This is a genomic window from Pseudoalteromonas sp. Ps84H-4, from assembly GCF_024124645.1.
GTDB lineage: Bacteria > Pseudomonadota > Gammaproteobacteria > Enterobacterales > Alteromonadaceae > Pseudoalteromonas > Pseudoalteromonas lipolytica_C.
Genome location: NZ_JAMXSK010000023.1, coordinates 1 through 57,671, shown reverse-complemented (window position 1 = coordinate 57,671; position 57,671 = coordinate 1). Strand labels below are relative to the sequence as shown.

Sequence of the window (57,671 nt, the reverse complement as noted above, 5' to 3'; positions counted from 1 at the left end):
TATGCCTTCGTCAAAACGGGGCTTTGCTGAACTAAAGCATGGCAATGTTGATCTGTTGCCTGCGGCGAGTTATAGCAAAGAACGAGATGCATTTAGTTATTTTTCAGAGCCTTATCGTCTAGAAGTCATGCGGTTATTTTGGTATCCGAAACCATTTTTAGAAAAGCTTGATCTGCAAGGCTTGCTTGAACAACAACAAATTATCTTATCAAACAGCGGTAGTTATTATGGCCCCGAATTTTCACACTTTAGTACTGTGGAAAAATATAAATCGCAGCTGATCACTGTCCCTTCGTTACGTCAGCGCGTTGCTATGCTTAGCGCTAAGCGGGTTGATTTTTTTATTGATGACGAATTAGCAGGGCTTTATTTAATTCAAAATAATCAACACAGTGGTATCGCCCTTCACCCCTATATAATACACAATAACGATGTGTATTTGATGCTGAGTAAAGTAACTTTGGATGCTAATGAAAGGGCTGCGATTAGCCAAGCAATTGTGTCGAATAAGCAAGCGATAAAAGAAATTATCGCTCGCTATGTTACAAATTAACCTAATCGCGTAACACGAAGTTTTATGCGGCCCGCGTTTGCACCATAAAAGCGGTTTAGGTCGTTGGCAAAAGGGCAAAACTCGCCTGATTTTGCAATCCGAATATCGGCACCTTCGGCAATCTCAAACAAGTTTTCATCGTTGTTGTCTATTGCGCCAATCAGCGCAAACCATTGTGCGTGTGGCAAACGTCTAAATGGTTCAAGCACTGCCATTGGAATTTCTTTCACTCCAAGTTGAATATTGTCGCGATGCCAACCGCCGGGCCCACAGCTGATACCATCGTCATACCAAATTTGTTCTGGGTAGGGAGTGAATCGATAGGTACCACCTTGCTCTAACATTAAGCCTGTATGATTGTACTTTTCGGCGCCATACACAAATACATCTTTACTTTCATCTATGCTAAGTACCGTCATATTTTGTTTATCAAGTGCAATATGTGGGCTTAATCCTGTAAAACTTAAACGAGTTTCATCACTGTAAAGTACATCATAATTAAGGCTCTTTAGTGATTCAGGACGGTAACTTGTTAAGCGATTGATACGTTCTGCAACCGTGTAATGAATAGTAGGTGGGTGTTCGCTTTGTTCGTTATCAACCAACACGCAACACTCGCGATCTACAAGCTTGAATAACGGATTGAACCAAAAATAATTTTGCTGATGGCTCAGAGCAAGCGGATCTGGGGTTACTGTCACATCATCTTGCGCTATCAAATTGCGATGCTCAGCTGGGAGCAAACTGTTGTAGTTTATTTCTGCGCTTGTCAGTAGATTAAGTGAGACACTTTGTTCAATCAACCACTCAATGGCATAACGTAAGCAAATATCTGCTAATCCATCACGATAATAACCGCCACCTACGTCTGAATGAGCTCCCGCAAACCATATTTCTTCAACATGGGGGGCTTTGTTAATTAATGTTGGCTCAAAAGCACGGCGCTTTTCATCAAGAGCCACGCAATGAAGGGCTGATTTTATATTGCTTGCTAGCGTGTAGTTTTCAAAAATAACATGCTCTGCACCGCGAGTTGCTTTAGTTACTTTTGAAAAACCAATTGATGCCACAGTGTCAAATACACAAAGGTATACGTCATCACTGATCAGTGGTTCAAGGCATTTTGCAAAGCGCCGCGCAAGAGCCGCACCGCGGCTAAAACCGGTTAATAAAACTTTATCACCCACAGCGTAGTAGCTTTTAAAGTCATTCATTGCACGGTTTAAAATGCTGGCAACGTCATCACCTCTAGGAGCTAAGGCCTGGTTAAATAAACGCTTAAAGCGACTACCTTGAGTACCTATACCTTGGTAATAAAAACTAAGCTGGCTCGGGAAGGGGGTCTCAGGTTCACTATTAAGTGCACCGCCAAACAGTAAATGAAGTTTGAGAATATTTGAGATACTGGCGTCTTCTTTGAAGTGTGCGGCACTAAATTGTTCTGCATCACGAGGCTCACTGCCCGTGCCATCAAAGTTGAAAATCAGCGTTTTAGCGTTCATAGCGTCATTCCTTTAGTGGTTTGTCATAACATACAGAGCATTTATTAAAATTAGAAGACAAATTCATAGCGCGATAAAAAATACGGGCTTTGTTCTGACAAAGCCCGTATTTTTTTATCGTTATTTATTAACTTACTCTCGCTATGGTGTGCCTTTGTAATATGCTGAGTAATATCTCGTAGTCTTTCTCGATATCGATTAGCTTATGTTGGATATCTTTAAGGGTATTTCCTTTGCTAGCAGCGAGTACTTCTAACTCTGTAAAATGCTGATGTAATTTAGTGGCGCCAACGTCACCACAGGTGCCTTTTAGGGCATGGCTTATTGTGGCAATACCGTGATAATCTTGCTCTTTAATTACTGTGATTAACTGCGTTATTTTTTCATTAGAACTGTCTAAAAACATCTTACACACTTTATTAAGAAGCACTTCGTTATTCATCAACCGGGCAAGGGCAGCTTCTTTGTTCCAATGAATTTTTTCGTCGGTAATTAGCTCGCTATGTTCTGGTTCTGAGGTAACTTGCGCCTGATTTTCGGGAGCTTTGTTCTTCGAGTTTGGCTGTTTAGGAAACACTGATGATATCCATTTTGCTGTTGTCATGATTAATTTATCAGCACTAATGGGTTTAGTTATGTAGTCGTTCATTCCTGCATTTAGACATTTATTACGTTCACCCAACATTGCATTTGCCGTCATAGCAATAATAGGTATATTAATATGATGCTCTCCTGCAGCTCCATTCCTAATTTCTGTGGCGGCATCATAGCCATTTAATACGGGCATTTGGCAGTCCATCAACACACAGTGAAAAGGATCATTTACATCTGTATTTGCCAAAATATCTACAGCTTGTCTACCGTTTGAAGCCACTTCAAAGCGAAGTGAAAGACTTGTCAAAGTACCTTTAGCAACTGCTGCATTTATCTCGTTATCATCGACTATAAGTACTTTTGCACCTTCGACGCTGGCGTCAATGTGTGTTTGCGCATCGCTATCTCGACGTTTTTGGTTTTGCACACTCAGATCTTGTGCAACTCGTTCATCGGCGAGTTTTAGTAAAAACTCAGAAATAAGCACTGGTTTAGATAGTCGTGTGAAAGAGCAAAATCTTGCCTGAGGGGGGGGTTCTGTAGGATTTATTAGCACAACTAATTTAAATGGTAATGAGCTTGAACATTCATTTTCACAATAACTATCTAACTTAGCTAATAGTGGGTTTCCGGGTTCTAAAATAAGGGTTTCGAAAGGCATACTCTTAGTGAGTTCAAAGTCTTCAATGTCAATATTGGATAGTTCTCCGCCATACACGTTTATGAGTTTGGCCATGCTACTTTCGAGCTCTGGGTGCTTAACAAAAAGTGCAAATGTTTTGCCACTTAAACGCTGATTGCTAGGGGATTTTTGAACGTCATTAATTTTTAAGCGAATCGAAAACTCAAATGTACTACCTAGTCCTTCGATTGACTCAAAACTTATCTCGCCATCGAGTAAATTGGCAAGTTGCTTACAGATTGAAAGCCCAAGCCCCGTACCGCCATATTGTGATGCAATGGTGCTATCTGCTTGGGTAAATGCATTAAATAACTTGCTTTGATGTTCGTCAGGAATACCTGAGCCAGAGTCTTTAATAGTACATGTTAATACGGCGGTGTTTGTATCAATGGTACGGGTGTATGCTGAAAACTTAACATAACCAGTTTTGGTAAACTTAATCGCGTTATTAATAAGGTTGGTTAGTACTTGTGAATAGCGATGAGGGTCAGTGACGATAGAATTAAATTCTACATCGGCGATGTCTAATATAAATTCTAAGTTTTTCTCTTGTGCTTTAACGGCCATGCTGCCAGCTAAGCTTTCAAAAAACTTAATAGGATTAAACGCTTTTTTATCAAGGTCTAACTTGCCTGCTTCAATTTTAGATAGATCGAGAATATCGTTTATCAACACGTTGAGGTTATTCACACTTACCTCAGTCATTGCTAAGTAATGCCTTTGTTGATTACTAAGTGATTCGCGTTTAATTAAATTCAGAGTACCAATAATACCATTTAATGGTGTACGCATTTCATGGCTGATATTAGAGATAAAGGCGCTTTTAACTTGGCTGGCTTTTTCAAGTTGTGCGGTTCTTTTTGCAACTTTAACTTCGAGCTCATTGTTAGCTTGCTTTATTTTGTTACTAGCTTCTTTTTCGAGAGTGTTATCTCGAATAATAATTGCTGTGCCGCATTGCTGTTGATGCTCGTTAATAATGGCAGAAAATGCGACTGTTAAGTGACAGCTAGTCTGTGACTGAGGTGTAAAATCAATGTCAATTTCATATCGCTTGCGACTATCTCTTAACTCGGTACATACCTTTTGTATATCGATATTTGGCAAAAGTTTAAGTGTATTAATGTCAGTGCCGAGTACTTGCTCTCGTTGAAAGCTAAATAAATTTGTTGCTGCTTTATTCCAGCTGGTAACAACCCCTTTGTTGTTTATGCTAATGATTGCATCTTTAGAGCCACTAATTATAGCGGATGATACGGCTCTTGCCTGAGCAAGCTCTTGATTGCGCTTGAGGTTTCGATAAAAAAACACCAACATAAAAAGCAAAAATAGTGAAACACCAAGAAAGAAAACATACGTACTGATCCGTCGCTCGAGGCGGATTTTTGCAATGTCGTCATGGGAGAGTAAGATATGAGATGTTATAAAGCCTGATTCAGTATCACCTGAAAGTGGGATTCTGCGACTGAGCACTTCACTCTTTTTATTATTATCATAGGTAGCGTTAATACTCACTAAGCCACCGAGGTTTTCAGTATTAGTTTGATAAGTGGTATCCCAGCGATTCGAAGGTGCAAGATCTCGGCTAAAGTTAAAACGTTGATCTGGATGTATAAGAAAGTAACCTTCATTATCTGTGAGAATTAAGCTGTGAGGAGTTTGAACAAGCTCAGACAGAGAGTTAAACAGAATTTGGGTATTTACATTGGCTATAATAAAACCAAAACGTTGCATGTTTTCATCAAAAATAGGTAAAGCAAGTCGCAACATTGGTTTGTATGGAAACTCAAGCTTACCGTATTCACGGTTTAAGGTAATGGCAGATAGGTACATATCACCCAAAGAAAGCTGCGCACTTTGCTGATAGTAATCACGACTACTTTTATTCTGTAGTTGGTTGATCGCTTTTACGACGATGCCACCGGCTGCTCTATCAACACGAATCAATTCTTGGCCGGCATCTTGAGTACTGATAACCCGTAATTGCTCAAACTCAGAGTTTGCCTGTATGAAAGCAACAAAGATTGTTTCAAGTCGTTTTCTCCATTGTGCAGTTGTCGTGTTGTCGAGGGGGTCATTGCCATTATTTGCCGCTGCTCGTGCGAGTCCTGCAATAGGCGGTGTGGAGTATAGGAAATGTAAGTCATTTTTGTATTTACTGATATTTTCTTGGACTTGAAGGGTCACTGTACTACTTGAATCCTCAAGACGTGATTTAATCGAAGTAGTTAGCTCTTTTTCTAATTGTTGTTCAAATACAAAAATAGCTAAACACAACACCGTCATAATAAATAAAAAAGCCCAATAAAATTGATGACGACTTTCTGAATATTGATGAGAAGTTTTACGCACAAAGTTGTATGACATCATCTTAATCTTAGTTGGAAGGTGTTATTTTCGATTACATTGAGATTAGGCAATGATTGATATTTCAGCAAGTAGGCAAACGCTGCAGTTTCTGCCTCGATGTTTGGCTTGATACAGTGCTTTGTCAGCACATTTTATCAATTGTTCAGAATCTAAGTTTTCGTGCCCCTGCAAGGTAGCGCTGCCAATACTTATAGACACCGTTGTCGCTTCTGGGTTTGGGTGGGTGATATTTAACGCTTTGACATTAGCTAATAGTTTATGAGCTATATACTGAGCCCCTTGGATATCAGTATCTGGTAATACACATAAGAACTCTTCACCACCAAAACGCACAGTGGTGTCGGTTGAGCGGTTAACACTTCTTTTAATTTCTTGAGCGACTAACTTTAAACACTCATCACCTTGTTGGTGGCCGAAAGTGTCGTTGTATTCTTTAAACCAATCGATATCGATCATTAACACCGAAAGAGGATTATCATAACGTTTTGCTAAACGAATATTTTGCTCAAGTGTACTTTTTAAGTAGCGTCGGTTATTTAACCCTGTGAGGCTGTCTTGTTCGCACATTGTTTTTAGTAGGTCAGCTTGCTTTTTGATGGTTAAGTGAACATTAACTTTATTCAATAAGATATTGCCGTATACGGGCTTAGAGACAAAATCAACACCGCCCACTTGCCAGCATTTATCCTGAGCTTCAAGATCCATGATAGAGGTAATAAAAATAACCGGGATATGACTGTACTGAGAGTGTGCTTTTAACTGCTTACATACATCTAAACCATTTGTGTTGCCTAGATTAACATCTAAGAGGATTAAATCAGGAGAGTGAGACTCGCACATGGGCAAAACACTCTCACCGCAATCGGCGGTGAGAGTTTTAAAATGCGGAGCAAGTAAACTTTCAATCACTGTTGTATTAATTGGTTCGTCATCAACTATTAAAATAACAGACTCATCAAGTTTTAAATCGTTGGCTGCCAAAGGTTGCAAAATGATTCCTCTAGTTGTTGTATAAAGCGTAGCCGCATTTTTTAAATTCCTATAGTTAAAGGTGCTAAAAAATAATTTTAATTGGCGATGGCAATAATAAAGGACTAGAGTTTTCTTAATGATTTTAAAAGAGGCGACGGAAGTGCTTTTTACTCATCAAGAGAACAAACCCAGTAAAATTATGGTTGTTGATGACGAGCCAACAAGCTTAATGATTATGTTAGAGGCTTTAAACAACCTTGGTGAGATTGAATGTGTCGATAATGGCGCTGAGGCGCTTAAAAAAGCGGTTTTATTTCAACCAGATGTTATTTTACTTGATATTGAAATGCCAGATATGGATGGCTTTGAGGTTTGTAGACAGCTTAAAAACAACCCTATCACCCAATCAATTAGTGTCATATTTGTAACTTCACACAATGGACAAAAATTTGAATACCAGAGTTTTGCAAGCGGTGGTATCGATTTAATCATTAAACCTGTCGATTTAACTATTTGTCGTTTAAGAGTACAAAATCAATTAAAAATCAAACATCAAGAAAGACAAATTCTTGCAGCAAAAAATGATATTTCAACATTGGTTGAGCAAGTTCCTGTGTATATATCTTACTGGTCAAAAACAGAAGAAAATTTATTTAGTAATGATGAAACCGCCCATTGGTTTGCAAAAAGCAGTGAGCAAATGCTTGGTTGTTTCGCTAAAGATGTATTACCTGAAAAGCTGTATGAGGCTTTTCATCGTTGTATAACTGAAGGCATAGAGCAAGAAGTTTTAAATATACAGTTGCCCAGTCCTCGTAATAGGATTGAATATGTTAGAGCGCAAATAAATTTAAAAGTAATAGAGCAAGAGGTTACTGGTGTCATTCTTACTCTTTCGGACATCACCTCTATTACCAATACAAAAAAACAGCTATCGAATGAATCAGAACGTCTACGAGTTATGCTCAATTCGATTGGTGATGCAGTGATTGCCACGGACAACAACGCAATAATTAACTTTATGAACCCCATTGCAGAGCGTTTGACGGGATGGCATGCCGATGACGCAAAAGGCAGGCATATTGAAGAAGTTATGAACCTGGTTGATGCATCATCAAATACACGCTTAGTGAATCCTATTTTAGTTGCTTTAAAAGAGCATCGTATTGTTGCAATGGCCCTTAATAGCCAATTGGTTGGTTTTGATGGCCGTGTTCATCGCGTTGAAGATTCTGCAGCTCCTATTCGTGATATTGAAAACAACATTATTGGTGGCATCATCGTTTTTCATGATGTCAGTGAGTCGGTAGCAATGGCAGTAAAAATGACCCACTTGGCAAATCATGATTTATTGACAGATTTGCCTAACCGAGTTTTGCTACATGATAGGGTGGTTCATGCGTGTAAAGTCGCCTCAAGCATGAAAAAAAGTGTGGCTTTGATGTTGATAGATATCGACCACTTTAAATATTTAAATGACACATTAGGGCATCATAAAGGCGATTTGATTATAAAGCATGTTGCCAATCGGCTAGAGTCATTGCTTGATTTAAATACTACACTCGCACGTATTGGTGGCGATGAGTTTGTGGTGCTGATCCCCGATGTAAAATCGACAAGTAACGTAGATAGTATTGCTCTAGAAATTATAAATACGATGGCAATGCCTTTTCGCATTGATGGCCAAGATTATAACTTGTCTGTGAGTGTTGGTGTGAGTATGAATCCAAACGACTCATCTACCGCAGAAGAGCTTATGACTCATGCAGACGCTGCTATGTACAGAGCAAAAGAACAAGGGCGAAACCGGTTTTGTTATTACTCTGACGACTTAGAACATCAATTTAAGCAGCGTCAAAGCATTGAAAAGCTATTAAGAAATGCAATTGAACACGAAGAGATAGACGTTTATTACCAACCCAAGCTGGCTCTTGCCAGTGGGGAAATTGTAGGCGTAGAGGCTTTAGTACGTTTACGGGATGAGAATAATAACCTTGTCTCGCCACTGGATTTTATTCCGCTTGCCGAAGAAACGGGCTTAATTCATGCGTTAGGGTTATCGGTTTTAAAACAAAGTTGTGCTGCAGCCAAAGATTGGGCTGATAAAGGCTATAAAATAAAAGTAGCGGTAAATATTGCCGCGAAACAATTTACTGACAAAAACTTTTGCAATACTGTTGCTCAAACACTCCAAGAGACAGGGCTTCCAAGTGAGTTGTTAGAGTTAGAGGTAACAGAAAGCGCACTGATGCATGATTTCGAAGAAATCAAAAGTATGTTGAATAACCTAGCTTCGTTGGGGTTAGCGATTGCTATTGATGACTTTGGTACAGGTTATTCAAGTTTGTCATATTTAAAACTGTTTCCGGTGGATGTGTTAAAAATTGATCAGTCATTTATTCGCGATATGCTCACTGATACGCAAAGTATGGATATTGTTAGAACCATTACAAGCTTAGCGCATACTCTAAATTTACAGATTGTAGCGGAAGGAATCGAAGAAAAAGCACATTTAGAGAGTTTAATTGAATTAGGCTGTGAGCTTGGGCAAGGGTATTATTTTTATAAACCAATGCCCAAAGAAGCGTTTGATGCGTTGTTAAATTAAGCCATAGTATGACTGTACAAAATACCGCAGCCAATTAACACTAGAGCTATACCACCAATCGCTTCAGCTTTTTTACCAACCCAGCCACTGATAACATTGCCAAGTAATGAACCAATAGTGACCATTATCGTTGTTGCAAGGCCAATCATGGCGGCTGCTAAGTATATGTTTACTTTCATGAATGCGAGGCTGATACCCACTGTCATAGCATCAATACTAGTACCAACAGCAGTAAGTAAGGTGGCCATTAACGAGCGTTTATTTGTTGCTGTTAATGTATCGTCTTCATCGTCATCTTCTTTACGGCTTTCAAGCAACATATGAACACCTAGGCCTACCAATAGCACAAAAGCAATCCAGTGATCATAGGCTTCAACATATTCAGCACCTGCACTGCCAATTAGCCAGCCGATAACAGGGGCAATGGCCTCAATACAGCCGAAGATCAAACCCAATTTAATCGCACTTAAAACGCGCGGGCTTTTTAGTGTACTGCCTTTAGTGATTGATGCGGCAAATGCATCGGTAGACATAGCAAGAGATAATACACTCAGAGTAACAATGTTCAATTTTTGCGCCCCACAAAAAGTGCGTATTATACGCACTAGAACTTTAAACAGATAGGTTAATTTTTGTTTTTAGGGCTCTGTATTGAACTTATAAAGCGCTATATTGATAGTTATTCATGAGTGTACCTTCAGCAGGTGTGAGTTTTGGCTCAAGTTGAATAAGCGCTTCATAGACGCTTGGAGCGAGTTCTTTGAGTCGTTGTACCCGGCTAAAATGATTTTGCTCGAAATGGTTAACGAGCTTGAGTGTATTTGGCATATAGTCAACAAGAGTTTGCGTGTTATAACTTTGCTCAAGTGCTTGATCGAGAATATCTAATCCTGGTTTTGAAAAGTCGTGGGGTACTCCCAATTTGATTAAAAACTCAATTGCTTTATTTGAGTGATCAGTCGCATAAAAATACATATCCATGTCAAATGTATCTGTTAACGAAAAATCAAAACCATTTTCGGCTAATGATTGCCAATCTGATAGTGGAAGATTCTTCAGTAAGTAAAGGGCGCTTGGTGGAGTTGGATTAGCTCTGCTTTGCCAAATAGCGTTCATTTGTTCGATATTTTCTAAGGTTTTTGCAAGCAGTAAATTCGTTTGGTGCGTGCTGAGTTTGGCACCCTGCGTAATAGTTGCGAGGGCATTAAAGTCGTTATTGTTAATTGCTTCTTTAAAGGCATCTGGTTGATAAGGGGTTTGTTGCCTTAAATCACGAAAATGCATGAGATGCCAGTAATGAACAAGCATGGGGTCAATCTCTTGCAACATGTCAGCGGTCAATGGGCCTTGGCGCGCTTCGAGTTGTGTTAATTCATCCATTGCTTGTGAGCGGGTTTTAATCGCTTCTAAATTACTTAAATCTTGTTCTACCTGTTGGCACGTTTCATCAGCGGGTTTAAATTGTTGCTTTTGCTTTTCGTAGGCACGCAGCGCGTCAGAAATAGCAGAATCATCTTTGCTTTGATGCTTGAAGGCTGCTTTGTTTGCAATCAGGGGAATATCGCTTAATTCATCAAATGCTTTTGCGGCAAATTGCTCACCTACGAACAATAAGCTGTTTGGTAAAAATGATGACTTAAACATCAACAAGCGATCTTCTGATGTGCCTCTCACATGCTCGCCATGGGCTTTGTAGCCTTTATCCTTAAGGTACTTTAATGTCTCTCGGTGTTTGTTTTCAATAGGTTGTACTTGACTGTTTGAGCTACCTTTTAAGTTAACAAGAGCGATATCCATCGCCGTGAATACATCGGGCAGATTGGTTGGCTCAATACCGCGCTCATTCAAAAGCTCTAATATCGGCACGTTGAACTCACTGACTGCAACATCAGCCAGATTTAAATAGAGCTGCTCATGAATAAAATTATCACTCATGGCTGTTGGTACACCGCTTAACTGTGCCGTTTGCGCTATTAATGCTGTTATATACGTATTGGGTAAGTTGCTTTTTATGGCAATGGCTATGTCATTTATCGTAAAGTCTTTTGTCGATATGGCATTTTCAAATTCTGTCTCAGTTAAACTATGCGCGTTTAGAATAAATAAGATTGACGGCGAAATAAGTGCCGATGGACCTAGTTGAAAAGGTGATTTTAAATACGTATTAAAGTTATCAGTGTTATCTAATAATTTGTATAGCGCTGTTTTATTTACTTGCTCTGGGAGTGGTACGTCGAACATGATTGAACGGGTATTCATGTTCAGAGACTCAGCATTAGATGTTAATTTTTTAACAGTGTCGGCATCAAAATAATCAACAACCTCAAGTCCTTGCCAGTTTTTTAATATACTTATTGAGTCTGCATACTGAAACTGCTCTTTGGCATTACTTTTAATTGCGTTTATCAGTAAGGACTCAAATGAGCGATAAGATATTTTGGTTAGTTCTGAATAACTTAAAATTTCTGAGAGGGGTAAACCGTCTTTGAGTGCTTGCTTAAGAGCAGCATCAATTTGGCTATGATCAGTGGCCGCTTGCGTGGCTTTTATACTTTGTTGCTCACACTCAAGCTTTGCAAGTCGTAACTTTTTTAGAGCTGATGCTTTGCTGGTGTTTTGTTTATTTACATCTTCAGTTACAGAGCTCAGGCTAGCAACATTATTAGTGTGTATGGGCAATTTAGCAGTAACTGTCTCGCTTTGGGTCTGTTTATCAAAGTACAGGTAGGTTCCTACTGCACAAAGGCCTATAAATACTGTGAGTGAAATACCTTTTTTCATATTCAATCCATGGACTTAACTTGCAGAAATTGTATGGCTTTATATTGTGCTGTCAATGACTTAGGGACGAAGAGCATAAATAGCCGACAAACAACTGATTTGTCGGCTATGTTTTGCACTGTAGCCTAATGCAGTTTCATTTTTGGCCTAACAACGCGCAGTACTTTTTCGCTGATCCACAATGCAAAGGTTTTTGCGCTGCCATGAATGGCACGTTGATGCATACGATAGAGCGAAATATACATAAATCGCGCTATTTTACCCTCTATAAAAAAGCTATTACTGGTTAGGTTGCCCATTAAACTACCTACCGTGCTGTAGCGTGACAAATTAACTAAAGAGCCATGATCACTGTAGGTAAAGGCACTGAGTGGCTGATTTTTGAGTGTGGCTATTAGGTTTTTTTCAACACATTGTGCCATTTGATGGGCCGATTGCGCTCTTGGGGGCACTTGTGTGCCATCTTCTAGGGTAAATGCGCAGCAATCGCCAATTACAAAAATGTCGTCGTTAACACTACTTTGCAGGTATTGATTCACCTTAATTTGATTATTGCGGGTGAGTTCAAAAATACCAATGTCTTTAATGAAATCAGGGGCTTTTACGCCTGCAGCCCAAACCATGATATCGGCTTTAATATGTTCATCGTTTTTAGTGATAAAGCTGTTTTCTGTGGCTTCTTTTACTTGCGTGCCTTCGCGTACTGTTACTCCTAACTTAACCAGCTCACGTTTAGCCGAATTTGCAATGCGCTCGGGTAAAGCGGGTAAAATTCGCGGCCCCGCTTCAATTAAATCAATGTGTAAGCGTTTAGCAGTCATTTTGTTAAGGCCATACATTTTTAGCATGTCTGACACATGATAAAGCTCTGCCGACAGCTCAACCCCGGTTGCACCACCGCCGACTATAGCAATGGTTAAAGAATGCTGTGGATCATCATCTTGATGTAAACGGGTGAAGTTATCGAGTAGGGCATGCTGAAAGCGTTCAGCTTGTTGATTTGAATCAAGGTAGAAACAATGCTTGTTAACGCCTGGGGTATTAAAGTCGTTACTGACACTGCCTATAGCAAGTACTAGGTAGTCATAACTCACTTGGCGCTCAGGTAAAATGCGGTGGCCGAGCTCGTCTTTTAACTCGCTTAAAGTAATGGTTTTGTTGGTTTGATCTAAGTGGCAAAAGCTGCCAAGTTGAAAATTATAATGATGTTTTGCTGCATGCGCTGAGTATACAACGCCGTCTAAATCGGCATCAATCGAGCCCGTCGCTACTTCATGAAGTAACGGCTTCCAAATATGGCTGCGGTTTTTATCGATTAAAAGTATCTCTGCTTGGCGTTTTTTCCCGAGTTTGTGTCCTAATTGTGTTGCCAGTTCTAAGCCACCAGCGCCACCACCGACTATCACGATTTTAGGAGGTTGGTTAATCATTACGTTGCCCTCAAAAGTATAATACCTAAACACTCTTGCGAAAAAGCGCTTAGGTATTGCAAATCCATCCATCAATACCCCATGGCAACCCACCCATTGTGCGCCTTTTTGATGGTTTTGTCAGTACCCATTAAGAACAATGTAGTTAACTTAGTTATATGAATGACCTTGGGAGATTGAGCCAAACACGTTAGTATGGCTAATTCGCAGTAAGAGACCTATCATTACCTGAAAAAGGGAATGACAGTGAGGGATCAGGATGACTACACCACTACACACTTCGTTGAATCAATACTTTGGCTTTAATGAATTTCGCCAAGGTCAGCAACAAACCATTGAGCAGTTATTAAATCAGCAATCGTCGTTGGCAATTTTTCCAACTGGCTCGGGTAAATCTTTGTGCTATCAATTAAGTGCATTGCACTTACCTAACTTGACCTTAGTGGTATCGCCATTATTGGCACTGATGAAAGATCAAATTAGCTTTTTAAATAGCAAAGGTATTTACGCGGCAAGCCTTGATTCAAGCCAAACCAGTGAGCAAAGTCATACGGTAATGAGTGATGTGCGAACAGGGAAGGTGAAAATTTTAATGGTCTCAGTTGAGCGTTTTAAGAATGAGCGCTTTCGTGAATTTATTAAACAGGTGCCTATTTCGATGCTGGTGGTTGATGAAGCGCACTGTATATCTGAATGGGGTCACAACTTTAGGCCTGATTACCTAAAACTGCCGCGCTATCGTGAAGAGCTTAATATACCACTGGTATTGCTACTTACCGCCACTGCCACTAAAAAAGTAAAGCGCGATATGTGTGAGCGTTTTGCTATTGCCCCAGAATGTGTGGTGCAAACTGGCTTTTACCGAAGCAACCTCGACTTATCAGTGCTCAGTGTTGCAAGCCAAGAAAAATCTCAGCAATTAGCCAGTATTATAGCCAGCCAACAAGGAGCTGGGATTGTTTATGTCACCTTACAACATACCGCTGAGCAAGTGGCCGAAGGCTTGGCAAGAGCGGGCTTTAATGCGGTGGCTTATCATGCAGGCCTTGAGGATGATAAACGCTGGCAAATTCAAGATGATTTTATGGCGGGTAAAATCAATATCGTTGTGGCAACCATTGCTTTTGGGATGGGCGTTGATAAGTCTGATATTCGCTTTGTGATCCACTATGATTTGCCAAAATCGATTGAAAATTATAGTCAAGAGATTGGCCGCGCAGGGCGAGATGGTGCGCCGTCAAACTGTTTTACCCTAGCAAACCTTGATGGCTTAAATACCGTTGAAAACTTCGTTTATGCCGACACTCCCGAGCAAAGTGGGATTGACTATGTCATCAATAACATTCGTAACGAGCAAACGAACAACCAGTGGGAAATGCAAGAGTACAGCTTATCGAGCGAAAGTAATATTCGTGCTTTAGCGTTAAAAACCTTACTGGTGCAGTTAGAAATGCAAGGGGCTATTACACCTTTATATGCCTATTACGCCGATTTTAAATATAAGTTTTTAACGGATCAAAATGAGCTGCTTGGCCAGTTTGATGCTGACCGACAAGCGTTTTTACAGCAGGTATTTAAACATACAGAGTTTAAGAAAATTTGGGGCACACTTAATTTTGATGCACTAACCCGTGCCACTCAAGTAGATAGAAAACGCGTGGTTGCTGCGCTCGATTATTTGGCTGAAAAGGGCCACATAGCCCTTGAAACTAAACGTATCACGCAAGTGTATGAGGTGAATAACTCGGTAATAAACCACGCTGATTTAGCACAGCAACTGCACCAATACTTTATCGAAAAAGAGCAGGCCGAAATTAAACGTATCGCCACTTTAGTACGCTTTTTTGAGCTAGATAGCTGCTTAAGTTATAACTTAGCTCGCTATTTTGATGACCAGAATGCACCCCAGCAATGTGGCCATTGTTCAGTGTGTAGAGGCCAGCAGGTAAAACTTAGTTACTCATTAGTGCATCAAATGCCTGAGCAAAATGTGATTGCCAGCAAAGTTGCTGAGCTTAAACAGCACTTAGCCGCTAAAGGGATTAGTGATGTGAGCATCGATACTCAGTGCCGCTTTTTAGCGGGCATGAGCGTGCCTTTATTTACTCGTAATAAAGTCAGGCAACTATCAGGTTTTGGCCTTTGCGAACAGCAACGCTACAGTGACATTAAAGCCCTGCTACAGCAGTTGTAGCAGGGCTTTAGGTGTACATTTTTAACACTAAAAAGTGTCAAAGATGTGCACTTAGCCAATTTGAATACTGGTAGTCGGGTAGGTCAAAGGTTGGCTGTGCTGGCGAGCAAAACAATAAGCAAATGTTAATGGCCCAACCCGACCTATCAACATCAGCAATATGATGATGAGCTGACTAGGCGCACTTAAATCCCCAGTAATACCTCGCGAAAGACCTACGGTACTGAGTGCCGAAATTGCCTCAAAGGTAATATCAAGTAACGACCCTTGTTCAAGCTTGGTGATGATCATAATGCTGGTAAAAGCGATAAATAAGTACAGTATCATGACGCTTAATGCTTTTATCACTAACTTGTCGCTCATCTGACGGTTAAACACGGTGACCGTGGTTTGCTGTTTTAAATAGCTGCGCATCGCTAAAATTAGGATCACAAAGGTGCCGAGCTTTATGCCGCTCGCCGTACTGACTGAACCACCGCCAATCACCATCAGCAGCATAGTCAAAAGCGTTGAATCTTGACTCAAACCATCAATCGGTAGGGTATTAAATCCTGCGGTACGAGGTGTCACCGCTTGAAACCAAGCCGTTAATATTTGCTCAGACGTTGATAGCGGCGCTAATGTCGCCGGATTGGCGTGTTCAAAGAAAAAAATCAATATAAATGCGATGCAGTTGAGCACTAAGGTGGCAATTAACACCAAACGGGTATTGGTTGATAGTAACGACCAGCGCTTTTGTTTGTAGATATCAATCAGCACCGTAAACCCTAAGCCACCGATGATAAACAAAGTGGTGATCACCACGTTTACGGTTATATCGCCTTTGAATGCCGATAAGCTATCGCCACTTAACGCAAAGCCCGCATTATTGAACGCCGAAATCGTATAAAACAGACTGTGATAGGCGCTTTTTAGTGCGCCATAGTCATCGAACCAACTAATAAAGAGTAAGCAAAATGCCACCGACTCAATCACTAATGAATACACTAAAACATACTTAGCAACCTTGATCACCGAGGTTAAATCGTTAGTGTCAAAAGCGCGGCTGGCGAGTAAGCGTTGCTGTAAGCCTAGGGTTTTTCCTAAACTTAAAATTGAAATCACCGCCACGGTCATAAAGCCAATGCCACCTATTTGAATCAGCAACATGACCACGCTTTGACCAAATACAGTCAGATCAGTACCCGTGTCGATGACCACCAGCCCTGTTACTGTAACCGCAGAGGTTGCTGTAAATAATGCATCGAGCCAACTGATCGGTTGGGTGCTTGCCATTGGCAGCATAAGCAAGCCCGTGCCAAGCGTAATTAACACAATAAAGCCGATAGTGAGCACTAATGGTGGGTTTATTTTTTGCCGCTTACGGCACTTTACACCGCTAAATTGTTTAGGGTAAACGTTGGCTTGCCAGTTAATCATAATGCACGAAACCGTTTTGCTAATTTAGTTAAGTAAGTTTTAGAGCCCAGTAGCACCAAACTATCGCCGTGGCGCAGTTCGGTGTCGTTAGTCAGCTCAGTATTGAAGTAATCATCACGTCTTAGTGTGAGTGGTTTAATATCGCTATTACGCTCTTTGAGTAGCCAGCCAATTTTGCGACCTGAAAGCTGTAGATCAATGCCTAGTTCAACAATAAACGTGGATTGGTTAAGCGGGAAATATTGATTAACCATTGGGTAGTTAAGCGCTTGTGCAACCCTTACGCCCATTTCCTCTTCAGGGTGAATAATACGGTCAACGCCGAGTTTACTTAGTATCTGATGGTGGCTTTTGGTACAGGCCTTTACCCAAATTTGCTTTACACCTAAGTTTTTTAAATGCAATACACATAAAATACTGGCTTCAATATTCTCGCCAATGGCCACCAATACGGCTTGGCAACTGGGTAAATCTAGCCGTGCTAATTGTGTTTCATCACTGGCATCAACCACCACGGTAAAACTGAGTTGGTCGGCATAGTGATTAACGGTGCTTTCGCTAATATCGGCGGCACACACTGTATGACCTTGTTTTGAAAGTTCTAAACAGGCGGTTACGCCAAAACGTCCTAATCCGATTACTGCAAACTGAGCCATTGTCTTTCTCGCTATTGTGGGTACGCGCTAAATGCTAATAGCAAAAAAACAGAAGTCTTTAGAGAGGTTGAAAGCTTTATAAAGATTTTATGCTGAGATAAAAAAACTTTATAAAAACTTTATAGTGACAAAACTGAAAACCCTTTAATCTAATAGGGACAAAAAATAAGTGAAAAGATGATGCAGTCAGTATTCAAAATACAGTATTTAAAAGCCGCATTTTTAAGTGTGTTGATGCCACTTGTGGTGGTGCTTGCGATATTTCCGTTTCGAGAACTGTTTACAACCACCGATATTGTGATGCTACAGCTACTGTGGGTGACATGGGTTGCGGTGCGCAGTAATCGTCGTGTTGCAGCGCTTACCACCTTGGTGAGTGTTGCCTGCACGGACTGGTTTTATGTGGTGCCTTACTTTACTTTTCATATCGAAAATATTGAATATGTGGTCACCTTTTTGGTGATGTTGATTGTAGGTTTAGTCATAAGCCACCTTGCCGGGGAGCTCAATACCAAGGTTCGCGATGTGCAAGCCCATGCTAGTAATAGTCGCTTATTGTATGAGTTAGCAAAAAAACTTAATGATCTCGATAGCCTTGAGGAGCAAAAGCTGCTGTTTTTAACAACCATGGCCGCGCATTTAAAGGTTGCGTGTGATTGGCAGTTAACAGCCTCTAAGAAGTTTATTTATTTAAATGAACAACAAGCGGAATTTGGCGGCATCGCGTTTGCCAAATCACTTAATGCAGAGCAACAGGCTTTGGCGAATACAGCGTGCTCTTTACTGTATCAGGTTCAAGAAAAAACCTTACTGCGAGAGCAGTCAGCGGCGATAAAAGTACAGGCGGAGCTAGAGAGGTCAAAAAACACCTTGTTGCGCAGTTTATCCCATGACTTACGAACACCATTAGCGACCATTATGGGCGCATCAAGCATGTTGGCTGATGATGATATTCAACTAAGCTCTGAGGTTATCAAAGAGCAAGCTGCTAATATTTATGAGCAAAGTAAAATTCTTAACCAGCACTTTGATAAAGTCATGGAGCTCAGTAAAGTGAATAAGTTAGCTGAGAATATTAAATGGCAAAAACTACCCATTTTGACCTTAATTAGCGAAGCTAAATCACGCCGTCAGCAACAACTACATAACTTTAAACTGCACATCGAAGCTCAGCAACAAAGCATCTGTTTTGGCGATGAAACCTTACTTGAAATTGCCTTTGCCAATATGCTCGAAAACGCAGCTCGTTACGGAGATGGTTCGGCGAACATGCAATTTATTGAAACACAAGACGAATACCAAATTGTGTTAACTAACCCTTTTGCTAATAAGCACGAGACGAGTCAAGATGAAGGCGTTGGCCTAGGGAGTGTTATTTGCGATGTGGTTGCTAAATGTCATCAGGGGCGCTTTGAATTAACCCTCAATGAGCAGAAAAAGCAGGCAACAGCTATATTAATTTGGAGTAACAGCCGTGGCTAATATTTTGGTTTTAGAGGACTCACCGCCTCTGCAAAGTTTTTTAAAAACACTGCTCAAAGCAAGTAACCATGAAGTCAGTGTGTGCGCGAAAGGGCTTGATGCGTTTGCACTTTTAAGCCAGCAGCAGTTTGATTTAGTGCTGCTTGATTTAGGTTTGCTCGATATGGATGGGCAAGATTGGCTGGTGGAGTTTAGGCAGTGGAGTTTGCTCCCTGTATTAGTACTTTCTGCGCGCGACGGCGAGACAGAAAAAGTCACTGCCCTTGATAACGGCGCTAACGATTATCTGACCAAACCATTCAGCGCAAACGAATTACTAGCACGTATTCGGGTGCTACTGCGTATGCAAACAACACCAAGCCTGACCCTGCAATGTGGCGATATTCACATCGACCCGCATAAACATGTGGTGCGTAAAGGTGCTGAAGAAGTCAAACTAACTAAAAAAGAGTACGCTATTTTGCTTTTGTTATTTCAGCAAAAAGACAAGGTGTTAACGCATAACGCTATTTTATCTGAGGTGTGGGGAGAGCAGTATATTAATCGCCCTGAATACGTGCGTGTACATATTGGTCAGTTAAGACAAAAGCTTGAGCAAAATGCGGCAAGCCCTAAACATATCTTAACTGAGCCCGCTGTGGGTTATCGATTAGTTGATTGAGTTTAATAATAGTCACGACTTTTTTAATTTGCTGTTGAGCTTATAGGCTTTTTAAACTATTGTTTTAGTTTACGAAAATAATGAAAAGGTGCTTGATAATTGGCTACTACTGATCAAGGTGGCAAACGGATATTTTCACTTTCAAATAAACAACTTGAAGAACTCATTGCTGCAATTGAGCAAGCAATTGAATGGCATCAATGTTGGTACAAACGCTTACTGCGTAGCCTTATTGCCAATGTACCAGCATGTGAAGAAGATCTTGACGATAATGCTCATGCATTATGCGAATTTGGCCTTTGGTTTAATAAACTCCCCTCTAGTTCTAAAAATTTACACCCGTATTTTGCTGAAATTGAAATAGCGCATCAAAAAATGCATCACGGGGCTAAAGTACTTTTATCTTTGAATGAAGCTAATTCAAAAATCCCGGTCAATCTTTTGGATCAATTTCATGAAGATTTAGATAGAGTCCGCTATTTATTTGAGGCAGTGAATGAAGACTTCTCTAAACTTTTGCATAATCGTGATCCCCTAACAGGTGCAAACAACCGCACTCATTTACTTAGCAATCTGCGAGAGGAGCATGAGCTTGCGAAAAGAAAGTCACTTAGCTGTGCGTTGATTATGATCGATCTCGATCATTTTAAACGTGTTAATGATCAATATGGTCATTCCGCAGGAGATAAAGTATTGGTTGCTCTTGTTAAGTGTATTACCTCTCACCTAAGAAAATATGATCATCTGTATCGCTATGGCGGCGAAGAGTTTTTAGTATGCTTACCACAAACAGACCTAAAAGGTGCTCAATCATTTGCTGAGCGCTTGAGGGTCGGTGTTGAAGAACTTGAAATAGATATAGGTAAAGATAAACCGATAAAAATTACCGGCTCTTTTGGGGTCTCTTCTATTCGCGCTGACGATGATATTGAAACAGCAATAGAGGCTGCGGATAAAGCTATGTATCAGGCAAAAGAATCGGGACGAAACCAAGTGTGTGTAACCTGATTGGTAGCTTTGCAGCTTTATTTTATTGAAGAAGGAAAACAGTGACAGTTTATAAATTGTCACTGCATATTAGATCAGTCGTATTTTGCTTCTAACTCATTTGCTGTGTGATAGCTTTCGTGAGTTTTTAGCTGCTCAAAGTAGCGTTCGATTTCAGGGAAGTACGACAGCTTACCCGCCTGAGCAACTTGCTCTACAACAAAAGACATCATGAAATCAGCACCGGTCAATGTGTCATCGACTAAGTACTGCTTACCTTGTAATTGCTGATTAACATAGCTCAGTATTTTAGCAATTTCATTATCGGCATAGTCGGCAATAAAGTTAGTTTTACAGCCGTCTTTAGTAATAAAGAGTTTTAGTAAAAGAGGCACCATGGCAGAACTTTCAGCAAAATGCAGCCATTGCTGATAGTCAACATAGCTGTCGCTTTGCTGGCTTGGCATAAACTTGCCTTTACCGTACTTACTAATTAAGTAGTCAGTAATTGCGCCAGATTCTGTAATTACTTTACCGTTATCTTCAATAACGGGCGATTTACCCAGCGGATGAATTTGTTTTAGTTCATCAGGTGCTAAGAAGGTTTCTTTATTGCGTTGATAAGCAACAATGTCGTAATCGACACCAAGCTCTTCCAGTAACCAAATAATACGTTTAGAGCGTGATTTATTTAAATGGTGTAATTTAATCATTCGTTATCCTTAAAAATGGCGTAGCCAAGCTGACTACGCCTTGAAATTTAAATTGGCTGCTGAACTTGCACGACAGTTTTACCGAAGTTCTCACCATTTAACATCGCATTAAAGGCGTTCAGCGTATTTTCGAAATTAGCTTCAAGATGCTCTTTATATTTGATTTTTCCTTCGCTTAACCATGTTTGCATGTCTTTTGCGAATTCCTCATAACGATGGGCGTAGTCATCAAAAATAATAAACCCTTGCACTTTAATGCGTTTCTTTAAAATGTGACCCATAAGCATAGATAAGCGATCTGGACCTGGCGGCAGCTCGGTAGCGTTGTACTGTGATACTAAACCACATAACGGAATACGTGCTTTTGTATTCAGCAGGGGTAACACGGCATCAAATACATGGCCACCGACATTTTCGTAATAAACATCAATACCATTATTACACGCTGCGCTTAACTGCTCTGCAAAATCATTTGCTTTGTGATCAATACAGGCATCAAAGCCTAGGTTTTCAACGGCATGTTGGCATTTTTCTTTACCGCCAGCTACGCCAACGACCTTACAGCCTTTTAATTTAGCTATTTGCCCTACAGTTGCACCAACAGGCCCTGTAGCTGCAGCAACCACGACTGTTTCGCCCTGCTTTGGCTCACCAATATCTAAAAGCCCCATGTAGGCGGTAAAACCAGGCATACCCATAATACCAAGTGCATACGAAGGATTTTCAGGGTTTTTCCCCAGTTTCATTAAGCCTTCAGTGTCGCTTATTGCGTATTCTTGCCAGCCCGTATAGGCCAACACCCATTCACCTTCTTGGTAGTCAGGGTGGTTTGATTGCTCAACTTGGCATACGGTTGCGCCTACCATTACATCACCAATCTTTACAGGATCAGCGTATGATTCAGCATCGCTCATTCGTCCTCGCATATAGGGGTCAAGTGATAGATAAATGGTTCTGAGTAATACCTCGCCATCTTTTGGCGCTGATACTGAGTTAGTTTTTAAAACAACATTGTTTTCATTCGCTACGCCACTTGGGCGAGATTCAAGAATATATTGACGATTTTGAATATCAGACATACTAGGCTCCTTTTGCCAGCAGTAAATTAAGATACGCCTTTAACGTTTTGCGGGCATAACATTAAAAATCAACACTAAAATTGTAATTACTTGATAACGCATCCCCTTTTTTAGGATGAGTTTTTGCGCTAAATATGGGAACGGTGTATGCTGTTTTAAAATTAAGCTAACTTAAAAGGATAGTAATGAAGCGTATTTTGTTAGTGGGCTTGATGACTGTTAATGCTTATGCAAATAACGACGTGTTATCGGTTGATCCAGTGATGCTGCAAAGCGGTAATTTTGTATTTGAAAATGATGACAAACATTACCCAAAGCAAAGTCAATTTAGCATTGTCCATAGTGTATTAATGAGCAGTGAAAGTGGTCGTCGTTTAGCTGTTGTGACGATTGAAAACAAAGCATCAGGCTCGCGTATTTTACAGGCTGACCACATTATGGCACTGTTTGCTGATGGGCGTCGTGTACATCCGCAAAGCTTTGACGAAGGCATTAAGTTAGATGATGGTGAAAGGCGCTCTTTGACCTTATCTTTTGGTGAAAACGAATATCCCATATTAGCAGTGTATACCAGCTTAGATAATTAAAAGGATTACCATGAAATCAACGCGTCATTTTTTCGTTTTGAGCGCACTTATTTGCTCGCCTGCTGCGCTAGCGATAGATAGCCAAGACTTTGTTAAAGATAACGTTTTTACTCAAGGCGTTGAAGGGCCAACCATGTATAACGGTGCCTTGTACGCGGTGAACTATGCCCAGCAAGGAACCATTGGCCGCGTTGATAACATGGGCAAAACATCGTTATTTGTAAGGCTACCAAATGACAGCGTTGGTAATGGCTTACAGTTTGACTCGCAAGGTAATTTATTTATTGCCGATTACGTGAATCACAATATTTTAAAAGTACCTGCTGGCAGCAATAAAGCAGAAGTGTTCGCCCATAATAGCAACATGAATCAACCCAATGACATTGCTATCACCACAAGCGGTGCGTTGTTTGCAAGTGACCCTAATTGGACGAACGAAACGGGCCAACTTTGGCGTATTAATGCAGATGGCAGCACGCATTTACTCGAAAAAAACATGGGCACCACCAATGGTATTGCCGTTAATAACGACAACACTAAGCTCTATGTGAACGAGAGTGTGCAGCGAGTAGTTTGGCAATATGACCTAGATGAGAACTTAAACATTAGCAATAAAAAAGTTTTGATTAAGTTTGCTGAGCATGGCTTAGACGGCATGCGCGTTAATAATCAAGGACATGTGTTTATCACTCGTTACGGTGCTGGAAAGGTGCTTGAAGTATCGCCTACCGGCAAGCTATTAAATAGCTACCAATTAAAAGGCCAGCATCCAACTAATTTGACCTTTAACGATACGCAAAGCAAAGTGTATGTCACCATGCAAAAGCGCGGTGCAATAGAAGTGATTGAACTTTAGCCTTGCTTTGCTCGCGTTATAGCGGCGATGATTGCCGCTTTCGCTTGCGGGCTATTTTGCCAACAACTTGAATGCAGCATTGACGCTACACGTTCAGCAATTGTGTTGGCATCAAACCCGGCTAACTCCTCAAACGATTCAATACCGATTTCTTCAAACCGTTTTATCACCGTAGGCCCCACACCTTTGAGCGCTAAAAGCGCGCTGCGTTCTTGCTGGTTAAATGGCATTTTTTCGCTCCTTGTTGATTGAGTCTATAAAATGATGAGGGTTATCTAGTCCTAGAAAAACAATGTTGATATCACCAATAGGCTCAATGAGCGTGATTTTAATATTTGGGCAACCTGAATAATTATAGCGCTTGATTGTTCGAGCCCGTGAAATGAAATCGGCATTTAAATCAATGGTTTTGATATTTTCTAAAGCAATATTGTAAGCAGGATATAGCCCATAGCGAATAACGAGTTGCGACTTACTGATAGAAACAGGACGCTTTGCAACCGCTCGATACTCTGCAGTAAAGAATAAAAGGCTAAAAATAGTTAAACCAGTGATAATGTTTGCTGCTGATGATGACCATACAAAGTGTAAAAATAAATGCATCAGTGGCAGTTCTAACAAGATAATAAAAATAAAGCCAAGTAAGTTAGCTTGTGATCCATCTTTTTTATGGTAACTAAAATGTTGTTCACCAGTGAAATAGCTTGGTTTAATGTGTTTAGCGTAAAATAAGAAAGCCCACATCCGTGTTTCGAAACATAAAAAGTTTGCAATTACGCTTTGTTTGAAAAGCTTGTTAATTGGCCTTTCTATAGCTATATCAGGATCTGTCTGCTGGCTTAAAGCGGATTTTATTGCCAGGTACACAGTAATGAGAGCACTTAGCTCTAAAATTACAATCAAAGCTAAAAGCCCGTAACGACCTTGCTCTAAGTAATTCATTAAAAATTTGTTTTGTTCGGGAATAATGTAACTCCCCACTAAAATCGCGAGTGAGCACAGCATCAATGCTTTAAAAGCCGCTTCTTTCTTATTTTTAATTAATATTAAGCAAAGTACAGGTAATACTATCAGTGCATCAAGTAGGTATAACCATTCAAAGTTTGCTTTACCAAAGTCATTTAATGGGTGGCTACCTTGGTAATACATACCCCAAAAAAGACTAATACTAATCAGGAAAATAAATGGGATTTTTGACTTTATTGATTTGAGCATTACATCTTCCTTGTTGCTTTTTGTTGCTCATATCATAACCAACAATCTAAACGCTGTCCCTTTTTTATTGTTGATATAATGACTGCCTGTTTAAAATAAAAAAGCGCACCGGGCAGGGTGCGCTTGAGGGGATCAATCCTGTGTAGCTAAAACAGTAGGATTAATTAAAAGCTTGGAGCATATCTTAGTGAAACACCGACCGAGCGGCCAATCACACTATAATCACTCACAGTGTTAAAGTGGTTTGCGCCTATTTCAGGTGTTGGTGGTTCACGGTCTAATAAGTTATCGACACCAAAGTTAACAGCAAGTTCCTCATTAACTTGCCATGCAGCGGCAAAGTCTAAGTAATTTTGTGCTGAAATTGTTTCTGAACGGTCAACAGCATACTCTACTTCACCAATTCTGCGCCAGCCAAGTTGGAAGTTCATGTTATCTAACTGCCAATCGATGCTTGCTCGGTGTTTGTAGTCAGCTTGTAAAACACTGGCAAAGTCACCCGAACAGGCGCTGCCGTAAGTTCCTTTACAGTCAACTTCAGGCACTGTGCTGTTGTTTTGGCGCGTTTGTTTAGTAACAAAGTTACCTTGGTACGAGAATCTAAAACGACCACCCATTTGCTCTGGTGCATCAATGACATAATTTGCTGCAACGTCGATACCTTCTTGCTCAATTGCAGCTAAGTTAAAGTCATTAACGATAGCTGTGCTAATGAAACCGGTGTTTGGATCACGAAGTACCGCTCCACACAATGGGTTGTTCGGATTCGGGTCGTCAACATAACAGCTTTGTAGCGCAGCACCTGGCTGAATTTGGCTTACCGCATCTGTTACGCGAATACTGTAGTAATCGAGTGATAAGTCAAAGCCTTCTAAATAGCTAGGTGTGTAAACAATGCCTAATGTATCTGACTCGGCTTGCTCAGGCTTAATATTTGGGTTACCACCATAGGTATATTTTGCTGTACTTGAGTCGAACTCAGTGCCAACTGGCGGCGCACCAAACGCAGCACATTGGGTCGCATCACCGGTACCAAGTAAACATGGATCGCCGTTATAACGTCCTGCAAGTCGTGGTACAAATTGATCGCTGTTTTGGTCAAATAATGATAACGATAGCGCTGTGATTGGGCTGGCAAACTCACCTAAGTTAGGTGCTCTAAACGCGGTTAAGCGGTTTGCACGAATACGAATATCGCTGTTAATTGCCCAGTTGATACCTAGTTTGTAGGTGTCTTCTGCTTCGGTATTTGAGTAATCAGAAATACGGTAGGCACCTTCAAAGCTAAGCTCTTCAGCAAATGGTTTATCAACCAAGATAGGCACTAAAATTTCAGCATAGAATTCTTCTGAGCTAAAGCTTGCATCCATATCAAATGCGCTAATAGATGCGAAGCTGGTACCGTTTCTAAATGCATCGCCCGGTGTTTGTTTACCGGTTTCTTTACGGTATTCATAACCGATTGCAAAATCAATAGCACCTGCTGGTAACTCAAATAAGAACCCAGAATCACCCGATAACGTTGCTGAGATTACGCTTTGTGTACGGTCGCGAGTGGTATATAGCAGTGGGTCGCTAAAGTCACTGAAATCATGGTTTGGATCAAAAATATCTACCGAGTTTGCAAGGGCAGCAAAGCGACTATTACCATTGTTATCATTGCGATACGCATTATTATAAATGGTGGCTACTTCGTCGGTTTTACCGTACTGACCATATACGTCGTAGTATAGGTAGTCTGTAATATCACCTTTTAAACCTAGTTGAAATTGCATTGAATCACGTACCGCTTCGGTGTGTTGCACACCTAAACCTAGGTTACGTTCAACATTAACAAGGGCATTGCCTTCACTGTCAAACGTCAGTTGGTTGCGTAGTTCATCAGGAATATATGCATTGTCTTGCGTTAAGGTTACTTGCTCGTTAACAAAAATCGGGGTTTGACCACTGGCACCAGCACCATTTACGGTCACTTTAGAATACATTGCGCGGCCATAAGCAATGGCACTGTCGCTGACATCAACGTCGAATAATAAGCCCGCAGAAAAACGGTCCATTGGTTGAGTTAAATAACGATCAGGAGTGAAATCAGCTGTTTGACGCTCACTTGTTACAGCACCAGAATCAGCAATACCGATACTATTGCCAGATGCAACGTCAGTATAATAACCACCGCTGTTGATCATGGTTGTTGAGTTTTCAAGCGCGTAGTCACGCTCGCCGGCTAATAGCTCTTTACGCTCAGTATAACCAATATAGCCTGTTACATGGCCGCTGCCATCGGCGATATCGCCACCAAAAATAGCTTCAAAGTTAAGCTTTTCGTTACCGCCGTCGGCACTTTCGTAACTGGTTGAGAATTCAGCGCCAGTAAAATCATCGTCTAAAACAAAGTTAACAACACCAGCTACGGCATCGGCACCGTAAACCGCTGCTGCACCACCAGTTAATACATCAACGCGTTTAATTAATCCGGCAGGAATGGTATTTACGTCAACCGAGTTACGAAAACTAAATGGTACGGCGCGAATACCGTCAATCAGCACCAATGTGCGGTTTTGGCCAAGGCCACGTAAATCAATGGTTGATGAGCCGAAAGAGTCACCCACTGTTGCACCTGTGCTGTTAGCACCTGCTGCAGCCTGTGGTAGTTTTGCGGTAATATCTTCAACGTTCACTGCGCGATCTAAGTGAATTTGTGCTTCATCAACACTTACGACAGGGCTGCTTGAAACCAGCTCAGTTCGTTGGATGCGTGAACCTGTAACAGTGATCACCTCAGGCTTTTTAACTTGTTCGGCGTCTTCTGCGTGGGCATAACTTATTACTGAACTTACAGCTAGAGCTAAAGGCGAGAGCAGCAATAGTGAGCGATGTCCGGTTGTTGTCTTTGCTTTCATGATGATTCCCTTGCGTTTTATCATTTAAATCAACGCAGGTTGGTTTACTACCTAGACCATTTAGTTAATTTAAAGAGTCATACTTTTTGTTATGATACGTCGTGTTCTCCTTTTGGGGAGAGCACTGGTACAGTTTTAAAGCAATTTAAAAATCTTTGCAATAATTATTCTTTAAATCTATTATTTTAAAATATAAACTATTCCAAGTCGTCAACCCGCTTATTTACATCTAATAAGCTGATTTTAAGTGATTTATTTATGCATCAACATATTGAGAAACTGTATTTAAGCGCAAAAAAAGAAAAAAAATTAATTATTGGTCTGATGAGTGGTACCTCGTTAGATGGTCTTGATATCGCACTGTGTGAAGTATCAGGGCAGGGTATGAACACCCATGTAGAAGTATTAAAGTTTACCACCGTCGATTATGACGATGATTATAAAACGCGTGTAAAACGAGTATTTGCCAAACGCGATTGCGACCTTGAAGAAGTCACTTTACTCAATCCATGGATTGGCCAGTTACATGGTGAAATGGTCGCAAAAACGTTAGCCTCTTGGGGGGTCGAAAATGAGCAGATAGATGTGATTGCCAGTCATGGTCAAACAATTTATCACTGCCCTAAAAACCAACATAAGCGCCCAGAATATGGCAATGCAACGCTACAAATTGGCGATAGCGATCACCTTGCAGTGACTGCTGGCATTACCACCATAGGTGATTTTAGACAAAAACACATAGCCGCGGGTGGTGAAGGTGCGCCGCTTGCTGTATATGGTGATTATTTATACTTCACAAGTACCAGTGAAAACCGCATATTGTTAAACATGGGTGGCATTGCAAACTTAACCTACTTGCCAAAATCGGCTGATCCACGAGCGGTTTTTAGCTCTGATATTGGCCCAGGCAATACCATTATGGATGCCTATGTACAGCGTTACTTTGCACCCCTTTATTATGATAAAGATGCCGCTATTGCAACAAAAGGCGCGGTAAATGAAGCTTTACTCACTGCGCTGTGTGATGATGCATTTTTTGGTTTAGGGTTTCCAAAAACCACCGGGCCAGAAGTGTTCAATCTAGACTATTTAGCAGCGGCACAAGCACGTTCAAATACGCAAGCGTTATCGCACTTTGATGTTATGGCAACTTTAGTGCAGTTTTCAGGAGTCATGATTGCCAAGGCAATTAACCAATGCAGTGAAGGCTTAACTGATGTGGCTGTATACGCCAGTGGTGGTGGGGTTCATAATCCATTATTAATGGAGATTATTTTGGCTCATTGCCCAGAGCTTACTGTAATAAATAACACTGATTCGTTAGGTATAAATCCAGATGCAAAAGAGGCTGTGTTATTTGCTATTTTAGCGAACGAATGTTTGTCGGGTGGGCAACAACGCTTTGGTAATACCGAGCAAGGGATCCCCGATATTACCATGGGTAAAATTAGCTTTGCTGACTAGGCCCTAAAAAAAAGCTAAAAAGGTTGCGCCGATATTGCTGATGTAACGGCGTAGACCTTGGTTTTTAGCTTGCTCGCTAGTTAAAAGCTCTGCTGATGTGCTTGCAGCAATGCTAACATCGAATTGGGCGCTGTCTTTAAGTGTTGCATGCATGCCATGCAGCATTAATTGCAGCACAAATTCGCCACTGTGCGTGACATTTTCTAAAGTAAGGCTGATCACGTGCTGTTCTAAATCGTGTTGTGTTAACGTGTACGCAGTAAAATAGGCAGACTCGCGGGCATCAGGGCGTGTTGCACTAATAGAGATCACATCACCTTCGTGAGCATCGTCAGGTAGCACACAACAAAATACAACACGCTTTTGCTCATTGGCAGCAAAATGCAATTGTTCATATTCCATAGTGTGCGCAAGCGCTGCACATAAAGGGTCTTCATTAGAGGGGAGTGCAAACGAAAGTTGCACCAAGGCACTGTCCATTACTTGTTCATTACATTAGGTGATTAAATTAGCGCCAATTATGAATTAATTAAATTACAGATTTATGACTATTGTCATATTGCGTATTATTTATCGTAAAATCAGAACAAAGTTGAATGTTTAATTTGTTTGTTAAAACCTAAGTCTATTTATTTGATTGTTGTTGAACTCCTAAAAAAGTTAAGAGTAAACAGTATTTCGCCCCCCTTCTTTTGCCTTATAAAGGTGTAAATCGACCCTTTTCGCGGCCTGCTCCGTTGTTTCGTTAGGTGCAATTTCAATGACACCCAGACTAACAGTAGCGCTTATTGATAATGAGGTATGCTCCTTTTCGGCAACAGAAAGCCTAATACGCTCAGCAATCTCCTGTGCATTTTCTAAAGATTGATTCTCAAGCACAATTAAAAACTCTTCGCCACCAACACGACCTACCCGGTCAGAGCAACGGACTGTGTGCACAATCGTATTGACTATGGATATGATTAATTCATCACCTATATCGTGACCGTATTGATCATTGACCGCTTTGAAATAATCAATATCGATAGAAATCAAAGAGCTGACTTGTTTATTGAGTTTGTTTTGCTGCATGACACTTCGTTTTAAATTTAGAATAGCTCTTCGATTTGGTATGCCGGTAAGCTCATCTTTTAAAGCGAGTATTTCAAAATACTTTTTCTGGCGAACTTGTTTGAAGGTATAAATGGCGAATAGCAATAAACATACGCAAGTTATCATCACCGTTAAGCCTTGCCAAAAAGACTTATCTTCGGCTACTGCTAAAAGCTTTTGTTGTAGCTTTGACTCATGTTCTAAACGAGTAATTTCGCGGTTTTGTTGCTCATAGTTAAAGTTTAATCTGGCAGAAATAAGCATGTTATTTGCTAAAGCCTGCTGTTTTTTATTCATTAAATCGATTAATTGCCGCTGAGATGTTATTTGTGAGAAAGTATCTCCTGTTGCAGCAGCAAGCTGTGAGGTTAAATTTAAATAGCGCTCCTGTAAGCTCTCGGGCCATGATTGTTGTTGCCCGGCTATTTTCTCATGAGATGTAACGGCTGCTTGCAACTGAGCTGTAGCCAAGTACCATTCTGATTTAGTGAAGTTGTAAAGAGTCAAAATCCAACTGTCATCAACAGAAAGTGTTTTTAGCTCAATTAGATATGGCTCTGCCTGAGATAACCTATTTAAATTTATATTGAGTTCTGTCAGCTTTATTAATATGTAAGCATAGCCATTATCACTTTCGAAACGACGAACATCTTTTTTAATCGACTCGTATAATTCAACCGCCTTTATTAAGTCGCCTTTTTCTTCATAAGCATACGCGAGTAAATCGAGTACCTTGTATTGCTCTTGCTCATTAAATTTCGATAGCGCTAACTTAGCACGCTGCAATTGTTCAATTGCAAGTTCATAGTTGTACAACGCTATGTGAATATCGGCGATTTCTTTTAATGCGAGTGCTTTTTCGTAGTCGTTACCTGCTTTTTCAAATAACTGATAAGCTGTTTTTGCAGAGTCGAATGCCTCTTGATAGTTGCCTTTAGCTAACTGAATTCGGTTAAGTACAATGTGAGCAGTAGCGATGGTTGATAATTGCTTAGGGGAGGTTGTTTTTTCTACTGATGTAGTGTTGATTATAGGCTTTAAGTGCCCAAGAGCTGTTTCATAATCACCTTGTGTATACTCTTGGTTTGCTTCACAGACAGCAAGCTCATGTTTTAAGGTAATATTATTTGCTTTTTGGATGATTGGCTTGGCTGTTTCTAGAAAATGTTTATATTCACTAAGCCCGCTAGGAGTAGATGTATTAGAAAACCAACATTTAAATGCCATTACATGCGCATTATCTTGCACATCTGCATAAGGCATTTGCTGCTCTAATCTAGCTAAAATTTCGACAGATTCAGAATATGTTGTATAACCGTGAAGAACACGGTTGATTTCACTCTGAACATCATTTGCAGCCACATTGGTTGCAAATAGCAATATGCACAATATCCTTATCATCTGATCATTACTCCATACAGCTACTCTGATACCAATCAATGATATTTTTTTATAATTGCAGCTAGCTTAGCATAATGAAATTGTTGCTTATAAGATTTTATGTTGAAAAAATATAAATAATTTAATGCTTTAATCTGTTTTGATTTTCTTTCAAGCTTGAAAGTGGCTCAACTGCAAATTATGTAATTTTTTACCCAAATGGTATGGTTTTCAAAATAGTTTTAATCAAAAGGATTTATTTTTTCATGTTAAACAAAATATTACTTTGTAGTGCTTTTTTATTTTCTGTTACAGCACTGGCTGAAAGACCAGACTATTTTAATGATGAAATAGATAAAGAGTATCGCGCGGTATTAAAGCACATGGATGAAATGATGCCGCAAACCGATTTAGAGCTTGCCTACTTACCCTCTTTTTATCCGTTTAGCATCTTTGATATTCATGCCACTAAATTTAAAAATGACAAAGATAAGCAAGCGTTCACTAACTTTAACTTAGGAGTGCTTGGTAGCCAGTTTTTAAATGTTAAAGAGCAAGTTGGAACAAAACTTCCAAATTTAGTTATTTGTAAAAAAGAAAAGTGTACTGAACAAAGACTTAAGTTAATTCGGTCATTTTTAGATGTATCGGAGGCAGAGATTTTGGTATTTAAAAATAGCCAAACTTTAAAACTTGTCCAGCAATCTGCGCCGCACGTGTACCGTGTTAACAATACTTTTTATTCTCCCACCCAATTAATAAGCTATACACCATCAAGATATGCTGGGTTTGTACCCTCAGCCGATTATAAAATTCTAAGCCCTGATGCAGAGCCAAACTTGATGGAGCTATCAGCTGATACACAAGAACTCAGAGATTTAATGGTTGAGTATAAGGTTGCAGCTATTACAAAAGATGAGTATGACAGCGTCAATGTGATCTTTGGTGGCCTTAGCGATAATCATTGGGGAGTAGTCCTTTTAGACAAATACACTATACCTAAAAGCGGTGATAGAAATGCTTTTGACCTAGAGTACGACATAATAAAACCACTCTCTAAAACAAGCTTTTATTACCAAACAAATTAAAATTACTTTACCAATAAGCTGATGAATTAATTGGAATACACAATGAGGATGTTTGAAAATAGCCAATTAAAGCATTCTCATTTTGTGTTTAAAAGTTTCACTTAGCAGTCTTTAGCAGGAAGAACCAGCAAACTTAAAATACAGCAACGAGTAATTGCGTTTGTTCAAGGCAATATAAAGGTTATTTCAAAAGTTAGTCATCTGATAAAGGTAAAGCATTTTTATCAGCGTAGTGATGGCAAAGCATCTATATTTTGGACACATCAAACCGGCAATGTTTGGCTAGATTAATGAAGAGCTTGCCATTTAATTGCGTGTATACAATAAAATGATCCACGTCACTGCTACAGCAAGAAATGGCAGTAACTTGATTAGTAACAGCCTGATAAAACTTTTTTTATCAGGCTATCACTCAGGTATCAACAAATATGGTACTCACCCTGCGGTTTGCTGCTTGATACAAAATACTCAAGTTCTGATTTTAGTACTTCAATAATATCTGATGTAAAAGGGGTTCTTATTTCACCTGAATCTAGGTATCTGAGTAAATCGATTTCGTATCTAAGTGCAGACTCAATTGAGTAACTAATTGGGTAAGTTATTTTAAACTGTTTCTGGGAGCATAACTTATCGCTGCTGTTTATGTTCACATAGAAAGTTAGTTGTTCATCTTCTTCATGAAGATCACTGCAGCTACCTTGCTCACGTATGCAATTTAAAACAATATTTTTAATGAAAATATCAAATTCGTTCATTGTTGTTCCTTTAACTAAATCCCACTCCATGGTCCAAATGAATTTAGCAAAAAGATGCTAGGTTATCCAGTCAGACTTACTTCTTTATTATTATTTTATTGAGGGTTTAGAAAATAAGTATTGCTAAATAATGGCTTAAGTTTTTAGTAGTGGGTTATTTGCTTAAAGAATTTCTTTTTTAAAAGTTAGATTGATAGTTGGGCGTTAGAACAGGTTTGTTTATTTTGCAGATGATTAACAAGTATTGAGTAGTTACTTTAATCGAGTTGCTGTAAATGAGGTGCGAAGGCTAGATGTAAACTATTAAGTGGCTATTTTAATAACCACTTAATAGAAAAATAATCGCTAAAAGGTCCAGTTTATGCCTAAGTAGTAGCGACGGCCATTAGTCCACTCATTAACAAATATCTTATCTAAATGATTTTGGTAATAAGGTTTTAACTCTTCAACAGGAATACCACTTGCTTGCGATAAAATGGCAAAGGCCTCTTCTCCTGAGACAGAAGACTCAACAATATTGTTGCCATTTTCATCTTTAGCGACAACGCGATTGCCTGTTGCGACACCATCTTCGCCAATTTCGTCGATCCATTTCATTTTATTAATAACTGGGTCATTAACAATTTGTGATGTTTTTATGTATTGCACAACATTTTCATTGGTTAAGTTTGTTACTGCAAAGCTTGCTACTAAATTGTCTAGGATTTGATAGGTCGCTTTGAAGTCGAGTTGTTGGCGCGCATCAGTGTAACGAATACCGTCTGTAAAGCTGGCATTAGCGAATTCACTTCGATAGTTATATGACAACCGTGCCGAAAAAGTGTCATTTTCAAAATAAATAGATGCATTGAGGGTGTCTTGTGACTGTCCAAACATAGGTTCTGTTTGACTAACTGTTTGAGTATTAAACCCAGTAACTTCAAAGTACTCACGTTGAGACGGATCACTCAAATGAGTTTCTGTATCAGTCATATCAGCTATTTCATATGAAAAGGTTGAGGTGTTGAACTTTTGATCCGGCACATCTGTATAAGTGTAATTAATTAAGCCACCAAAACCATTACCGAAATCATGTTGTAACTGAAATTCAAGCCCTTTTACTTTTTGCTCACCTGTATTGAAGTAAGAACTAACAACGTAGTCTCCGTATATTGAGTAACCGTTATCATCTGTTTTCCCTTCATCCCCTAGGTAACTTAAGTCTTGAACTTGAGATGATGATCGCACCATATCTTTAATATCTTTTTGAAAGGCTGTAATGGCAAAAATAGATGACTCAGCAAAGTACCATTCTACGCCTACTTCAGAGTTGACTGATGAATATGAACCTAAGTTTGGATTACCAACCGATCCTCGGCGCTGCGAATCCATTGGTAGGCGCTCAGCATCTCCATTTGGGGTTAAATCTTGCTGTCTACCGTCAGTGTAGAATCGGTAGCGTTCGGTTACTAAGCTAAAGTTACTTCTGAGCTGAGTAAGGCTCGGATGAGAAATATTCTTTGACGCGGCGGCTCTTAGAACAAGATCGTCAGCAAGGTCATAAGCAATATTAAAACTTGGTAAATAGTCTTTAGTACTACTTTTTTGCACAAGCGGCGAATACTGATTAAAACCAGCAAGACCCGCGACATAATTTGGATCGGTTTCATCAATAGGGTATGAAAGAAGCTGACCATTTTCATCTTTTGCCACTTCATTACCGACAGATTCTCGTTGTGTGTCGACTACGCGAATACCTACATTACCTCTGAATTTTTCACCACTGAAGTTTGCCATTGCATAATAGGCTAGTAATTCTTCAGTTACTTTATAGGCTGATCCTGCCGATTCAGTTAAACCAGAACGACAGCCATAATAGTTTTCAGGGTTTGCTGAGTTTGCGATTGCATCTACACAAGCACCTTCATTCGGTGTGCCTTCTGAATTGAGTAATAAAAAGTGATCATTGAGCAATGAGTCACGTTTTGCTTGGTCGATATCAAAATATTCATTAGGTATATCATGACCCGCAGAGTCTAAGCCAGATACCGTACCACCTACAATTTGCTCTGCCAGAATGAGAGGGAAATCACTTGATTCATTTGCATAGCCATGAAAACGCGCTCCTTCTGTATAGTAGCGCTGTGTACGTTCTATATTGCGATACTTAGCGCCAAATTTGATGCTATCAATATAAAAGTCATTCTCGAAAGACCACGTAATATCTCCTTGCAGAAAATCTTCGGTGTTTTCACGGTAGCGAGCAGAGTTATTTAAGCCACCTGTTAGTAAATAAAACTCGTTAGTAGGCGCAAGCAAGAAGTTTTTAGCGCGCTGTTGTGCATCGATAAGCGCTTGCCCTGTTAGTGATGGGTCAGCCTCAAGCCCCCAATATACTTTGCCGGTATCGGGGTTATATCCATACCCTAAATTGACCCCTTCATAAGTTGGGATTTTTAAAGATGCATCGTCACCTGAGTAAAGCGTTTCGTAATCCCCATAACGACTGGCAAGTGTGGTTCCACGATCGAGTACGGTACTCTCTGCTTCTGTGTGACCAGCTTGAAACTTCATTACAAAGTCATCGTGTTCAAAATCAACAGTAAGATGGTAGCGATTTTGTTCAGTTTCGGTGCCACTTCTATCGTTTGAGTCGCGACGGATCATTTCGCCCCATCGAATATCGCCATCGTAATAGTTGTTACCATCCCAGACCATGCCTGCACCGCGAACTAAATTTGTGCCATCAATAGGGTAGGTTGCTGATAAAACAATATCGCGTTCAGGATCCATCACGAGTCGGGGATCGATGCCAGGCACTTCGTTGCTATACAACAGTTGTACAATACGGTGTGGTTGAGCATATAAATTGTCATTTTTATTATCTCGATCAGACTTATTCTGATTTATCTCTAGGTTTAAACTTAAGTTATCAATAGGTGCCCACTGAAAGTTTAAAGTTGTATCCAGGCGGCTTTCATCGGTTGAGAAAGCTGGCGCGTAGACCATGTTACCTAATGTTCTAGCAGGAGTTTGACCTAACCCTGCTTCTCTTCTGCTACCCCAAAAAAGCCCCCATACTGGGTCAATATAAGTTGGGTCTATCACTTCATCGAGTTGCCCCCAATTTTGTGTATAGTTGTTCCATACACCAGAGTTACTGGGATCTTCTGTTGGCCAATAAGCACCATTATTTGCGACTGCTTCTAAGTCACCGTAGGTATAACCATTTAATGCCATGTGACGTGTAATGATTAGGGCATGATTGTTCATATGGCGCAGATTGATATCGCTGCTGGCACATGCTTCTGTTGGACACTCTATTGCATCTGTTTGTGCAAAGCCTGTGCTGATCGCGCCTTCATTACCAGCAATACCATCTGATTCAAAACCGGTACGAAATGCCTTGCGTTGTTGATGACTTACGCTAATTGAAGCGCCAAACTTTTTATTTTCAGAGACAAAATTATAGGCTGTTGATACTTGTGGTGAATACTTCTTTGAAGAGTCGTTATACTCTGATTCAACATTAAAATACCCATAGCCATCTTCTTGTTCCAAAGGTTTTTTAGTATGTAATATGACGGTGCCGCCAATACCACCGGCATCAAGGTCGGCACGGGCTGATTTATGGACTTCAATTTTAGAAACACGCTCTGCTGGAATATTTGAAAAATCAAAGGCATTACTTTCTGATTGGCCTGGTAAATAGGATGCTGATTTGGCTGATTGACCATTAACTAGGGTATTGGTTAGTTCGGGTGACGTGCCACGAATAGACACTTTCGAGCCTTCACCAAATTGTCGCTCAATTTGTACCCCAGCCACACGTTGCAACGCTTCAGCCATATTTTTATCAGGGTTTTTGGCAATATCTTCTGTATTAATAGAATCAACAATAACATCTGAATATCGTTTGTTATTCAAGTTCTCACGCAAAGATGAGCGAATACCTGTTACTTGAATAACTTCGATTTCTTCATCTTTGAGATTTTTTTCTGAATTTTTATTTGTGGGTAAGTCCTTTTTCACCTCTTGTGAAAAGGTTGGCATTGACATACTTGCAGTCAATAGCATTGCTGACTGAACTGCAATGGTCATTTTAGATAAGCGAAGAGCTTTCATTTTGCACCTTTCAAATTTGTTATTATTTTAATCTGACTCGTTGTTACTGAGCATTAATAGCGAAACTAAGACCCTTAAAGGATCTTACTTTTTAGTTACCAGTGACCGAAATACAACACCTATACAGTCGCTGCTTAAATTAAAATAGTACAAATATAGAACAGATCAAGAATATTTTATTATTTATTTGATGTTTTTAGATTTTCTTTTGTTTTGTACCTAAAAAACTTTAACTTTTTGTATTTAATTGAGTTTTTTCGTTTTGGGGACGAGGTGGTTTTTCTGGTGTTTATATGTACATGATCAATTAAAACAATTGGTTGAGCTTTTTTGGTGTCTTTTCTTTGAATATTTTATTCTTTATTTTCTTGTTTTTTATCCGCTGATATTGCTGTGCTGCGGCTTTAAACTGTCATTCACTTAATCAGTTGTTTTGTTTTTCGTTAATAGGCACACTGATAATCCAAATGGGTTTTATGCAGCAAGGTTTTGTAATGAAAAATGAGATAAAGCAACACATCGGCAGTGTTGCACTGGTGGTAAATGATTACGATGAAGCGATAGCCTTCTACACCGAAAAATTACAATTTACATTGATTGAAGATACCGATTTAGGCGAGGGAAAACGGTGGGTTTTAGTCTCGCCACCGGGTTCTAACGGTACACACCTGCTACTTGCAAAAGCCAGTAATCAACAGCAAATGCACGCTGTTGGTAATCAAACCGGTGGTCGAGTATTTTTGTTTTTACACAGCAATGACTTTTGGCGTGATTACAACAGCATGAAAAGTAAAGGTATTGTATTTAATGAATCACCAAGAGAAGAGCTTTACGGCACTGTGGTGGTGTTTCAGGATTTATATGGCAACAAATGGGACTTGCTTGAGCTTAAACACCCTAAAGGTTAACAATGGCGCTAGGGATTAAGTTCTCGGGCGCGCGAAACACGTTTCACGCTTACGTATAATCCGGCTCTATTCTAAATTTAAAATTTGACGGGCTAAAGCCCGACCTACAAGGTCGTCATTTATGGCGACAAGGGATGAGGTAGGTGCACAACTCGATCCTCGCACCTCGTAGCTTTCACCTTTCCCCTAAAAACTCGCTAACATACTCTCGTAAAAATAAAACCATAAACGCGATGTGAAATCGCTGCTACAGAATCAGGTCCATTTCAAATTTAAAATCTGGCGGGCTAAAGCCCGACCTACAATGTAGGTCGTCATTTATGGCGACAAGGGATGAGGTAGGTGCACACCTCGATCCTCGCACCTCGTAACTTTCACCTTTCCCCTAGTAACTCGCAACTACTCTTAGAGCCTAGCCCCTAAAATCTCCCCCCTCACAATCTCTGCGCCTTTACTTAGCGCACTGAGCTTGGCGCTTGCTATGTTGCGAGGGAGGGGAGCCATACCGCAATTTGTGCATGGATAAAGCTTATCGGCATCAACATATTTAAGCGCTTCACGTAATGTGTGTGCTACCTCGTCAGGGGTTTCAACTTCATTGCTTGCTACATCAATGGCGCCAACCATCACTTTTTTGCCGCGTATCAGTGCTAATAGCTCAATAGGTACGCGAGAGTTGTGGCACTCCAGCGAAATAATATCGATATTCGACTTTTGAAGTTTTGGGAATACTTCTTCGTATTGGCGCCATTCATTGCCCAGTGTTTGTTTCCAGTCAGTGTTGGCTTTGATGCCATAGCCGTAGCAAATGTGTACGGCGGTTTCGCACTTTAAGCCTTCGATTGCTCTTTCTAGGCACTCAATGCCCCAGTCATTAACATCATCGAAGAACACATTAAACGCAGGCTCATCAAATTGAATAATATCAACACCCGCGGCTTCGAGCTCTTTTGCCTCTTGATTGAGGATTTTGGCAAATTCCCACGCCAGTTGTTCACGGCTTTGATAGTGCGCGTCGTACAAGGTGTCGATCATGGTCATAGGCCCTGGCAGCGCCCATTTTATAGGTTGCTTGGTCTGCGAACGTAAAAACTTCGCGTCTTCAACAAACACTGGTTTGCTGCGTGATACCGGGCCAATCACACTCGGAACACTTGCTTCGTAGCGATTACGAATGGTTACGGTTTTACGGTTTTCAAAGTCAACGCCATTTAAGTGTTCGATAAAGGTCGTTACAAAGTGTTGGCGGGTCTGCTCGCCATCGCTCACGATATCAACGCCAGCTTGTTGTTGCTCTTGTAAGGCAACGCGTAGTGCGTCTTGTTTGCCGTCGGTAAGTTCTGCACCTTGTAATTTCCAGGGTGACCATAAGGTTTCAGGCTCAGCAAGCCAAGCAGGTTTTGGTAAACTGCCTGCTGTAGATGTCGGTAATAATTTTTTCATTTTTACTCTCATTAAATAGTGTAGTTAGCAGACCACTTCTCAAGTACTGATTGATAAGGCTTAATAAAGTGTTGTTCAGTAAATTTACCTTGTGCTACAGCCAGTTGGCTGCGCTCTTCACGGTCGTAAACGATTTGCGTGATAGAGTGATCGTTGTTTCTTAAATTTGGTTGATAGCAACTACCCGCCACGGCATTAGCGTTATAAATTTCTGGACGGTAGATTTTCTGAAATGTTTCCATGGTGCTGATGGTGCTGATCAACTCTAAGTTGGTGTAATCATTCAGCAGGTCACCAAAGAAATAAAACGCCAGCGGAGCAACCGTGTTTGGTGGCATAAAATAGCGCACCTGTAAGCCCATTTTTTTAAAGTATTGCTCGGTTAATGACGACTCATTCGGTTGATACTCAACACCTAAAATCGGGTGTTGGTTTTCAGTGCGATGATAGGTTTTATTATCAGAAACGCTTAAACAAATAACAGGAGGTTTTTTAAAGTGTTGTTTATAGGTTTCTGAATTTATGAAGCTTTTAAAAAGTTTGCCATGAAGATCACCAAAGTTATCTGGAATAGTAAACTCTGTTTTGTTTTTATTATGGTCAAGCAATAGCACGCTAAAGTCGTAATCACGTACATACGATGAAAAGTTATTACCAACAATTCCTTCGATACGTTCATTAGTTTGGTGATCAATGATGTTGGTTTTTAATACCTCAATAGATGGGAAAGCTTCAGCGCTCCCCGCAATTTCTAAATCAACCGAAATGATTTCAAGTTCTACGGAATAGCGGTTGCCTTGCGGGTTATCCCAATTTGCTAGTGCATTAAAGCGGCTATCAATCATTTTTAATGCATTACGCAAATTTTGTTGACGGCTTGCGCCTCGTGCCAAGTTAGCAAAGTTAGTTGTAATACGCGTGCTGTTAGATGGGTGATAGTTTTCGTCTAGCTTTAAACTTTTAACTGTATATTTAAAATCGTTGTTCATAGCAATGTGTCCATATTTCCTGAGATAAATGATTGCTGCTCACCTTCCTTAAATCGCTAGGTCATTAACTTTGAGGTGGCTTGGGTATCAATTTATACGTGCTCAGTATCATGAAGAAAAACGTTTTTATTTCAGGTAAAACATGAGGCAGATTCATAAATATTTACTGTTTTAGTAAAACTTTTAGGAACGGATAGTGAAAAAATGCTTTTAAGTCATTTTGGACGTCTAGATTTCTAAATTAATTTATTGGAGTTGCAGTAATTTCATATAAAACGTGAGTAATATTCACTACTTAACAGTACTTTTGAGAGCAACCCCGTACTTTATTGTTGTTATACTCGGTTCCCTAAATCAACAATACAGACAAATACAATGAACGAATTAATCGTGCTTATTATTGCTTGCGCCGTACTTGGCAGCGGGGTTGGCTTTTTAGCTGGGCTATTAGGAATTGGTGGCGGTTTGGTGATTGTGCCCATATTAAGCATGATCTTGCTGCACTTTCAGGTGTTACCTGCTGAGCAAGTTGTGCTGGTGGCGATTGCTACATCGCTTGCCTCAATTCTGTTTACTTCAACCTCATCAGCTATTGCCCACCACAAAAATGGCAATGTGCCTTGGCAATTGGCTCCGTGGGTAATGACTGGGGTTGCATTAGGCGCACTTATCAGTGGCTTTTTGGCTTCACTATTACCAGAACATGTAGTGCGAATTGTATTTGCTGTGAGTGTATTGCTTATTGCACTAAAAATGATTTTAGGCAGTAAAAATGATAGCCAAACAACACGCTCGCTACCTAATAAAGGCCTTTTAACATTTTATACAAGCATCACGGGGGGTCTCTCTGCCATGATAGGCATTGGCGGTGGTGCGGTACTTGTGCCGTTACTGACGTTTTTCTCGGTCGATATGAAAAAAGCTATTGGCTGTGCTTCGGCGTGCGGTATTGTCATTGCGCTATTTGGCTCAGTGGGTTACATCAGTTCTGGCAGTCAGTACTTTACATTAAAAGAAGGCTTTGCTGGTTTTGTTTATTTACCAGCCTTGTTTGGTATTGTTTGTACTTCGTGGTTTACCGCACCATTAGGTGCAAAAGCAACGCATCATTTACCTGTCTCTACCATCAAAAAAATCTTTGCAGGGCTGCTGGTTATTATGGCTGTGAATATGCTTATAAAGTAGTGTTAACTTATTAATTCGACAAGGCGAAAGTCGTTTGTTAATGTCAGTTAAGCAGTTTTAGGCTGCTTAATTGCCTTTTTTCGAAAGCTGTAGGCGCTATTTAAGGACTATATTTAAGGAAAATGTTATGGAACGTCGGTGCTCTCAAGCGAGTAAAAAAACGCTAAGCTCTTTATTTGTTGCTCTATCGCTGGTGGTTTTACCTGTGACTGCAGAGCCTACAAAGCCTCTCGAAACTCACCACGCTTTAATGGGGCAAATTCTCAATGCAAATCAACAAGCTCCCCTTACAGGTTTTGCACTTCATGTGATTGTTGATGATGGACATGCTTTTTCAACGGCAAAGCAAAGTAAAGAAAATGCGCCGCAAGTTATTAACCCAAATAGTTTATTTAGAATTGCCAGTGTCACTAAAACCTTCACTGCGGCAACGGTGCTACGTTTGCATGAAGAAGGTAAATTAAACCTTGATACAACGCTTGATAAGTTAATTTCTGACGACTTTTTTGCGCTTCTTGAAAGCGATGGCTATGCCCTAGATAAAATGACGCTAAAGCAAGTGCTGAGTCATACGGCAGGGTTATACGATCACGCCCAAAGCGATCAGTATTTAGCTGGCATAATGGCAAATCCGCAGCGAGATATTACGATGCGCGAGCAAATTAAAGGGTGTGTAGAGTGGGGCGATCCAGTTGGCAAACCTGGTGAACGTTTCTCATATTCAGATACCGGTTATGTGTTACTCGGCCATATTATTGAAAGAGTGACAGGTTTACCTTTGCCTGAAGCGGTTCGCCAATACTTAAGTTTCGATAAAAATCATATCGAAAATGTGGTCTGGGAACGGGGTGATACAGTTGCTGTGGATGAGTCTCGACGCGTACATCAATATTTGCATGGCACCGACACTTTTAATTGGAGCCCAACAGTCGATTTATATGGTGGCGGTGGGCTTGTTGCCAGCCCAATCGGTATGGCTAAATTTTATCAGGCTTTATTTTTAGGTAAGGTCTTTAAACATCCTGAAACGCTCAAACTCATGCTATCTGATAAAGGCTTACCTGCAGATAGTCCTTATCGTTTGGGTTTATTCGCAAAAGAATATAACGGCACGTTAGTTTATCAACATGGTGGCTTTTGGGGCACTTTGGTGATGTATGAGCCAACAACGCAGGTGGTGGTCGCAGGGGCTGTTACTCAGCAAAAAGATTACGATCAGCTTGAAAAAGTCATGAGTGACTATTTAACCTTACAAGCAAAATAACCCTCTAAACACGGCAAAATCTAAGCTGGCGCACAGATGCGCCAGATTCTTTCTTTAGTTCAATTTAAGCTAAGTCATCAAGAAAAATAACTTGCGCACTTTATATAACAAAAATATTATATAACCAAATTGTTATGGAGTGAGTCGTGAAAGTTCTCTTTTTATGTACAGAAAATTCAGCCCGATCAATTATGGCTGAAGCGTTGCTTAAACATCATGGTAAAGGTGAGTTTGAGGTGTTTAGTGCGGGTACTGAACCTTATGCGGTAGACCCTCGTACGCTTGCGGCGATTGAACATTTTGGCTTAAAAACCGATGACTTACACTCAAAACACTTAAACGATGTCAGTAATCTGCATTTTGATTACGTCATTACCCTATGTGATGACGCTGTAAAAGAATGTGCTAATCGCGTCGATGGCAGCCATTGCCTTGCATGGGACTTTATTGATCCTAAAACGCGTCCTGAACCTCACGCCTTTGAAAAAACCTTGCAAGAGCTCAATGAGCGAATTAAACAGTTTGTGCAATCCCAAAACAAAGAAAAACCAGCATCGATTTCGCCAACCACATTTTATAAAGCGCTTGCCGATGATATTCGTTTAAAAAGCTTATTGCTTATCGCCGTTGAGCAAGAGGTTTGCGTATGCGAACTAATGACGGCACTTAATGAGCAGAGCCAGCCAAAGGTTTCAAGGCATTTAGCACAGCTTAAAAAACAAGGCATTTTGTCGGATAGAAAACACCAGCAGTGGGTGTTTTACTCTTTAAACCCGACTCTACCTATGTGGATGAAACAAGCAATTACCTCGACCGTGGTAAACGAACCAAATTTCATAGAAAACGAGTTAGCAAGGCTAAATGCGATGGGGGATGATCGCCCAACTCGTGTTGCTCGTTGCTGCAATTAAGGGCTGAAAATGGGTGTTTTTGAGAGATATTTATCTGTATGGGTTGCTGCAGCTATCGCCATCGGTGTGGCGTTTGGGGTGATGTTTCCGCCTTTATTTGAGCTAATAGCGAAAGCCGAAGTGGCCCATGTAAACATTGTTGTTGCACTGTTTATTTGGGTAATGATCTATCCAATGATGGTGCAAGTTGATTTTTCAACGATTAAAGAAGTCAGTAAGAACCCTAAAGGGCTGATGCTCACTTTAATCATTAACTGGCTAATCAAACCGTTTTCAATGGCCGCGATAGGTTGGTTATTTTTTGAAGGGTTATTTGCTGATTTGGTTAGCCCTGAAACGGCGCAAGAATATATTGCTGGGATGATTTTGCTTGGTGTTGCACCTTGTACGGCAATGGTGTTTGTGTGGTCACAACTGACCAAAGGCGATGCAAATTACACCTTAGTGCAAGTGTCTGTGAACGACATTATTATGATTTTTGCCTTTGCACCTATTGCGGGGTTTTTGCTAGGTGTGTCTGATATTCATGTACCTTGGCTTACATTGATGATTTCGGTTGTGTTGTATGTATTGCTGCCACTTATTGCTGGTGTATTAACACGCAAAGCGCTTAATAATTCAGCACAAAATGAAGCTGCAGTGCAGTCATTTTTAGAGAAAATTAAACCGTATTCAGTTGTTGGCTTATTGGCCACTGTGGTCTTACTGTTTGGGTTTCAGGCGAACACGATTTTAGCTCAACCGCTAAACATTGTTCTGATTGCCATTCCGCTTGTTTTGCAAACCTACGGTATTTTTGCAATCACTTATTTCATTGCGTTAAAACTTAAGCTTAAGCACAACATTGCAGGGCCAGCATGTTTAATTGGTACCTCTAACTTTTTTGAGTTAGCGGTCGCAGTGGCTATTTCATTATTTGGTTTGCACTCGGGTGCAGCATTAGCAACCGTTGTTGGGGTGTTGGTCGAAGTACCTGTGATGCTGTCGTTGGTTGCAATCGTTAATAAAACAACACATTGGTTTAAAGAGTAATTGGGGAATCATAATGCAATCACATCCATTTGATATTTTACAACTAGAAACTGGGGCATTTATTTTTACCCCTTGCCCTGGCACAAAAAGTGTTGGTTTATCGCAGTCTGTAGCAGATTTAAAAGCGGCAGGTGCAAAAGCAATTATTACTCTGATGTACGATGAAGAGCTTGTTAAAAATGGCGCGCAGCAGCTTGCAACCGAATGTGAGCAAGCAGATCTCAGCTGGTTTCAATTACCTATTATCGATGATGACGCGCCAAGCGAAGCGTTTAATCAAGCATTCAGTAAACACCTTAACGATATTCTTGCCATCATAAAAAATGGTGGCAGTGTGGCTGTGCATTGCAAAGGCGGTTCAGGCCGCACAGGCTTAGTCATTGGTTTATTAATGCATGAGCTTGGCTATGCTAAAAACGACATAGTTAATCAAGTGCAGGCTATTCGCCCTAAGTCGTTGCAAAACCCGATACAACGTTCATTTTTCGACAATTTTCAAAAAGTAGGAGCTTAACAATGGCAATTAAAGTAGGCATTAATGGTTTTGGTCGCATGGGGCGTTTATCGCTAAGAGCAGCGTTTGCATGGGACGACGTTGAGTTTGTGCAAATTAATGACCCTGCGGGTGATGCAGCTACATTAGCTCACTTACTAAAGTATGATTCGGTGCACGGTATTTGGCCTCATGAGGTTGAAAGTAACGACAATGCTGTGATCATCGATGGTCACGTAATTAACGTCACGCAAAATAAAGCAATTGCAGACACCGATTGGTCTGGCTGCGATATCGTTATTGAAGCCTCTGGCGTGATGAAAGAAAAGTCACTAATTCAGGCATATCTTGATCAAGGTGTGAAGAAAGTTGTTGTAACTGCGCCTGTAAAAGAAGACGGTGTGCTGAATATTGTAATGGGTGTAAACGATGATTTATACGATGTAAATCAGCATGATATCGTTACAGCAGCATCGTGCACTACCAACTGTTTAGCGCCTGTGGTTAAAGTTCTGCAAGAAAAAATTGGTATCAAACATGGGTCAATGACGACCATTCACGATATTACTAACACGCAAACTATCTTAGATGCGCCGCATAAAGATTTACGTCGTGCTCGCGCATGCGGCATGAGCTTAATTCCAACTACAACAGGCTCTGCAACAGCAATTACACATATTTTCCCTGAACTTAAAGGCAAATTAAACGGCCACGCGGTTCGTGTGCCTTTAGCAAACGCATCAATCACTGACTGTGTGTTTGAAGTAACAAAGCCAACCACCGCTGAGCAAATTAACCAATGGATGCAAGAAGCCGCAGAGGGCGAGCTAAAAGGCATTTTAGGCTATGAAGAAAAGCCACTTGTATCTATTGATTACAAAACTGATCCACGCTCAAGCATTGTTGATGCGCTATCAACCATGGTTGTGAACGAGACGCAAGTTAAGCTGTATGTTTGGTACGATAACGAATGGGGTTACGCAAACCGCACTGCCGAACTTGCCCGTAAAGTTGCGCGATCACTACAAGGTTAAAAGCAATGACGCGTTTGGCTAATCTTCCCGCTGATATAAAGCAATACTTAATTGTCACAGGGAATTACTGGGCATTTACGCTTACAGATGGCGCATTGAGAATGTTGGTGGTACTGCATTTTCATGCGCTTGGCTACTCGCCTTTGAGTATTGCCATGCTGTTTTTGTTTTATGAGATTTTTGGTGTTGTCACTAACTTAGTGGGCGGCTATTTAGGCGCAAGGCTTGGTTTAAATAAAACTATGAACATTGGCCTTGCTATACAGGTTGTAGCCTTGTTCATGTTGGCAGTCCCTCCTGAATGGCTGAGTGTAGCCTATGTGATGTTGGCGCAGGCTCTGTCTGGGATTGCCAAAGATCTCAATAAAATGAGCGCTAAAAGCTCAATTAAAATGCTGGTTGCCAGTGGCCAAGAAGGTACCTTGTTTAAATGGGTAGCGATACTAACAGGCTCTAAAAACGCCTTAAAAGGTGTGGGCTTCTTTTTAGGTGGCTTACTTCTCACATTAATATCGTTTAAAGGTGCCATGTTCGCGATGGCTGCTACTTTGCTGGTGGTGTGGTGTTTTAGTCTTTTTGCACTTAAAAATGATTTAGGCAAAGCTAAAAACAAACCTAAGTTTAACGAGATATTTTCAAAGAGTAGTTCAATTAATATCTTGTCAGCCGCGAGGTTGTTTTTGTTTGGTGCGCGTGATGTTTGGTTTGTAGTTGCACTACCGGTGTTTTTATCACAAGCCTTTGATTGGGATCACTGGACCGTGGGTGCCTTCTTAGCTAGTTGGGTTATTGGCTATGGGGCTGTGCAATCTTTTGCACCTAAAATCATTAAGCTTAATAAGCAAACATCACCAAGCGCAGAAACAGTTAAGTGGGCATCCTTGCTTGCTTTAGTCACCTTAGCCATTGCCTTTGCTATTGGTTTTGACTGGGCTGTAAAACCAATGCTGATAGGCGGGTTGATGTTATTTGGCGTGTTATTCGCAATTAACTCATCTTTGCACAGCTACTTAATTGTTAGCATGGCTGACGCCGATGGCGTATCACTTGATGTCGGGTTTTACTATATGGCCAATGCCATGGGTCGCTTAATTGGTACTGTGTTGTCGGGCTTAGTGTTTCAGCTTTATGGCTTAGCAGCCTGTTTAGCTATCTCACTGTTATTTATTGTTATTACTGCTTTTATTTCGACTAAATTACCAAAACAAATTTAGTTAAATCTAAACACGCCCTATAAAGGTAAGCATGCTTTATTGCTTACCTTTATTCATGCATAGCATCAGAAATAACAAAATCAGTCACCTTCAGGCTTGAAAAGCTCTTCGAGCATTGGCTGTGGGTTGTTTAAAAATGCCTTTGTAATTTGGTAATGTTCAGTATCCTCATAATTTATTTGTTCAATACCTTGTGCTCCCACTTGGTAGATTCTTGCGCGTGGGTACGCCATTAAAATCGGTGAGTGTGTGGCAATAATGAACTGAGAGTTCTGTTCAATTAGTTGAAACATGCGACTTAAAACAGCCAATTGCCTAGCAGGAGAAAGGGCAGCCTCAGGCTCATCTAAAATGTAAAGCCCATTGCCGATGAAGCGGTTTACCATAAGCGCTAAAAACGATTCGCCATGTGATTGGTGATGAAGGGATGTACCACCATAGGCATTTATCAGCTTAGCTCCTCCAGAAAATCCCGAATCCAAGTCATCAATATTTGATGCAACGTTATAGAAGCTTTCGGCACGCAAAAAGAATCCATCTTTGTATTTCTTAAACGATTTTGAGAGTAGCAAGTACTTATGAAGCTCTGAATGCGATTGCTGAGTTTGAAAGTTAAAGTTTTTAGAACCACCTTCGGCGTTAAAACCTAAGGCTATAGCAATTGCTTCTAAAAGAGTCGATTTCCCAGAACCATTTTCACCCACAAATATTGTGACATGTTTTGAAAAGTCTATTTCAAAGAGCTGATTAACCGCAGGAATAGAGAATGGATATGTATCAAAAGAGAAAACGTGCTCTCGTTTGAGTGTCACCTTTTGAAGATACGGTAATGCGTCCATACAAAATATTCCTATTCAAGGCTTAAAATAAAAGGCAAAAAACAGACAAAATACCCGCTTAATTCAAAACGAGCAAATGCTAGAACTGCAGGTTTCTTTGATTTAATTATAAGCCTCAAGTGCAAATAGTTTATATACCTGAAAAGCGAAACCGCAGTTAAGTTTCGCTTTCATCCTTGTTTTCTTGTAACTTACTTAGCAACAAAAATGATAAGTAGGTTGTTATGTCTAGGTATGCTTTTATTAGGCAAGGAATAAAGCCATTTCTAATTGCAGTACTGTTGTTCGTTATTTATATATTTTTTTCACGAGAAGATGCAATCTTTGCAACCAATTCAGAATCTTCAAATGATATAAAAACTACGCAGCAAGTTGTGGCACAATTAAGCATGCCTGCTATCAAGCTTGAAACGAGTTTGTTAGCTGATGAATCAGATGAGCAAGGAAGTGAAGTTAATGACAGCCGTGAACTTATTATCAAAAAACCACCAAATTGGCGTTTTGATGGTGTGCTTATTGACCATTTTACAGAGCTAAAGCAACGTGCTCAGCAAGGTGATGCTGAGGCTAACTACCTCATCGGGCTAAATCTTAAGTATTGTTTTAATGCGCCTTTAGATGAACAGGCCCTTGAAGTAAAGTTGGCTGAAATCTATGAGTTTAGTGATGCTGGCGATATACAAAGCCGTGTTTTAGATAAATATGAGTATTGCCAAGGATTAGATTTAGCAACGCGGCGTTCTTTTTACAGTTATTTGGCAGAGGCTGCAGAAAATGGCTCCGCTTATGCGCAGCAAACGTTTGCTGGGCTAACTCCCGAATTTTACATGAAGTCGCAATTTCCTGAGAAGTTGTCACGTGCCGAGTTCATCAAAAATCGCGATAGTTTTAAAGAGCGTAAAACCGTATTTTTAGAGCAAGCAGCAAAGCAGGGCAGTGAACAAGCGCTGATGAGTTTAGCGAGCATGTATTACAGCGAACAAGTTGGTGAGCATAGTGCAGCAAAAGCCTACGCTATGAATCGACTCATTATGGAAATCACGCAAAATAACGATGTGTATAATCGTTACGCGTGGTTTGAGCAAAGACAATACCCGACACTTTCAGATGAAGAGCTAAGTATCGCGAACATTTTATTTGATCAATGGCTTTTGCAAATAAAGCAAAATGGTACATTATATCTAAAGCACTGAGTACCCAAAGATTTAATAACCCAAAGCAAGGATGGCAATGATGTTTGAACCAAACTATGCAAGTTACACTCTTGAAGAGTTGTTAGATTGTAAAGCGAATATAGACGCATATGCATGGCCCGAACGTCTAAAAGACATCGAAAATGCGTTGAGTGTTTATGCCAGTCAATCTGCTGAGCACGAAAAACAGTACAAACAAGCGGTGTTTGATGCTTATTGCGAGACGCTCCGTCATGATCTGACAATGAGTATTGATGATAATATTCTCTGGTTGTTAAGGCCGTTTTCCAAGCAAGCTAAAGATATTACCCCCAGTACGTTTGCTGGCGAAGTTTGCCCGCTTTGCGCAGCAAAGCTAAGCGCAACAACTTGGGCTGCTGGCTGGCAATTGAGCTGTGAAAACTGCCAAGTTACAGGGATTGTTGTAGAGCATTTGAGCTTCTAAAAAATAAATAAAAAAGGAACAAATAGAGCTTTAATTGTATGACTTTTAGCTATATAGTCTGTACCTAACCTTAGGGGAGTAGTCTCTTAGATTAAGATGAACGTCAACAGTCTCCGAACCAATGTTCGTGGCGTTCATGTCCGCAAGCCGGATTGACAAGACTTAAGGCATGTATCGGGTTCAATGGGCGACCACGATGTGTGCCTTATTGTTCTTCGCCCTAAGGAATCGTCTCGTGCTTGTTACATTTCAAAACCATTTTTATGGTTATTTCAGTTCTCTTAAATCGCTTTATTTACCACATTTCGCTTTGCCACCCTTTTGCGGGAGAGCACGATGATCTTGTTTATTCTTGCCATTATCGTTGGCTTTGCATTGCTGATTTGGAGTGCAGATCGTTTTGTTGATGGCGCCGCTGTAAGCGCAAAATATGCAGGTATGCCAAGTTTGCTCATTGGGATGATAGTGGTTGGCTTTGGTACGTCGGCTCCTGAGATGTTGGTATCGGCTATGGCAGCTGCTGATGGCAGTCCTGAGCTTGCTTTAGGCAATGCCGTGGGGTCAAACATTGTCAACATTGGGCTTATATTAGGGATAACAGCGCTAATAGCCCCGATTGCTGTCCACTCTTTGATTGTCAAAAAAGAGCTCCCACTATTGCTTGCGGTAAGTGCGCTATTTGCATTACTGATTGTTGATGGCTACTTATCACGTTTCGATGCGGGTATCTTGTTATTTGGCTTTTGTAGTTTTATTGGTTGGAGTATTTATTCTGGCCTTAAAAGCAAAAATGACAGCTTAGCAAAAGATGTTGAGCACGAACTTAACGTGCAAACTATGTCACTTAAAGCGGCTATTACTTGGCTTATCGTTGGGCTTGTAGTCCTCATTGTAAGTTCAAGGTTATTGGTATGGGGGGCGGTCAATATTGCTGAACTCATGGGCATTAGCGACCTCATTATAGGTCTCACAATCGTGGCACTTGGCACCTCCCTCCCTGAGTTTGCAGCTTCAATTGCCGCAGCCAGAAAAGGTGAACATGACATTGCGATTGGTAATGTGATTGGCTCAAACATATTTAATATTTTAGCCGTCACAGGTATTGCAGGGATGATTGCGCCTGCTGTTAACCTTTCACCTGATCTATTATCGCGAGACTGGCTGGCGATGATCTCTCTTTCAATATTTTTATTAATTTTTGCCTATGGGCACCGTGGTGTTGGCAGGGTAAATCGCGCTGAAGGCGTTGGTTTATTGCTGATATTTATTGCCTATAACGCATGGCTTTTCCTTTCAATTTATAAATAAATGCAATTTAGAATTCAAAAAATCAAGGACCTTTATGAAGCAAACTATCAATGAGTTTTGGCTCAATAACTCAGAAACAATTATAGCGCTAGGCTATAAAGTGATACTCGCAATTGCTATTTTAATTGCCAGTGCAGTACTTGCTAAGTCAGTGAAAAAGGCTATCAAAAACTCCAATGCTACCCTTAAAAAAGTTGATAATACCTTGTTGCCTATTTTGTCGTCTGTGGCAGGTTATGCCGTGTATATTATTGGCGGGGTGTTTATTTTAGATATCTTTGGCGTGAATACAGCAAGCCTTATTGCGCTAATGGGTGCTGCTGGCTTAGCGATAGGGCTAGCCCTTAAAGACACCTTAAGTAATATTGCAGCAGGCATGATGTTACTTATATTAAGGCCATTTAAAGTCGGAGATTTTGTTGAGATAGGCTCGATGCAAGGTACTGTCTCTGAGGTAAACCTATTCACCAGTGTTTTTCAAACGATTGATGGTCTTTATATCGCATCACCTAATGGCATAGTGTGGGGTAACAATATTAAAAACTTCACGCGAAATGGCAAACGCCGAATGGATATTGTTGTGGGTATTTCATATGCCGATTCAATCGATGATGGCTTTGCGGTGCTAAAAGATATTGCCGCGAACGAAAGCCGTTTACTGAGTGAGCCAGCGGCGCAAGTGATGGTGACAGCCATGGCTGAGAGCTCGGTGAATATTCAGCTAAGAGCATGGGCTAAAAATGAAGACTATTGGCAAACCTATTGGGATTTAAACAAACAAGTTAAAGAGTCAATCGAGAATGCAGGCCTGACAATTCCTTTTCCACAACGTACTTTACATATACCTGAAGGCGTGGTGACAAAAAAGTAAAATAAAAAAGCCTAGCGCAGGCTAGGCTTTGAATGAAAAGGAAAGCTAGTTATTGTGTTTTTTCTAAATTATTATTTAAACACGACTTCACCATAGTAATGAGGGTCTTTACCATTTTGTTTAAGCATGTAAGTGCACTTGACGCCTTTTTTACCAAATTGACCAACAGGTGCATGATCTTTGAGTACATTTATTTTTTGACCATTGAAGTCACAAATAAAGTCACGGATTGAACCTTTAGTCGACGTAAAATCCCCAAGCTTCACTTTATGATTCTTCTTGAAAACAAAAGCTTTATGAGAGTTACCATTACGGTAATCGAACATATCCAAACTTAGGGTTGTTTTATAGCTTTTCGTTACAGCACCTTGGCTATTAGCATCGTTAATAATGCCTGTCCATGTTACAACTTTATTTTTTCCTCGATAGTGTTTTGGCGACTTACCTGTGTCTCCATCTGGCATCAGAGTAAAAGTTATAATTTCGGCATTACTACCGGGGCGAGATTTCCATGAGCATTCAATGCCGTTTTTGAATTGATGGTAATTCAATCCTTTTAGACCTGGCCCTTTAATAGCAGGGCAGGTTACTTTGCCGCCAATGCTATCCGAGTACATCATTTTGTATTCTTCAGGTTTTATATATGCTTTGTTATCACCATTACCATAACGAACTTCATCGTAAGGAATGGTCAAGAAAACTCCTTTCGTGCCGATTTCGCCTCGCAATGACTGTGCACCAAAATTCGGATCGTCTACTGCGTAAGCTGTTGATGTGAAAGCGACAGCAAGTAATGCTGTGCTAAAGATGTGATGTTTCATTGTTCTGGATTCCAAATTCCACAACCCGGCTATCTTCCCATTTCCTTACTTCTTTCAGAGAAGACCCGTGGCTTTCCGTCCCTACCTCACAGTAGGTTTGGCAGTATTAATACATTAGTTTTGTTAAAAACATATTTGTATAACTACATGAGCACCTATTTATAGTTCCTAAATAGTGTTCAAAATACCTGCTTTTTTAAACGTGGTTTAAATCATATTCCATATTCAAGAAATAATGATCGAAAAGAAGTGTAGGTGAATAATTATTTAATGCAAAATAATTAGTATAAATTTATTATTCCTGTACCTTAAAGTAGGTATTCTGGTTCTGTTTTGGGATCGGTGTGTTGTTTTTGGGTATTTTTTATGATTTTGATTCTAAATAGAATATATTTTAGTGAAGTTCTATAGCTTTGAATAAAAATGGTATTTTATTTGAAACGTTTTTTATTTCTTTAAAGTATACTGATTGAGCAGTGTTTTTATATTAGGCACTGCTCTATATGTTTATTAAGCTTTTTTAACAAACTTAGCGGTTACCATCATTTCACCGACGCCATCAACTTTACAGTCTAGTTCGTGGTCTTTTTTATCTAACACGCGGCGGATCACGGCTTTGGTACCAATTTTAATTACTTGTGAGCTGCCTTTAATTTTTAAATCTTTCGCAACAGTCACTTTGTCGCCATCGACCAATAAGGTGCCGTTAGCATCTCTTACATCGATCACATCATCGTTGTTAACAGCATTTGGATCCCACTCATGAGCGCACTCTGGGCATACTAAGTTGTTTTGATCTTCATATACGTATTCAGAATTACATCTTGGACAAGGAGGAAAAGACATAAAAACACCTTGGTTAATTTTAAAAGCGTATTTTAATGGCTAAGAGCAAACTAAGCGAGCATAAGGCTTATATTTTATGGCTCAGACGTTTCAAGTGTTTTGGTAATAGAGAATATTCCTCTTAAATCACCAAGCCGATAGCCTGTGGCTAAATCATGGGGGTAATGCTCACTAAGCACTTGCTTTACTTCTGGAGCAATCGTTTGACCATGACAATTGAGGCAAACTGGCGCGACTTTTATTGCTTTAGCAAAGCGGAATTGGCCATCTTTATTGGTCGAGAAAGTCACATTATCAATGCTTTCTGAGTTTCTGATCATATCAACTAGCTGGGCGATTTTTTCAGCTTCCCAGTCATCTGGTTTATTGTTCGGATTTCGGTTTTTAGTGCTTTTACGTGCTACCGTCCAACCATCAGTTGATAAGCTATCGCTAATGGCCGGGGCTTGCATTTTGCACACGTTAATACCTTCAACTAAACCGCCTTGGTTTATAGCGGCTCCTAGTGCTGATTTGAGCGTAGTGGCAAATTCAGTTGCTCGCTCAGCTGCTTGGGTTTCTAGGGTAGCAGAATTCGTTTCAGCATAAAGGTTAGGTGAAAGCAATAGGGTGCAAAGCGCTATCGTTCTTAAAGTGTGCATTGTAAGGCCTTATATTAGATATATCTAATATAGTAGTTCGCATTTACTTTACATGCCAATTTAAGCTGCAAAAAAACAGGATTCACGTTAATAGCATGCTGGAGTGTTGCTGTTAAATTGGTTATGGTGAGAAAAATATTCAGAGAACAAAATATGAAAAAATTAGTTTATATCGCTTTATTGTTATTTTCTGCTTTTACATTTGCAAGCTCAGGTCCCTATAGTGGAGATATCAGCGTTGCAGACTTACTTAAAGACTATCCTGCTTTTAGTGAAGAATATAATGATTACTCACCCAGTGAAGAAGAGCTAAGTACTATAAGAGCACTGCAAGGTAAGCAAGTGTTAGTGTTTTTAGGCACTTGGTGCCATGACTCTAAACGTGAAGTCCCTCGTTTTTTAAAACTTATTGATACAGCGAATGTGCAATTAGGATCCCTTAAATTAGTGGCTGTAGGCTACGATAAGCTTGATCCTGCCGGTTTAGCAAAGCAGCACGATTTACTGTATACGCCAACCATTATCGTTAGCGATGGCGAAAAAGAGCTCGCGCGCATGATAGAAAAACCAAAGCAAAGTATTGCTGCTGATTTAACTTTGCAAAACTAGATCTCAAGCTAGCAGTACCAGATCGCCTGATGCAATATAGCCAAAGTGATTGTTGCCATTTACAATCACTTTGAAGCAATAACAATGAGAACCCATGATGTATACCGCCGTTATTAAAGCCATTGATACAGCCAATGCAGTAGACCCAAACCGAGTTCTAGTCGATGAACAAGAATTTGCAAAAGAAGGTTTATATGCCATGCGTATGACCGATATGCTCAATCGTTTTAAGCCTCAAGCCGATGAGCTAATGCATATTGCTGCCCGAGGGCAACATATTGAGCGCTGGCGCTCTCCGCGCAGTGACTTTCCTATGGGTAAGCAAGGTTATTATCAATGGCGCACTGCTTTATATGATTTTCATGCTGAGCGTGTAACAGCTCTCATGAAAGCGGCTGGTTATTCAACGGCTGATTGTGAGCGTGTTTATGCAGCCGTTGCTAAAAAAAATATAAAACGAAATCCTGATAGCCAATTGATTGAAGATATCGCCAGCCTCGTGTTTATTGAGCATTACATGCTTGACTTTGCAAGTAGCAAGCCTGATTACGATGAGCAAAAATGGCTGGGTATTATTCGTAAAACATGGCAAAAAATGTCAGATGAAGCACATGAATTTGTATTAGCTGGACACATCAGCTTACCTGAGCCACTTAAGCCGTTAATAACAAAAGCGCTAAATTAATCATAAAAACAAGGATGTAATATGTTTTGCCCACGTACTAAAACAGCCCTTGAAGCAGTGAGTATTGGCGATGTTAAAGTATATTTATCAAAATCTGGTGGCGTATTTTTTGATAACCGACAAATATTTCACTTTAGCGATCCAAGTTTAAAACCCGCGCAAGTGCTGGTGGCTCATTTACAAACCTTGCCAACAGAATGTGTTGATATAGCAACGCGAATTAATTGCCCGAAGTGCCCTGACGTGGTGATGATGCGGCGTTTTTTTAGTCCACTTAAAGTGGTTGAAATAGACGAGTGCCCAAACTGTGCGGCTATCTGGCTCGATCATGGTGAGCTTGAAAAGATCCATGAAAATCATTTAACGCCAAAAGAGCGTGAAATGCTGCGTATTGATATGGCCAACAATCATGGTTTTATTCAAGTTAAAATCCCGAAAAGACGTCACTCTGTTCATGCTAAAAAGCCAGATTCTAAAGCAACGTCATCTTTAGAAAAACTAGCAGAACTTGCCTATTTATCGATTTTGAATGACTGAAAATAAGAAGCCTGTACCAACTAAAATACAGGCTTTATTAGCTATTAAGAGTTAAAGCTTAACCAGCACTTTTCCTTATTTTTACCTTCGAACAGGCCAAGAAATGCATCAACGGCATTTTCGATGCCATGGGCCTTGTTGATCAAATGCAGCTCTCTAACAAATTCACTTAACTTACTGATATTTAGGCAGACCAAGGGTGTTGATCTTATTTAGCGCCTTCACTTTGATCATCGCTTCAACCAGTTGGCGATTGTAATCACGCGCATTTAGCTTAGC

General features: G+C 40.3%; 48 protein-coding genes and 1 riboswitch (1 of these 49 running past the window's edge). Of the genes, 25 read left to right on the top strand and 23 right to left on the bottom strand.

The window, feature by feature from the left end; genetic code table 11:
• Positions 1-553, top strand: the 3' portion of a protein-coding gene (locus NH454_RS18080) for a transporter substrate-binding domain-containing protein (protein WP_135926743.1). 200 nt of this gene lie to the left of the window's left edge; 553 of the gene's 753 nt are visible here — the last part of the coding sequence; its start codon lies beyond the left edge, outside the window; the stop codon is at positions 551-553.
• Here the strand turns inward: NH454_RS18080 and NH454_RS18075 are convergent.
• The 3 genes from NH454_RS18075 to NH454_RS18065 all read right to left on the bottom strand — a co-directional run bounded on the left by NH454_RS18075 (position 550) and on the right by NH454_RS18065 (position 6,691).
• On the bottom strand, positions 550-2,055 hold the full coding sequence (locus NH454_RS18075) for a DUF2235 domain-containing protein (RefSeq protein ID WP_235382939.1): 1,506 nt from the start codon (positions 2,053-2,055) through the stop codon (positions 550-552). The two genes, NH454_RS18080 and NH454_RS18075, sit on opposite strands and share 4 nt — an antisense overlap.
• 127 nt (positions 2,056-2,182) lie before the next feature.
• Positions 2,183-5,701, bottom strand: a complete 3,519-nt coding sequence (locus NH454_RS18070) for an ATP-binding protein (RefSeq protein WP_253039845.1) — start codon at positions 5,699-5,701, stop codon at positions 2,183-2,185.
• 42 nt (positions 5,702-5,743) lie between these two features.
• On the bottom strand, positions 5,744-6,691 hold the full coding sequence (locus tag NH454_RS18065) for a diguanylate cyclase (protein WP_135926746.1): 948 nt from the start codon (positions 6,689-6,691) through the stop codon (positions 5,744-5,746).
• A gap of 118 nt (positions 6,692-6,809) precedes the next feature.
• On the opposite strand from NH454_RS18065, the gene NH454_RS18060 reads away from it, so the two are divergent.
• Positions 6,810-9,281, top strand: coding sequence for an EAL domain-containing protein (locus NH454_RS18060; protein WP_235404334.1), 2,472 nt, complete (start codon positions 6,810-6,812; stop codon positions 9,279-9,281).
• Here NH454_RS18060 and NH454_RS18055 read toward each other — a convergent pair.
• The 3 genes from NH454_RS18055 to NH454_RS18045 all read right to left on the bottom strand — a co-directional run bounded on the left by NH454_RS18055 (position 9,278) and on the right by NH454_RS18045 (position 13,492).
• Positions 9,278-9,850, bottom strand: a complete 573-nt coding sequence (locus tag NH454_RS18055; RefSeq protein WP_135926747.1) for a manganese efflux pump MntP family protein — start codon at positions 9,848-9,850, stop codon at positions 9,278-9,280. The genes NH454_RS18060 and NH454_RS18055 overlap by 4 nt on opposite strands.
• An 88-nt stretch (positions 9,851-9,938) precedes the next feature.
• Positions 9,939-12,062 carry a hypothetical protein gene (locus NH454_RS18050; RefSeq protein ID WP_253039843.1) on the bottom strand — a complete coding sequence of 708 codons (2,124 nt, stop codon included), beginning with the start codon at positions 12,060-12,062 and terminating at the stop codon, positions 9,939-9,941.
• Positions 12,063-12,187: 125 nt separating this feature from the next.
• Complete coding sequence (locus tag NH454_RS18045) at positions 12,188-13,492, bottom strand: NAD(P)/FAD-dependent oxidoreductase (protein WP_199527468.1); 1,305 nt, start codon at positions 13,490-13,492, stop codon at positions 12,188-12,190.
• 259 nt (positions 13,493-13,751) lie between these two features.
• On the opposite strand from NH454_RS18045, the gene NH454_RS18040 reads away from it, so the two are divergent.
• Positions 13,752-15,686 (top strand): RecQ family ATP-dependent DNA helicase, encoded by a 1,935-nt coding sequence (locus NH454_RS18040; protein ID WP_199527469.1) that lies wholly within the window; start codon positions 13,752-13,754, stop codon positions 15,684-15,686.
• Between the two features lie 51 nt (positions 15,687-15,737).
• Here the strand turns inward: NH454_RS18040 and NH454_RS18035 are convergent, their stop codons facing one another.
• Together NH454_RS18035 and NH454_RS18030 are read right to left on the bottom strand one after the other, a co-directional pair.
• On the bottom strand, positions 15,738-17,105 hold the full coding sequence (locus NH454_RS18035; RefSeq protein WP_199527470.1) for a TrkH family potassium uptake protein: 1,368 nt from the start codon (positions 17,103-17,105) through the stop codon (positions 15,738-15,740).
• The gene (locus NH454_RS18030) at positions 17,102-17,761 is read right to left on the bottom strand and encodes a TrkA family potassium uptake protein (protein WP_054553462.1); all 660 of its coding nucleotides are present in this window, start codon (positions 17,759-17,761) and stop codon (positions 17,102-17,104) included. The genes NH454_RS18035 and NH454_RS18030 overlap by 4 nt, the downstream gene beginning before the upstream one ends.
• Positions 17,762-17,938: 177 nt before the next feature.
• On the opposite strand from NH454_RS18030, the gene NH454_RS18025 reads away from it, so the two are divergent.
• The 3 genes from NH454_RS18025 to NH454_RS18015 all read left to right on the top strand — a co-directional run bounded on the left by NH454_RS18025 (position 17,939) and on the right by NH454_RS18015 (position 20,912).
• Positions 17,939-19,243: a DUF4118 domain-containing protein gene (locus NH454_RS18025; RefSeq protein WP_253039841.1), complete on the top strand. Its 1,305-nt coding sequence runs from the start codon at positions 17,939-17,941 to the stop codon at positions 19,241-19,243.
• Positions 19,236-19,904 carry a response regulator transcription factor gene (locus NH454_RS18020; RefSeq protein WP_062564727.1) on the top strand — a complete coding sequence of 223 codons (669 nt, stop codon included), beginning with the start codon at positions 19,236-19,238 and terminating at the stop codon, positions 19,902-19,904. Before NH454_RS18025 ends, NH454_RS18020 begins: the two co-directional genes overlap by 8 nt.
• A gap of 99 nt (positions 19,905-20,003) precedes the next feature.
• Positions 20,004-20,912: a diguanylate cyclase gene (locus NH454_RS18015; RefSeq protein ID WP_253039839.1), complete on the top strand. Its 909-nt coding sequence runs from the start codon at positions 20,004-20,006 to the stop codon at positions 20,910-20,912.
• 74 nt (positions 20,913-20,986) lie between these two features.
• Here the strand turns inward: NH454_RS18015 and NH454_RS18010 are convergent, their stop codons facing one another.
• Both NH454_RS18010 and NH454_RS18005 read right to left on the bottom strand, forming a co-directional pair.
• Positions 20,987-21,604 (bottom strand): glutathione S-transferase, encoded by a 618-nt coding sequence (locus tag NH454_RS18010; protein WP_253039837.1) that lies wholly within the window; start codon positions 21,602-21,604, stop codon positions 20,987-20,989.
• 47 nt (positions 21,605-21,651) lie between these two features.
• Positions 21,652-22,683, bottom strand: coding sequence for an NADP-dependent oxidoreductase (locus NH454_RS18005; RefSeq protein ID WP_135926754.1), 1,032 nt, complete (start codon positions 22,681-22,683; stop codon positions 21,652-21,654).
• Between the two features lie 185 nt (positions 22,684-22,868).
• Between NH454_RS18005 and NH454_RS18000 the strand changes: the two genes are divergently transcribed.
• Both NH454_RS18000 and NH454_RS17995 read left to right on the top strand, forming a co-directional pair.
• The gene (locus NH454_RS18000) at positions 22,869-23,270 is read left to right on the top strand and encodes a hypothetical protein (protein WP_199527472.1); all 402 of its coding nucleotides are present in this window, start codon (positions 22,869-22,871) and stop codon (positions 23,268-23,270) included.
• A 10-nt stretch (positions 23,271-23,280) separates the two neighbouring features.
• On the top strand, positions 23,281-24,126 hold the full coding sequence (locus NH454_RS17995; RefSeq protein WP_135926756.1) for an SMP-30/gluconolactonase/LRE family protein: 846 nt from the start codon (positions 23,281-23,283) through the stop codon (positions 24,124-24,126).
• Here NH454_RS17995 and NH454_RS17990 read toward each other — a convergent pair.
• The 3 genes from NH454_RS17990 to NH454_RS17980 form a co-directional block, all read right to left on the bottom strand.
• Complete coding sequence (locus tag NH454_RS17990) at positions 24,123-24,356, bottom strand: helix-hairpin-helix domain-containing protein (protein ID WP_199527473.1); 234 nt, start codon at positions 24,354-24,356, stop codon at positions 24,123-24,125. The genes NH454_RS17995 and NH454_RS17990 overlap by 4 nt on opposite strands.
• A complete protein-coding gene (locus NH454_RS17985) occupies positions 24,346-25,341 on the bottom strand; it encodes a hypothetical protein (protein WP_199527474.1) in 996 nt (331 codons plus the stop codon). Before NH454_RS17985 ends, NH454_RS17990 begins: the two co-directional genes overlap by 11 nt.
• Before the next feature lie 164 nt (positions 25,342-25,505).
• Positions 25,506-28,241, bottom strand: coding sequence for a TonB-dependent receptor (locus NH454_RS17980; protein WP_253039835.1), 2,736 nt, complete (start codon positions 28,239-28,241; stop codon positions 25,506-25,508).
• Positions 28,242-28,499: 258 nt separating this feature from the next.
• Between NH454_RS17980 and NH454_RS17975 the strand changes: the two genes are divergently transcribed.
• Positions 28,500-29,705, top strand: a complete 1,206-nt coding sequence (locus NH454_RS17975) for an anhydro-N-acetylmuramic acid kinase (protein ID WP_199527476.1) — start codon at positions 28,500-28,502, stop codon at positions 29,703-29,705.
• Between the two features lie 3 nt (positions 29,706-29,708).
• Here the strand turns inward: NH454_RS17975 and NH454_RS17970 are convergent, their stop codons facing one another.
• Together NH454_RS17970 and NH454_RS17965 are read right to left on the bottom strand one after the other, a co-directional pair.
• Positions 29,709-30,185, bottom strand: a complete 477-nt coding sequence (locus NH454_RS17970) for a hypothetical protein (RefSeq protein WP_135926760.1) — start codon at positions 30,183-30,185, stop codon at positions 29,709-29,711.
• A gap of 180 nt (positions 30,186-30,365) precedes the next feature.
• Positions 30,366-32,198, bottom strand: coding sequence for a diguanylate cyclase (locus NH454_RS17965; protein WP_253039834.1), 1,833 nt, complete (start codon positions 32,196-32,198; stop codon positions 30,366-30,368).
• A gap of 245 nt (positions 32,199-32,443) precedes the next feature.
• Here NH454_RS17965 and NH454_RS17960 point away from each other — a divergent pair, with 245 nt between their 5' ends.
• A complete protein-coding gene (locus tag NH454_RS17960; RefSeq protein WP_253039833.1) occupies positions 32,444-33,265 on the top strand; it encodes a hypothetical protein in 822 nt (273 codons plus the stop codon).
• 419 nt (positions 33,266-33,684) lie between these two features.
• On the opposite strand, the gene NH454_RS17955 is transcribed toward NH454_RS17960, so the two are convergent.
• Together NH454_RS17955 and NH454_RS17950 are read right to left on the bottom strand one after the other, a co-directional pair.
• Positions 33,685-34,020, bottom strand: coding sequence for a hypothetical protein (locus NH454_RS17955; RefSeq protein ID WP_138558180.1), 336 nt, complete (start codon positions 34,018-34,020; stop codon positions 33,685-33,687).
• Positions 34,021-34,365: 345 nt separating this feature from the next.
• The gene (locus NH454_RS17950; protein WP_253039832.1) at positions 34,366-38,124 is read right to left on the bottom strand and encodes a TonB-dependent receptor; all 3,759 of its coding nucleotides are present in this window, start codon (positions 38,122-38,124) and stop codon (positions 34,366-34,368) included.
• A 494-nt stretch (positions 38,125-38,618) separates the two neighbouring features.
• On the opposite strand from NH454_RS17950, the gene NH454_RS17945 reads away from it, so the two are divergent.
• The gene (locus NH454_RS17945; RefSeq protein WP_253039831.1) at positions 38,619-39,032 is read left to right on the top strand and encodes a VOC family protein; all 414 of its coding nucleotides are present in this window, start codon (positions 38,619-38,621) and stop codon (positions 39,030-39,032) included.
• A 405-nt stretch (positions 39,033-39,437) separates the two neighbouring features.
• Here NH454_RS17945 and NH454_RS17940 read toward each other — a convergent pair whose 3' ends face one another.
• Both NH454_RS17940 and NH454_RS17935 read right to left on the bottom strand, forming a co-directional pair.
• Positions 39,438-40,475: a methionine synthase gene (locus tag NH454_RS17940; RefSeq protein ID WP_253039830.1), complete on the bottom strand. Its 1,038-nt coding sequence runs from the start codon at positions 40,473-40,475 to the stop codon at positions 39,438-39,440.
• 11 nt (positions 40,476-40,486) lie between these two features.
• On the bottom strand, positions 40,487-41,464 hold the full coding sequence (locus NH454_RS17935) for a DUF1852 domain-containing protein (protein WP_138558276.1): 978 nt from the start codon (positions 41,462-41,464) through the stop codon (positions 40,487-40,489).
• 375 nt (positions 41,465-41,839) lie between these two features.
• Between NH454_RS17935 and NH454_RS17930 the strand changes: the two genes are divergently transcribed.
• From NH454_RS17930 to arsJ, 7 genes are all read left to right on the top strand, one after another.
• Positions 41,840-42,649 (top strand): sulfite exporter TauE/SafE family protein, encoded by an 810-nt coding sequence (locus NH454_RS17930; protein ID WP_135926767.1) that lies wholly within the window; start codon positions 41,840-41,842, stop codon positions 42,647-42,649.
• A gap of 127 nt (positions 42,650-42,776) precedes the next feature.
• A complete protein-coding gene (locus NH454_RS17925) occupies positions 42,777-43,913 on the top strand; it encodes a serine hydrolase domain-containing protein (RefSeq protein WP_253039829.1) in 1,137 nt (378 codons plus the stop codon).
• A 146-nt stretch (positions 43,914-44,059) separates the two neighbouring features.
• Positions 44,060-44,824: a metalloregulator ArsR/SmtB family transcription factor gene (locus NH454_RS17920; RefSeq protein WP_366031140.1), complete on the top strand. Its 765-nt coding sequence runs from the start codon at positions 44,060-44,062 to the stop codon at positions 44,822-44,824.
• A gap of 9 nt (positions 44,825-44,833) precedes the next feature.
• On the top strand, positions 44,834-45,856 hold the full coding sequence (gene arsB / locus NH454_RS17915; protein WP_253039828.1) for an ACR3 family arsenite efflux transporter: 1,023 nt from the start codon (positions 44,834-44,836) through the stop codon (positions 45,854-45,856).
• A gap of 13 nt (positions 45,857-45,869) precedes the next feature.
• Positions 45,870-46,370 carry a dual specificity protein phosphatase family protein gene (locus NH454_RS17910; protein WP_235382964.1) on the top strand — a complete coding sequence of 167 codons (501 nt, stop codon included), beginning with the start codon at positions 45,870-45,872 and terminating at the stop codon, positions 46,368-46,370.
• A gap of 2 nt (positions 46,371-46,372) precedes the next feature.
• Complete coding sequence (locus NH454_RS17905; RefSeq protein ID WP_253039827.1) at positions 46,373-47,383, top strand: ArsJ-associated glyceraldehyde-3-phosphate dehydrogenase; 1,011 nt, start codon at positions 46,373-46,375, stop codon at positions 47,381-47,383.
• Positions 47,384-47,388: 5 nt separating this feature from the next.
• Positions 47,389-48,597 carry an organoarsenical effux MFS transporter ArsJ gene (gene arsJ / locus NH454_RS17900; protein WP_253039826.1) on the top strand — a complete coding sequence of 403 codons (1,209 nt, stop codon included), beginning with the start codon at positions 47,389-47,391 and terminating at the stop codon, positions 48,595-48,597.
• Between the two features lie 80 nt (positions 48,598-48,677).
• Here the strand turns inward: arsJ and NH454_RS17895 are convergent, their stop codons facing one another.
• Positions 48,678-49,436 (bottom strand): AAA family ATPase, encoded by a 759-nt coding sequence (locus NH454_RS17895; protein WP_253039824.1) that lies wholly within the window; start codon positions 49,434-49,436, stop codon positions 48,678-48,680.
• Between the two features lie 224 nt (positions 49,437-49,660).
• On the opposite strand from NH454_RS17895, the gene NH454_RS17890 reads away from it, so the two are divergent.
• The 4 genes from NH454_RS17890 (at position 49,661) to NH454_RS17875 (ending at position 53,253) form a co-directional block, all read left to right on the top strand.
• On the top strand, positions 49,661-50,629 hold the full coding sequence (locus NH454_RS17890; protein WP_253039822.1) for a hypothetical protein: 969 nt from the start codon (positions 49,661-49,663) through the stop codon (positions 50,627-50,629).
• A gap of 37 nt (positions 50,630-50,666) precedes the next feature.
• Positions 50,667-51,074, top strand: coding sequence for a hypothetical protein (locus NH454_RS17885; RefSeq protein ID WP_253039820.1), 408 nt, complete (start codon positions 50,667-50,669; stop codon positions 51,072-51,074).
• A gap of 336 nt (positions 51,075-51,410) precedes the next feature.
• On the top strand, positions 51,411-52,382 hold the full coding sequence (locus NH454_RS17880; RefSeq protein WP_253039818.1) for a calcium/sodium antiporter: 972 nt from the start codon (positions 51,411-51,413) through the stop codon (positions 52,380-52,382).
• A gap of 34 nt (positions 52,383-52,416) precedes the next feature.
• A complete protein-coding gene (locus NH454_RS17875; RefSeq protein ID WP_253039816.1) occupies positions 52,417-53,253 on the top strand; it encodes a mechanosensitive ion channel domain-containing protein in 837 nt (278 codons plus the stop codon).
• Positions 53,254-53,324: 71 nt separating this feature from the next.
• Here NH454_RS17875 and NH454_RS17870 read toward each other — a convergent pair whose 3' ends face one another.
• The 3 genes from NH454_RS17870 to NH454_RS17860 form a co-directional block, all read right to left on the bottom strand.
• The gene (locus NH454_RS17870; protein WP_253039814.1) at positions 53,325-54,074 is read right to left on the bottom strand and encodes a hypothetical protein; all 750 of its coding nucleotides are present in this window, start codon (positions 54,072-54,074) and stop codon (positions 53,325-53,327) included.
• 16 nt (positions 54,075-54,090) lie between these two features.
• Positions 54,091-54,186: riboswitch (cyclic di-GMP riboswitch) on the bottom strand.
• Positions 54,187-54,584: 398 nt separating this feature from the next.
• Positions 54,585-54,920, bottom strand: a complete 336-nt coding sequence (locus NH454_RS17865) for a zinc ribbon domain-containing protein YjdM (protein WP_253039812.1) — start codon at positions 54,918-54,920, stop codon at positions 54,585-54,587.
• 74 nt (positions 54,921-54,994) lie between these two features.
• Entirely contained in the window at positions 54,995-55,561 is a 567-nt protein-coding gene (locus tag NH454_RS17860) for a DUF3365 domain-containing protein (RefSeq protein WP_253039810.1), read from the bottom strand.
• A gap of 153 nt (positions 55,562-55,714) precedes the next feature.
• Between NH454_RS17860 and NH454_RS17855 the strand changes: the two genes are divergently transcribed.
• From NH454_RS17855 to NH454_RS17845, 3 genes are all read left to right on the top strand, one after another.
• Complete coding sequence (locus NH454_RS17855; protein ID WP_253039808.1) at positions 55,715-56,170, top strand: thioredoxin; 456 nt, start codon at positions 55,715-55,717, stop codon at positions 56,168-56,170.
• 97 nt (positions 56,171-56,267) lie between these two features.
• Positions 56,268-56,855, top strand: coding sequence for a DUF4202 domain-containing protein (locus NH454_RS17850; RefSeq protein WP_135926959.1), 588 nt, complete (start codon positions 56,268-56,270; stop codon positions 56,853-56,855).
• A 21-nt stretch (positions 56,856-56,876) separates the two neighbouring features.
• Positions 56,877-57,392 (top strand): zf-TFIIB domain-containing protein, encoded by a 516-nt coding sequence (locus tag NH454_RS17845; protein WP_253039806.1) that lies wholly within the window; start codon positions 56,877-56,879, stop codon positions 57,390-57,392.
• Positions 57,393-57,671: the final 279 nt, after the last annotated feature.

Coding starts and splice junctions, on each gene's coding strand:
- NH454_RS18075 (WP_235382939.1), bottom strand. CDS start 2,055: ATGAACGCTAAAACGCTGATTTTCAACTTTGATGGCACGGGCAGTGAG.
- NH454_RS18070 (WP_253039845.1), bottom strand. CDS start 5,701: ATGATGTCATACAACTTTGTGCGTAAAACTTCTCATCAATATTCAGAA.
- NH454_RS18060 (WP_235404334.1), top strand. CDS start 6,810: ATGATTTTAAAAGAGGCGACGGAAGTGCTTTTTACTCATCAAGAGAAC.
- NH454_RS18050 (WP_253039843.1), bottom strand. CDS start 12,062: ATGAAAAAAGGTATTTCACTCACAGTATTTATAGGCCTTTGTGCAGTA.
- NH454_RS18045 (WP_199527468.1), bottom strand. CDS start 13,492: ATGATTAACCAACCTCCTAAAATCGTGATAGTCGGTGGTGGCGCTGGT.
- NH454_RS18040 (WP_199527469.1), top strand. CDS start 13,752: ATGACTACACCACTACACACTTCGTTGAATCAATACTTTGGCTTTAAT.
- NH454_RS18035 (WP_199527470.1), bottom strand. CDS start 17,105: ATGATTAACTGGCAAGCCAACGTTTACCCTAAACAATTTAGCGGTGTA.
- NH454_RS18030 (WP_054553462.1), bottom strand. CDS start 17,761: ATGGCTCAGTTTGCAGTAATCGGATTAGGACGTTTTGGCGTAACCGCC.
- NH454_RS18025 (WP_253039841.1), top strand. CDS start 17,939: ATGATGCAGTCAGTATTCAAAATACAGTATTTAAAAGCCGCATTTTTA.
- NH454_RS18010 (WP_253039837.1), bottom strand. CDS start 21,604: ATGATTAAATTACACCATTTAAATAAATCACGCTCTAAACGTATTATT.
- NH454_RS18005 (WP_135926754.1), bottom strand. CDS start 22,683: ATGTCTGATATTCAAAATCGTCAATATATTCTTGAATCTCGCCCAAGT.
- NH454_RS18000 (WP_199527472.1), top strand. CDS start 22,869: ATGAAGCGTATTTTGTTAGTGGGCTTGATGACTGTTAATGCTTATGCA.
- NH454_RS17995 (WP_135926756.1), top strand. CDS start 23,281: ATGAAATCAACGCGTCATTTTTTCGTTTTGAGCGCACTTATTTGCTCG.
- NH454_RS17990 (WP_199527473.1), bottom strand. CDS start 24,356: ATGCCATTTAACCAGCAAGAACGCAGCGCGCTTTTAGCGCTCAAAGGT.
- NH454_RS17985 (WP_199527474.1), bottom strand. CDS start 25,341: ATGCTCAAATCAATAAAGTCAAAAATCCCATTTATTTTCCTGATTAGT.
- NH454_RS17980 (WP_253039835.1), bottom strand. CDS start 28,241: ATGAAAGCAAAGACAACAACCGGACATCGCTCACTATTGCTGCTCTCG.
- NH454_RS17975 (WP_199527476.1), top strand. CDS start 28,500: ATGCATCAACATATTGAGAAACTGTATTTAAGCGCAAAAAAAGAAAAA.
- NH454_RS17970 (WP_135926760.1), bottom strand. CDS start 30,185: ATGGACAGTGCCTTGGTGCAACTTTCGTTTGCACTCCCCTCTAATGAA.
- NH454_RS17965 (WP_253039834.1), bottom strand. CDS start 32,198: ATGATAAGGATATTGTGCATATTGCTATTTGCAACCAATGTGGCTGCA.
- NH454_RS17960 (WP_253039833.1), top strand. CDS start 32,444: ATGTTAAACAAAATATTACTTTGTAGTGCTTTTTTATTTTCTGTTACA.
- NH454_RS17955 (WP_138558180.1), bottom strand. CDS start 34,020: ATGAACGAATTTGATATTTTCATTAAAAATATTGTTTTAAATTGCATA.
- NH454_RS17950 (WP_253039832.1), bottom strand. CDS start 38,124: ATGAAAGCTCTTCGCTTATCTAAAATGACCATTGCAGTTCAGTCAGCA.
- NH454_RS17945 (WP_253039831.1), top strand. CDS start 38,619: ATGAAAAATGAGATAAAGCAACACATCGGCAGTGTTGCACTGGTGGTA.
- NH454_RS17940 (WP_253039830.1), bottom strand. CDS start 40,475: ATGAAAAAATTATTACCGACATCTACAGCAGGCAGTTTACCAAAACCT.
- NH454_RS17935 (WP_138558276.1), bottom strand. CDS start 41,464: ATGAACAACGATTTTAAATATACAGTTAAAAGTTTAAAGCTAGACGAA.
- NH454_RS17930 (WP_135926767.1), top strand. CDS start 41,840: ATGAACGAATTAATCGTGCTTATTATTGCTTGCGCCGTACTTGGCAGC.
- NH454_RS17925 (WP_253039829.1), top strand. CDS start 42,777: ATGGAACGTCGGTGCTCTCAAGCGAGTAAAAAAACGCTAAGCTCTTTA.
- arsB (WP_253039828.1), top strand. CDS start 44,834: ATGGGTGTTTTTGAGAGATATTTATCTGTATGGGTTGCTGCAGCTATC.
- NH454_RS17910 (WP_235382964.1), top strand. CDS start 45,870: ATGCAATCACATCCATTTGATATTTTACAACTAGAAACTGGGGCATTT.
- NH454_RS17905 (WP_253039827.1), top strand. CDS start 46,373: ATGGCAATTAAAGTAGGCATTAATGGTTTTGGTCGCATGGGGCGTTTA.
- arsJ (WP_253039826.1), top strand. CDS start 47,389: ATGACGCGTTTGGCTAATCTTCCCGCTGATATAAAGCAATACTTAATT.
- NH454_RS17895 (WP_253039824.1), bottom strand. CDS start 49,436: ATGGACGCATTACCGTATCTTCAAAAGGTGACACTCAAACGAGAGCAC.
- NH454_RS17890 (WP_253039822.1), top strand. CDS start 49,661: ATGTCTAGGTATGCTTTTATTAGGCAAGGAATAAAGCCATTTCTAATT.
- NH454_RS17885 (WP_253039820.1), top strand. CDS start 50,667: ATGATGTTTGAACCAAACTATGCAAGTTACACTCTTGAAGAGTTGTTA.
- NH454_RS17880 (WP_253039818.1), top strand. CDS start 51,411: ATGATCTTGTTTATTCTTGCCATTATCGTTGGCTTTGCATTGCTGATT.
- NH454_RS17875 (WP_253039816.1), top strand. CDS start 52,417: ATGAAGCAAACTATCAATGAGTTTTGGCTCAATAACTCAGAAACAATT.
- NH454_RS17870 (WP_253039814.1), bottom strand. CDS start 54,074: ATGAAACATCACATCTTTAGCACAGCATTACTTGCTGTCGCTTTCACA.
- NH454_RS17865 (WP_253039812.1), bottom strand. CDS start 54,920: ATGTCTTTTCCTCCTTGTCCAAGATGTAATTCTGAATACGTATATGAA.
- NH454_RS17860 (WP_253039810.1), bottom strand. CDS start 55,561: ATGCACACTTTAAGAACGATAGCGCTTTGCACCCTATTGCTTTCACCT.
- NH454_RS17855 (WP_253039808.1), top strand. CDS start 55,715: ATGAAAAAATTAGTTTATATCGCTTTATTGTTATTTTCTGCTTTTACA.
- NH454_RS17850 (WP_135926959.1), top strand. CDS start 56,268: ATGTATACCGCCGTTATTAAAGCCATTGATACAGCCAATGCAGTAGAC.
- NH454_RS17845 (WP_253039806.1), top strand. CDS start 56,877: ATGTTTTGCCCACGTACTAAAACAGCCCTTGAAGCAGTGAGTATTGGC.